Annotated in this window: 54 protein-coding genes, 1 pseudogene and 1 riboswitch (1 of these 56 cut by a window edge); of the genes and pseudogenes, 26 read left to right on the top strand and 29 right to left on the bottom strand. The window is 67.7% G+C overall.

What is annotated here, in order from left to right; translation table 11 throughout:
• Positions 1–1,016, bottom strand: the 5' portion of a protein-coding gene (gene aceB / locus C1925_RS01210) for a malate synthase A (protein ID WP_108767341.1). Its footprint begins 622 nt before the window's first position; 1,016 of the gene's 1,638 nt are visible here — the first part of the coding sequence; it begins with the start codon at positions 1,014–1,016; its stop codon lies off the left edge, out of view.
• 110 nt (positions 1,017–1,126) lie between these two features.
• Here aceB and C1925_RS01205 point away from each other — a divergent pair, with 110 nt between their 5' ends.
• Complete coding sequence (locus C1925_RS01205; RefSeq protein ID WP_108767340.1) at positions 1,127–2,095, top strand: LysR family transcriptional regulator; 969 nt, start codon at positions 1,127–1,129, stop codon at positions 2,093–2,095.
• A gap of 324 nt (positions 2,096–2,419) precedes the next feature.
• Here the strand turns inward: C1925_RS01205 and C1925_RS01200 are convergent, their stop codons facing one another.
• On the bottom strand, positions 2,420–2,719 hold the full coding sequence (locus tag C1925_RS01200; RefSeq protein WP_216821987.1) for a hypothetical protein: 300 nt from the start codon (positions 2,717–2,719) through the stop codon (positions 2,420–2,422).
• Positions 2,720–2,792: 73 nt separating this feature from the next.
• Here C1925_RS01200 and C1925_RS01195 point away from each other — a divergent pair, with 73 nt between their 5' ends.
• Complete coding sequence (locus tag C1925_RS01195; protein WP_108767338.1) at positions 2,793–3,701, top strand: LysR family transcriptional regulator; 909 nt, start codon at positions 2,793–2,795, stop codon at positions 3,699–3,701.
• 100 nt (positions 3,702–3,801) lie between these two features.
• Here C1925_RS01195 and C1925_RS01190 read toward each other — a convergent pair whose 3' ends face one another.
• The 7 genes from C1925_RS01190 to arfB form a co-directional block, all read right to left on the bottom strand.
• Positions 3,802–5,058 carry an MFS transporter gene (locus C1925_RS01190; protein ID WP_108767337.1) on the bottom strand — a complete coding sequence of 419 codons (1,257 nt, stop codon included), beginning with the start codon at positions 5,056–5,058 and terminating at the stop codon, positions 3,802–3,804.
• A 120-nt stretch (positions 5,059–5,178) separates the two neighbouring features.
• The gene (gene lepB / locus C1925_RS01185; RefSeq protein WP_108767336.1) at positions 5,179–5,805 is read right to left on the bottom strand and encodes a signal peptidase I; all 627 of its coding nucleotides are present in this window, start codon (positions 5,803–5,805) and stop codon (positions 5,179–5,181) included.
• 124 nt (positions 5,806–5,929) lie between these two features.
• Complete coding sequence (locus C1925_RS01180; RefSeq protein WP_049467841.1) at positions 5,930–6,376, bottom strand: hypothetical protein; 447 nt, start codon at positions 6,374–6,376, stop codon at positions 5,930–5,932.
• Between the two features lie 3 nt (positions 6,377–6,379).
• The gene (locus tag C1925_RS01175) at positions 6,380–6,775 is read right to left on the bottom strand and encodes a hypothetical protein (RefSeq protein ID WP_108767335.1); all 396 of its coding nucleotides are present in this window, start codon (positions 6,773–6,775) and stop codon (positions 6,380–6,382) included.
• 206 nt (positions 6,776–6,981) lie between these two features.
• On the bottom strand, positions 6,982–9,138 hold the full coding sequence (gene dcp, locus C1925_RS01170; protein ID WP_108767334.1) for a peptidyl-dipeptidase Dcp: 2,157 nt from the start codon (positions 9,136–9,138) through the stop codon (positions 6,982–6,984).
• A gap of 111 nt (positions 9,139–9,249) precedes the next feature.
• A complete protein-coding gene (locus C1925_RS01165; protein ID WP_108767333.1) occupies positions 9,250–9,852 on the bottom strand; it encodes a lysophospholipid acyltransferase family protein in 603 nt (200 codons plus the stop codon).
• A 4-nt stretch (positions 9,853–9,856) separates the two neighbouring features.
• Positions 9,857–10,288, bottom strand: a complete 432-nt coding sequence (arfB, locus tag C1925_RS01160; protein WP_108767332.1) for an alternative ribosome rescue aminoacyl-tRNA hydrolase ArfB — start codon at positions 10,286–10,288, stop codon at positions 9,857–9,859.
• A gap of 133 nt (positions 10,289–10,421) precedes the next feature.
• On the opposite strand from arfB, the gene C1925_RS01155 reads away from it, so the two are divergent.
• Positions 10,422–10,949, top strand: a complete 528-nt coding sequence (locus C1925_RS01155) for a DUF2059 domain-containing protein (RefSeq protein ID WP_108767331.1) — start codon at positions 10,422–10,424, stop codon at positions 10,947–10,949.
• A 69-nt stretch (positions 10,950–11,018) separates the two neighbouring features.
• Here the strand turns inward: C1925_RS01155 and C1925_RS01150 are convergent, their stop codons facing one another.
• From C1925_RS01150 to C1925_RS01135, 4 genes are all read right to left on the bottom strand, one after another.
• The gene (locus C1925_RS01150; protein WP_108767330.1) at positions 11,019–11,756 is read right to left on the bottom strand and encodes a pseudouridine synthase; all 738 of its coding nucleotides are present in this window, start codon (positions 11,754–11,756) and stop codon (positions 11,019–11,021) included.
• A gap of 98 nt (positions 11,757–11,854) precedes the next feature.
• Positions 11,855–12,442, bottom strand: a complete 588-nt coding sequence (locus C1925_RS01145) for an O-methyltransferase (RefSeq protein ID WP_108770577.1) — start codon at positions 12,440–12,442, stop codon at positions 11,855–11,857.
• Positions 12,439–14,094, bottom strand: a complete 1,656-nt coding sequence (ubiB, locus tag C1925_RS01140; protein ID WP_108767329.1) for a ubiquinone biosynthesis regulatory protein kinase UbiB — start codon at positions 14,092–14,094, stop codon at positions 12,439–12,441. Before ubiB ends, C1925_RS01145 begins: the two co-directional genes overlap by 4 nt.
• On the bottom strand, positions 14,091–14,726 hold the full coding sequence (locus C1925_RS01135) for an SCP2 sterol-binding domain-containing protein (RefSeq protein WP_108767328.1): 636 nt from the start codon (positions 14,724–14,726) through the stop codon (positions 14,091–14,093). Before C1925_RS01135 ends, ubiB begins: the two co-directional genes overlap by 4 nt.
• 472 nt (positions 14,727–15,198) lie before the next feature.
• Between C1925_RS01135 and ddlA the strand changes: the two genes are divergently transcribed.
• The gene (gene ddlA / locus C1925_RS01130) at positions 15,199–16,284 is read left to right on the top strand and encodes a D-alanine--D-alanine ligase (protein WP_108767327.1); all 1,086 of its coding nucleotides are present in this window, start codon (positions 15,199–15,201) and stop codon (positions 16,282–16,284) included.
• A 112-nt stretch (positions 16,285–16,396) separates the two neighbouring features.
• Here ddlA and C1925_RS01125 read toward each other — a convergent pair whose 3' ends face one another.
• From C1925_RS01125 to oleC, 3 genes are all read right to left on the bottom strand, one after another.
• On the bottom strand, positions 16,397–16,552 hold the full coding sequence (locus tag C1925_RS01125) for a DUF1328 domain-containing protein (RefSeq protein WP_005407633.1): 156 nt from the start codon (positions 16,550–16,552) through the stop codon (positions 16,397–16,399).
• A gap of 121 nt (positions 16,553–16,673) precedes the next feature.
• Positions 16,674–17,660, bottom strand: coding sequence for a 2-alkyl-3-oxoalkanoate reductase (gene oleD, locus C1925_RS01120; RefSeq protein ID WP_108767326.1), 987 nt, complete (start codon positions 17,658–17,660; stop codon positions 16,674–16,676).
• Entirely contained in the window at positions 17,657–19,315 is a 1,659-nt protein-coding gene (gene oleC, locus C1925_RS01115; protein ID WP_108767325.1) for an olefin beta-lactone synthetase, read from the bottom strand. The genes oleD and oleC overlap by 4 nt, the downstream gene beginning before the upstream one ends.
• A gap of 104 nt (positions 19,316–19,419) precedes the next feature.
• Between oleC and C1925_RS01110 the strand changes: the two genes are divergently transcribed.
• Complete coding sequence (locus C1925_RS01110) at positions 19,420–19,791, top strand: YkgJ family cysteine cluster protein (protein ID WP_108767324.1); 372 nt, start codon at positions 19,420–19,422, stop codon at positions 19,789–19,791.
• A gap of 101 nt (positions 19,792–19,892) precedes the next feature.
• Here C1925_RS01110 and C1925_RS01105 read toward each other — a convergent pair whose 3' ends face one another.
• The 4 genes from C1925_RS01105 to C1925_RS01090 all read right to left on the bottom strand — a co-directional run bounded on the left by C1925_RS01105 (position 19,893) and on the right by C1925_RS01090 (position 25,332).
• Complete coding sequence (locus tag C1925_RS01105; RefSeq protein WP_108767323.1) at positions 19,893–20,783, bottom strand: alpha/beta fold hydrolase; 891 nt, start codon at positions 20,781–20,783, stop codon at positions 19,893–19,895.
• A gap of 61 nt (positions 20,784–20,844) precedes the next feature.
• Complete coding sequence (locus C1925_RS01100; protein WP_079224786.1) at positions 20,845–21,861, bottom strand: 3-oxoacyl-ACP synthase III; 1,017 nt, start codon at positions 21,859–21,861, stop codon at positions 20,845–20,847.
• Positions 21,862–21,962: 101 nt separating this feature from the next.
• A complete protein-coding gene (locus C1925_RS01095) occupies positions 21,963–22,280 on the bottom strand; it encodes a DUF4156 domain-containing protein (protein ID WP_108767322.1) in 318 nt (105 codons plus the stop codon).
• Between the two features lie 202 nt (positions 22,281–22,482).
• A complete protein-coding gene (locus C1925_RS01090) occupies positions 22,483–25,332 on the bottom strand; it encodes a pitrilysin family protein (protein ID WP_108767321.1) in 2,850 nt (949 codons plus the stop codon).
• 405 nt (positions 25,333–25,737) lie between these two features.
• Between C1925_RS01090 and C1925_RS01085 the strand changes: the two genes are divergently transcribed.
• On the top strand, positions 25,738–26,214 hold the full coding sequence (locus C1925_RS01085; RefSeq protein WP_108767320.1) for a hypothetical protein: 477 nt from the start codon (positions 25,738–25,740) through the stop codon (positions 26,212–26,214).
• Between the two features lie 70 nt (positions 26,215–26,284).
• Positions 26,285–26,764, top strand: a complete 480-nt coding sequence (locus tag C1925_RS01080; RefSeq protein ID WP_108767319.1) for a tRNA (cytidine(34)-2'-O)-methyltransferase — start codon at positions 26,285–26,287, stop codon at positions 26,762–26,764.
• 52 nt (positions 26,765–26,816) lie between these two features.
• Here the strand turns inward: C1925_RS01080 and C1925_RS01075 are convergent, their stop codons facing one another.
• Entirely contained in the window at positions 26,817–27,980 is a 1,164-nt protein-coding gene (locus tag C1925_RS01075) for an acyl-CoA dehydrogenase family protein (RefSeq protein ID WP_108767318.1), read from the bottom strand.
• A gap of 223 nt (positions 27,981–28,203) precedes the next feature.
• On the opposite strand from C1925_RS01075, the gene C1925_RS01070 reads away from it, so the two are divergent.
• Together C1925_RS01070 and C1925_RS01065 are read left to right on the top strand one after the other, a co-directional pair.
• Positions 28,204–29,880, top strand: coding sequence for an electron transfer flavoprotein-ubiquinone oxidoreductase (locus C1925_RS01070; protein ID WP_108767317.1), 1,677 nt, complete (start codon positions 28,204–28,206; stop codon positions 29,878–29,880).
• 65 nt (positions 29,881–29,945) lie between these two features.
• Complete coding sequence (locus C1925_RS01065; RefSeq protein ID WP_108767316.1) at positions 29,946–30,347, top strand: c-type cytochrome; 402 nt, start codon at positions 29,946–29,948, stop codon at positions 30,345–30,347.
• 8 nt (positions 30,348–30,355) lie between these two features.
• Here the strand turns inward: C1925_RS01065 and C1925_RS01060 are convergent, their stop codons facing one another.
• Complete coding sequence (locus C1925_RS01060) at positions 30,356–33,964, bottom strand: transporter substrate-binding domain-containing protein (RefSeq protein ID WP_108767315.1); 3,609 nt, start codon at positions 33,962–33,964, stop codon at positions 30,356–30,358.
• A gap of 76 nt (positions 33,965–34,040) precedes the next feature.
• Here C1925_RS01060 and C1925_RS01055 point away from each other — a divergent pair, with 76 nt between their 5' ends.
• The 5 genes from C1925_RS01055 to pnuC all read left to right on the top strand — a co-directional run bounded on the left by C1925_RS01055 (position 34,041) and on the right by pnuC (position 39,721).
• Complete coding sequence (locus C1925_RS01055; protein WP_108767314.1) at positions 34,041–34,679, top strand: response regulator transcription factor; 639 nt, start codon at positions 34,041–34,043, stop codon at positions 34,677–34,679.
• A 335-nt stretch (positions 34,680–35,014) separates the two neighbouring features.
• On the top strand, positions 35,015–35,386 hold the full coding sequence (locus tag C1925_RS01050) for a glycine zipper 2TM domain-containing protein (protein WP_079224772.1): 372 nt from the start codon (positions 35,015–35,017) through the stop codon (positions 35,384–35,386).
• Between the two features lie 141 nt (positions 35,387–35,527).
• Complete coding sequence (locus tag C1925_RS01045) at positions 35,528–36,655, top strand: phosphotransferase (RefSeq protein ID WP_108770576.1); 1,128 nt, start codon at positions 35,528–35,530, stop codon at positions 36,653–36,655.
• A gap of 145 nt (positions 36,656–36,800) precedes the next feature.
• A riboswitch (TPP riboswitch) is annotated at positions 36,801–36,895 on the top strand.
• A gap of 70 nt (positions 36,896–36,965) precedes the next feature.
• The gene (locus tag C1925_RS01040) at positions 36,966–39,155 is read left to right on the top strand and encodes a TonB-dependent siderophore receptor (protein ID WP_108767313.1); all 2,190 of its coding nucleotides are present in this window, start codon (positions 36,966–36,968) and stop codon (positions 39,153–39,155) included.
• Positions 39,156–39,163: 8 nt separating this feature from the next.
• A complete protein-coding gene (pnuC, locus tag C1925_RS01035) occupies positions 39,164–39,721 on the top strand; it encodes a nicotinamide riboside transporter PnuC (protein WP_108770575.1) in 558 nt (185 codons plus the stop codon).
• Between the two features lie 89 nt (positions 39,722–39,810).
• Here the strand turns inward: pnuC and C1925_RS01030 are convergent, their stop codons facing one another.
• Positions 39,811–40,785, bottom strand: a complete 975-nt coding sequence (locus C1925_RS01030; RefSeq protein WP_108767312.1) for a Dyp-type peroxidase — start codon at positions 40,783–40,785, stop codon at positions 39,811–39,813.
• 231 nt (positions 40,786–41,016) lie between these two features.
• On the opposite strand from C1925_RS01030, the gene C1925_RS01025 reads away from it, so the two are divergent.
• The 4 genes from C1925_RS01025 to C1925_RS01010 all read left to right on the top strand — a co-directional run bounded on the left by C1925_RS01025 (position 41,017) and on the right by C1925_RS01010 (position 43,915).
• Positions 41,017–41,748 carry a hypothetical protein gene (locus C1925_RS01025; protein ID WP_159097453.1) on the top strand — a complete coding sequence of 244 codons (732 nt, stop codon included), beginning with the start codon at positions 41,017–41,019 and terminating at the stop codon, positions 41,746–41,748.
• A 9-nt stretch (positions 41,749–41,757) separates the two neighbouring features.
• On the top strand, positions 41,758–42,261 hold the full coding sequence (locus tag C1925_RS01020) for a sigma-70 family RNA polymerase sigma factor (protein WP_254051363.1): 504 nt from the start codon (positions 41,758–41,760) through the stop codon (positions 42,259–42,261).
• Complete coding sequence (locus tag C1925_RS01015; protein ID WP_108767310.1) at positions 42,258–42,860, top strand: hypothetical protein; 603 nt, start codon at positions 42,258–42,260, stop codon at positions 42,858–42,860. The genes C1925_RS01020 and C1925_RS01015 overlap by 4 nt, the downstream gene beginning before the upstream one ends.
• Before the next feature lie 134 nt (positions 42,861–42,994).
• Positions 42,995–43,915: a DUF6624 domain-containing protein gene (locus tag C1925_RS01010; protein ID WP_254051362.1), complete on the top strand. Its 921-nt coding sequence runs from the start codon at positions 42,995–42,997 to the stop codon at positions 43,913–43,915.
• A 179-nt stretch (positions 43,916–44,094) separates the two neighbouring features.
• Here the strand turns inward: C1925_RS01010 and C1925_RS01005 are convergent, their stop codons facing one another.
• Positions 44,095–44,670, bottom strand: a complete 576-nt coding sequence (locus C1925_RS01005) for an Ax21 family protein (RefSeq protein WP_108767308.1) — start codon at positions 44,668–44,670, stop codon at positions 44,095–44,097.
• A gap of 259 nt (positions 44,671–44,929) precedes the next feature.
• On the opposite strand from C1925_RS01005, the gene C1925_RS01000 reads away from it, so the two are divergent.
• Positions 44,930–45,358 (top strand): hypothetical protein, encoded by a 429-nt coding sequence (locus tag C1925_RS01000; RefSeq protein WP_159097452.1) that lies wholly within the window; start codon positions 44,930–44,932, stop codon positions 45,356–45,358.
• A 10-nt stretch (positions 45,359–45,368) separates the two neighbouring features.
• Here the strand turns inward: C1925_RS01000 and C1925_RS00995 are convergent, their stop codons facing one another.
• Positions 45,369–45,938, bottom strand: coding sequence for a DUF4291 domain-containing protein (locus tag C1925_RS00995; RefSeq protein WP_108767306.1), 570 nt, complete (start codon positions 45,936–45,938; stop codon positions 45,369–45,371).
• Positions 45,939–45,995: 57 nt separating this feature from the next.
• Positions 45,996–47,153: an MFS transporter gene (locus C1925_RS00990; RefSeq protein WP_159097451.1), complete on the bottom strand. Its 1,158-nt coding sequence runs from the start codon at positions 47,151–47,153 to the stop codon at positions 45,996–45,998.
• 448 nt (positions 47,154–47,601) lie between these two features.
• On the opposite strand from C1925_RS00990, the gene C1925_RS00985 reads away from it, so the two are divergent.
• The 4 genes from C1925_RS00985 (at position 47,602) to C1925_RS00970 (ending at position 49,849) form a co-directional block, all read left to right on the top strand.
• Positions 47,602–47,949: a T6SS immunity protein Tdi1 domain-containing protein gene (locus tag C1925_RS00985; RefSeq protein ID WP_216821986.1), complete on the top strand. Its 348-nt coding sequence runs from the start codon at positions 47,602–47,604 to the stop codon at positions 47,947–47,949.
• The gene (locus C1925_RS00980) at positions 47,946–48,467 is read left to right on the top strand and encodes a hypothetical protein (protein WP_159097450.1); all 522 of its coding nucleotides are present in this window, start codon (positions 47,946–47,948) and stop codon (positions 48,465–48,467) included. Before C1925_RS00985 ends, C1925_RS00980 begins: the two co-directional genes overlap by 4 nt.
• Before the next feature lie 305 nt (positions 48,468–48,772).
• Positions 48,773–49,039, top strand: coding sequence for a hypothetical protein (locus C1925_RS00975; protein WP_079224744.1), 267 nt, complete (start codon positions 48,773–48,775; stop codon positions 49,037–49,039).
• Between the two features lie 120 nt (positions 49,040–49,159).
• On the top strand, positions 49,160–49,849 hold the full coding sequence (locus C1925_RS00970) for a L,D-transpeptidase (protein WP_108770573.1): 690 nt from the start codon (positions 49,160–49,162) through the stop codon (positions 49,847–49,849).
• 229 nt (positions 49,850–50,078) lie between these two features.
• On the opposite strand, the gene C1925_RS00960 is transcribed toward C1925_RS00970, so the two are convergent.
• The gene (locus tag C1925_RS00960) at positions 50,079–50,948 is read right to left on the bottom strand and encodes a methylenetetrahydrofolate reductase (protein ID WP_108767303.1); all 870 of its coding nucleotides are present in this window, start codon (positions 50,946–50,948) and stop codon (positions 50,079–50,081) included.
• On the bottom strand, positions 50,948–51,859 hold the full coding sequence (locus C1925_RS00955) for a LysR family transcriptional regulator (RefSeq protein ID WP_108767302.1): 912 nt from the start codon (positions 51,857–51,859) through the stop codon (positions 50,948–50,950). The genes C1925_RS00960 and C1925_RS00955 overlap by 1 nt, the downstream gene beginning before the upstream one ends.
• A gap of 75 nt (positions 51,860–51,934) precedes the next feature.
• Between C1925_RS00955 and msuE the strand changes: the two genes are divergently transcribed.
• The 3 genes from msuE to C1925_RS00940 are packed head-to-tail and all read left to right on the top strand — an operon-like array spanning position 51,935 to position 54,594.
• A complete protein-coding gene (gene msuE, locus C1925_RS00950; protein ID WP_108767301.1) occupies positions 51,935–52,525 on the top strand; it encodes an FMN reductase in 591 nt (196 codons plus the stop codon).
• A gap of 17 nt (positions 52,526–52,542) precedes the next feature.
• The gene (locus tag C1925_RS00945; RefSeq protein ID WP_108767300.1) at positions 52,543–53,520 is read left to right on the top strand and encodes a DUF1852 domain-containing protein; all 978 of its coding nucleotides are present in this window, start codon (positions 52,543–52,545) and stop codon (positions 53,518–53,520) included.
• A 42-nt stretch (positions 53,521–53,562) separates the two neighbouring features.
• A complete protein-coding gene (locus tag C1925_RS00940) occupies positions 53,563–54,594 on the top strand; it encodes a methionine synthase (protein WP_108767299.1) in 1,032 nt (343 codons plus the stop codon).
• 96 nt (positions 54,595–54,690) lie between these two features.
• Here C1925_RS00940 and C1925_RS00935 read toward each other — a convergent pair.
• Positions 54,691–55,084 (bottom strand): annotated as a pseudogene (locus C1925_RS00935) (transposase); the annotation flags it as partial.

The raw sequence follows: 55,084 nt of genomic DNA, 5'->3' as shown, positions 1-55,084 counted from the left end.
TGCGCGCCACGGCGGTGGCAGGTCTGGATCAGCAGTTCCGAATACGCCTTCAGGAACGGCTGGGTCATGGTCACCTGGCCACGCTCGGGCAGCACGCGGTCGGCGTGGCGGCGGAAGGTCTTCAGGTAGGAAAAGATGTAATCCCAGCGGCCGCAGTTGAGGCCGACGATGCGCTCGCGCAGGGCGTGCAGGATCTCGTCCATCTCGAACACCGCCGGCAGCGTTTCGATCAGCACGGTCACCTTGATCTGGCCGTGCGGCAGGCCGAGCATGCCTTCGATGTGCGACAGCGCGGTCTCCCACAGCGCGGCCTCTTCCATGCTCTGCAGCTTGGGCAGGTAGAAGTACGGACCGCGATCCTTGGCCTGCAGCGTGCGGGCATTGTGGAAGGCGAACACCGCCGCATCGAACAGGCCGCCGGCGATGAACTGCCCATCGACGCGCACGTGCTTCTCGTCCAGGTGCCAGCCACGCGGGCGCACGATCAGCACCGCCTGTTCCTCAAAGGGGCGCAGGGTGTAGTGCTTGCCCGGCTTGCCGTTGGCGGCCGGCGCGGTGAATTCCAGATCGCCGCGCACGGCGGCCGCCAGCGACTGCTGCCCGGCCAGCAGGTTGCGCCAGGTCGGCGAGGTCGAATCCTCGAAGTCGGCCATGAACACCTTGGCGCCGGAGTTCAGCGCGTTGATGACCATCTTCGGGTCGGTCGGGCCGGTGATCTCGACGCGGCGGTCCTGCAGCGCGGCCGGCAGCGGCGCCACGCGCCAGTCGCCGCTGCGGATCGCGGCGGTATCGCCGCGGAAGTCCGGCAGGCCGCCCTGGTCGAAGAACGCCTGGCGCTCGCGGCGGGCCTGCAGCCGCGCCTGCCGGCCCGGTTCCACCGCCCGGTGCAGCGAGACCAGCAGGGCCAGCAGCGGTGCCGGCAGCACGGTCTCCTGGCCGGCCACGCGGGTCGCCAGGGCGATACCGGGGGTGGCCTTGGCGGGGGTGGAGGAAACGGCGGAAGCAACGGCGGACATGGGGCGACTCCAGCGGTGGGGGAACGCCCCCAAAGTGCCGCCCGGGCCGAGTATTTGGCAAAACAGTTTTTGCAATGTTCCACATAAGGTGTGCTAATACTTATGACGCCATGACCACGCGCAGCCCGCCAAGTCCGCGTTTTTCCTACAAATCCGACCGGCTGAAGCCGCTGCGGGCGTTCTGCCAGACGGTGCGCCTGGGCTCGGTCTCACGGGCGGCTGAGGCGCTGTTCGTCAGCCAGCCGGCGATCAGCCTGCAGCTGCAGGCACTGGAACGTGAGCTGGGGGTACCGCTGTTCGAGCGCAGCGGGCGCCGCCTGGTGCCCAGCCGCGAGGGCCAGGTGCTGTACGAGATGGCGCAGCCACTGGTGGAAAGCCTGGACGGGCTGGAAGCGCGCTTCCGCGACAAGGTGCGCGGGTTGGATGCGGGCGAGCTGAACATCGCCGCCAACAGCTCGACCATCCTCTACCTGCTGCCGAAGATCGTCGAACGCTTCCGCCTGCACCATCCGGACGTGCGCCTGACCCTGCACAACGCGATCAGTGCCGATGGCACCGACCTGCTGCGCGAGGACGCGGCCGACCTGGCGATCGGGTCGATGACCGACGTGCCGGCCGACCTGACCTATGCGCCGGCCTATCGCTTCGAGCAGGTGCTGATCGCACCACACGATCATCCACTGGCCAGTGGTGGCGAGCTGGAGCTGGCCGACATCGCGCGCTACCCGCTGGTGCTGCCGCCGAAGCGGCAGATCACCTACCGGCTGGTGGACCAGGTGTTCCAGCGCCACCGCATCGCCTACACGGTGGCGCTGGAGGTGGGCGGCTGGGAGGTGATCAAGCAGTACGTGGCGATGGGCATGGGCATTTCCATCGTGCCGGCGCTGTGCCTGCATGAGAGCGACCATGAGCGGCTGGCGGCGCGGTCGATGAAGCGCTGGTTCCCGGAGCGCAGTTACGGGGTGATCGTGCGGCGGGGCAAGGCGTTGTCGGCGCAGGCGCGGGCGTTTGTGGAGCTGATCCAGCCGGAGTTGTTCAGTCCGCGCGATTACGACCAGAGCGGGCATTCCGAGCGGTAGGGGTGCACCTGCGGTAGTGCCGGCCGCTGGCCGGCAACGTCAACGGCAACAGCGGGCTTTCCGTGGGATGGCGGGGCGGTGTGAGTGGTCAGGACACGCCGTAAACCCATCCATGGGGGCTCGATGGCGCCATCCATGGCGCCAACGGTCCTGCCCACCCACACCGCCCCGCCTCTGACAGTTGGTCGCGGTTGTTGGTGGGTGCCGACCGTTGGTCGGCACGGGGTCGGATCCCGTTCCTGCGCAACGGGCTCTGACCCCATTTCTGCGACGCCTGACATTTGGCCGCGATCCAACCCAATGTGAAACTCATGCCGATGGCGATTACGTCCTGTGGCCGCGCACGATGGCCAACCACGGCGCGAAGGCCGTGTCGAAATCAGCCGGCTGCAGGTCGCTCCAGCTGCGCTGGTAGACCGACTGCCCCGAGCTGACGTCGAGGATTGCTGCATCGCACTCGCCCGAGCTCCAGTAGGTGATGTTGGAAACAACGTGCTCAGTGTCGATGTCGAGGCTACCGGCAGGCTTTTCTGTCGGGCGGCAGCGCGTGGCAGTGCCATGGTTTTCAGCCCAGATCAGAAAGGCATCCAGCCACTCGACATGGATTGTCGGGTCGCGAGTCATGGCGCTCCGGCCGTTGCAGGTTCCTGCCCGTAAGATAGGCAGGCCGACCGGGCGTGTCATCTGCCGCTGCTGCATGTCCATCGAACTCCGCCACCTGCGCTACTTCCTCGCCGTTGCCGATACGCTGCACTTCGGCCAGGCGGCCGAGCGGCTGGGGATGTCGCAGCCGCCGCTCAGCCAGCAGATCCGGCAGCTGGAGGAGCTGATCGGGGCGCGGTTGTTCGTGCGCAGCCATCGCCGCGTGCAGCTCACTGCCGCGGGTGAACTGCTGCAGGAGCGGGCGCGGGCCATCGTGCAGCAGGTGGAAACGGCGGTGGACGAGGTGCAGCGCGCGCAGCGCGGTGAGCAGGGCGAGCTGCATATCGGCCTGACCCGGGCCACGCCGCTGTCGCCGCAGATTCCGCGGTCGATCCTGCAGTACCGGCAGCAGTACCCGCAGGTGCGCCTGCAGCTGAGCGAGATGAACACCCTGCAGCAGATCGATGCGCTGCTCGATGGCAGCCTGGACGTGGGCATCATCCGCAAGCGTGCGCTGCCGCCGGAACTGGTGGCGCACAGCCTGTTTGTCGATCCGCTGGCGTTGATCGTGCACGCCGACCACCCTGCCCTGCGCCGGCTGTCGAAGCAGGGCACGCTGGCGCTGCGTGATTTCGCCCAGGAGCCGTTCGTGGCGTTCCGCCGCAGTGCCGGGGCCGGCATCCACGACCACATGATCGCGCTGTGTGCGGCGGCGGGATTCACCCCGCGCATCGTGCAGGAGGCGGGCGAGGCATCGACGCTGATCAGCCTGGCGGCAGCCGGTCTGGGTGCGGCGATCCTGCCGTCGTCATGCGACCACATCCGGGTGGAAGGCGCGCGCTTCGTGCCGCTGGCCGATGCCGGGGCGCATTCGGAAGTGCAGCTGGCGTGGCGCCGCGAAGGGGTGACGCCGTTGATCCGCAATTTCGCCGGATTGCTGCGCGGGGCGTTCGCGGGCGGGTGATGCGCCGCGCTGCGCGCTCGCCGGGCATGGCCCGGCGCTACCGTCGACCCATCAACACAGGTCGTGTTGCCGGCCAGCGGCCGGCACTACCGGGCATTTGTCAGGCAGCAACCGGCTGCGGGGCGCGCTGCTGCAGGGCCCAGATGATGCCACCGCCGAGCAGGGTCAGCACGCCGGTGAACAGGCACACGCCCAGCCAATCCCAGGCGGCATAGGCCAGGCCACCCACGGCGCCGAGCACGCTGCTGCCCAAGTAATAGGCGAACAGGTACAGCGCCGAGGCTTCGGCACGCATCGAACCGACGCGACTGCCGACCCAGCTGCTGGCCACCGAGTGGCCGCCGAAGAAACCGAAGGTGACCAGCGCGATGCCCAGCGCCATCGTGGTCAGCCACGGCATCGACAGCAGCACGATGCCGGCACCGATCAGGCCGAAGGCAATGGTCAGCACGCGGCCGCGACCGTAGCGCGTGGCCTGCTGGCCCATCCATGCCGAGCTGAAGGTGCCGACCAGGTACACGCTGAAGATCAGGCCGACCACGGTCTGGCTGAGGTGGTACGGCGGCGCCAGCAGGTGGTAGCCCAGGTAGTTGTAGAGGGTGACGAACACGCCCATCAGCACGAACGAGGTGGCGAACAGCCACGGCAGGCCCGGGTCGGCGAACAGCGTGCGCCAGCGCGAAGGCAGCTGGCGCAGGCCACCGCGGCGGGCCTGGAAGTGCCGCGACGGCGGCAGCTGCAGCCACAGCAGCACGGTGCTGGCCACGGCGATGATCGAGACCGCACCGATGCCCCAGCGCCAGCCCCAGTGGTCGGCGATGATGCCGGCCAGCAGGCGCCCGCTCATGCCACCGATGGCGTTGCCACCGATGTACAGGCCCATGGCCAGGCCCAGTGCGCGGCTGTCCATTTCCTCCACCAGGTAGGTCATCGCCACGGCCGGCACCCCGCTCAGGGCCAGGCCCAGCAGCGTGCGCAGCACCAGCATGGTGGTCCAGTCATCGACCAGTGCGGTGCACAGCGACAACAGGGCCGAGGCCATCAGCGCGGCGATCATCATCGGCCGGCGGCCGATCGCATCGGACAGCAGGCCGGCCAGCAGCATGGCCACGGCCAGGGTGCCGGTGCTCAGCGACAGCGACATCGCGCTGCCGGCGGCGGACACCCCGAAGTGGCGGCTGAACTCGGGCAGCAGCGGCTGCACCGTGTACAGCAGGCCGAAGGTCGAGAACCCCGCCAGGAACAGCGCGACCGCCGTGCGCCGGAACGCCGGGGTGCCCTGCTGGATGCGGGTATCGACAACGGAATCGGAGGTGCGGAGGCGGCCGCTGAGGGACGCCGCAGTTTCGCCAGTCATGGGATCGAAGGGCCGTGGGGGCGGCCGACGTGGAGGTACGGGGACCAGCGTAGGCCCCTCGATCCAGTCGATCCATAACCTGATGAGTCAGGATCGATATGTAGAACGTATCAATTCAGCTTAGAGATGCTTCCACTCGAAGCCATCGCCGCGGCGGTAGTAGATGGCCACGGCCCGGCCGTAGACCTTGCCGGCGTCGACGAAGCCGAAGAAGCGGCCATCGAAGCTGTTGCCGCGGTGGTCGCCCAGTACCAGCAGCTTGCCGTCGGGCACCACCAGATCGGCGATGTCGGGGCCGCCACCCATGTCCAGGTCGAGCTGGGCCTGGCGCTCGCCGAAGGCTTCGGTGTCGCGCAGGTCGGCGATCTGCAGCGGCTGGCCGTTGATGGCCAGATGACCGCCATGCAGCTGCACGTGGTCACCGGCCACGGCCACCACGCGCTTGATCAGGCGGGTGCCATCAGCCGGCGAATCGAACACGGCCACCTCGCCGCGCTGCGGGGTGCCGGTGGCCAGCAGCTGCTGGCCCGTGAACGGCAGGCGCAGGCCATAGGCACGCATGTCCACCACCACGCGGTCGCCGGGCTGCAGGGTCGGCTGCATCGAGCCGCTGGGCACCACGTAGTGGTTGGCCAGGGTGTCGCGCGCGGCGGCGAGCAGGCCGAGCATGACCAGCAGCGGCAGCGCTTCCTTCTTCAGCCAGGTGAGCGCGCGTTCGGCAAACGGGGGGCGGGCGGCGGCGTCCATGACAGGTTCCGGTGGGTGGAAGATCGGTCAGACCTGCGGTGGGCGTGGGAGGTTCCCGCGGGGCGCCCGAGGTGGGGTCGGAGCCCTTTCCGCGGCGCGGAAAGGGATCCGACCCCGGCGCGCGTCAGGTGCCGACGTGCACGCGGTTGGCGTGCTCGGCCAGGCCGAGGTGGTCCAGGGCGATGTCCAGCGCCAGCACGTAGCTCTGCGCGCCGTAGCCGGCGGCGATGCCCAGGCGCTGGCCGACACCGGCCGGCAGGCAGGGTTCGGCCACCGCGCCATCGTCGTGCACTTCCACATAGGCGTTGTGCAGGTACGGCAACAGGCGTTGCAGGCGCAGGCTGCCGGCACAGGCGCCGGGGTCAAGCAGGGTCACTTCGCCGCGGCTGTGGTCGGCCACGCGCAGCGCGTCCAGCAGTTCCTGTTCCGAACCGCAGGCGCGGATGGCCACGCTGGTGCCGGCGTCGATCGCGCGGTGCACCAGCGATTTCAGCACCGGTGCCGGCAGCGGCAGCGCCGTGCGGATCAGCGTGCCGGCGGCTTCCGGGCCACGGATGATGAAGATCGACATGGCTCAGCCCTCCTGCGCGAGGCGCCGGCCGACGATCGCCAGCGACAACGGGTAGCCCGCCTGCTGGCTGCGCTGGTCGACCACCACCGCGGCCGGCCCGTGCTGCAGGCGCAGGCGTGCATCCAGGCCCGGCGCGTGCGGGGCCTGCAGTTCGATGTACGAGGCAGGCATGCGCTCCAGCGCCGCCTGCAGGGCGCCGCCCTCGGCCTGCCACTGCGCGTCGTCGACCACGCCTACGTCCAGCAGCACCCAGTCGTCGGCCTGTGCCTGGCACAGGCAGTGGCGCACATCGGACAGGCTGGCGCAGTCGTTGCACAGCACGCGATGGCCGCACAGTTCCAGCGGAAGCTGCGGGCGCGGCACCGACGACGGCGCGTGCCGGATCACCAGGAGGGTCATACACCACCTTGCACATAGCGCCCTGCGGCGCGGTAGGCACACGATGCGCGTGCAGGCCGTAAAGGTGCGATGCCCGTGGATGGCGCGGGGCGTAAAAGGTGCGTAACGCAAACGGGGTCGGAGCCCATTGCGCGGCGCGCAACGGGATCCGACCCCGGGTATCGCAACGAAAAACGGCGGGGTTGCCCCCGCCGTTTTTGTATTTCTTACTTCAGCCCGCGGAACTTCAGCAGCGGTTCCACCGACGGGTCCTTGCCGCGGAAATCGCGGTACAGGGTCGACAGTTCCACGCTGTTGCCGCGCGAGAGGATCTTGTCGCGGAACTCCTGGCCGTTGGCCGCCGTCAGGCCACCGTGTTCGGTGAACCACTGGTAGGCGTCATGGTCCAGCACTTCGGCCCAGAAGTAGGCGTAGTAACCGGCCGAGTAGCCGCCGCCCCAGATGTGGTCGAAGTAGGTGGTGCGGTAACGCGGCGGCACCTGCGGCAGGTCGACCTTGAACTTCTTCAGCGCGCTGGCTTCGAAGGCACCCACGTCCTGCAGCGGGGCATCGGCCTTCTGCGTGTGCCAGGCCAGGTCAAGCAGTGCGGCCGACAGGTACTCGGTGGTCGCATAGCCCTGGTTGAAGCTGCGTGCCTTGAGGATCTTGTCGACCAGTTCCTGCGGCATCGCTTCGCCGGTCTTGTAGTGCTTGGCGTAGTGGGCGAAGACCTTCGGGTCCAGCGCCCAGTGCTCGTTGAACTGCGAGGGGAACTCGACGAAGTCGCGCGAGGTGGCGGTGCCGGCGATCGACGGGTACTTCACGTTCGAGAACATGCCATGCAGGGCGTGGCCGAACTCATGGAACATGGTGGTGACGTCGTCGAAGCTGATCAGCGCAGGCTGGCCATCGGCCGGCTTGGTGAAGTTGCAGACGTTGTAGACCACCGGCTTGGCACCGGTCAGGCCGTCCTGCTCGACGAACACGTCCATCCAGGCGCCGCCGGACTTGGTGTCACGCTTGAAGTAGTCGGTGTAGAACAGGGCCAGCGAGGTGCCGTCCTTGTCGAACACTTCGTACACCTTCATGTCCGGGTTGTAGGTCGGAATGTCGGTGCGCGGCTTGAAGGTGATGCCGTACAGCTGGGTGGCGGCGTAGAAGACGCCGTTCTGCAGCACGTTGTCCAGTTCGAAGTACGGCTTGACCTGCGATTCGTCCAGGTCGTACTTGGCCTTGCGGACCTGCTCGGCGTAGAAGTCCCAATCCGAGGCGGCAACCTGGAAGCCACCCTTCTGGGCGTCGATCACCTTCTGGATCTCACCGGCTTCGGCACGGGCCTTGGCGGTGGCGGCCGGCACGGTGTCGGTCAGCAGCTTCAGCGCCGCGGCCGGGGTCTTGGCCATCTGGTCGCCCAGCTGGTAGTCGGCGAAGGTCTCGAAGCCAAGCAGCTTGGCCTTCTGCGCACGCAGCTGGGCCAGGCGCTGCACGGTCTCGCGCGTGTCGTTCTTGTCGCCACGCTCGGCACGGGTTTCCGAGGCCTTCAGCACGGCAGCGCGCTGGTCGCGGTCGCTGAGCGAACCGAGCACCGGCTGCTGCGTGGTGTTCTGCAGCGGCAGCACGAACTTGCCATCGAGCTTGCGATCCTTGGCGGCGTTGGCCGCGTTGTTGATCGCGTTCTCGTCCAGGCCGGCCAGCTTGGCCTTGTCGTCGACGACCACGGCCGCAGCGGCGGTGGCAGCCACCAGGCGGGTGTGGAACTGGGTGGAGAGAGTGGTCTCTTCCACGTTGAGCTTGCGCAGGCTCGCCTTGTCGGCGTCGGACAGCTGCGCGCCAGCGCGCACCAGGCCGTCGTAGTAATGCTCGACCAGGCGCTTCTGCACCGGGTCCAGCTCCAGCGTGTCACGCTGGTCGTACAGCGACTTCACGCGGGCGAACAGCTTCGGGTCGAGGTTGATCTCGTCCTGGTGCGCGGCCAGCTTCGGGGCGATGTCTTCCTGGATCTTCTGGCGCGCTTCGGTGCCATCGGCCTGGACCAGGCCGAAGAAGATGCGCGACACGCGGTTCAGGGTCTCGCCGCTGCGCTCCATCGCCACGATGGTGTTGTCGAAGGTGGCCGGCTCGGCGTTGTCGGCGATCTTGCGGACTTCGGCCAGGTGCTGGCGCATGCCTTCTTCAAAGGCCGGCGTATAGTCGCTGTCCTTGATCTTGTCGAACTGCGGCGCCTGGAACGGCAGCGTGCTGGCGCTCAGCAGCGGGTTGGTGGAGGCTTCGGCCGGCTGCTGGGCCGGGGCTTTCTGTGCTTCGGACACGGGGGTGGACTCCTTGCCGGAACAGGCCGCCAGCGCCAGGCTGATGGCGGCGGCCAGGACTACGGTACGCGACATGTAAAACGCTCCTTGGGCGGACGGTATGGGATACCAGCCCTCCACCCTACTCCTGTCGCGCTCGCCCGGCATGTGCCGGACGTGGCGCCTCGGTTGCCGGCCGTGGCCGGCTCAGACCGTGCCGCGGGTCTTGCCCATCCAGGGCCGGTAGAACTCACGGATGGCGGCCATGTCGGCGGCATCATCGCCGGTCGGCTGGAACAGCGGGCCGATGCCGATGGTCTTTTCCGGGTAGTGGAAATAGGCGGCCAGGATCGGCACGTCGGCCATCCGGGCGATCTTCAGGAAGCCGGCCTTCCAGTCCTTCACGGCCTTGCGGGTGCCTTCGGGGGTGATGGCGAACCACATCTTCTCGTTGTTGCGCAGCAGGTCCACGGCCTGGCCGACGGTGCCCTGCGGCGCGCTGCGGTCCAGCGGGATCACGCCCAGCTTGTGCAGCAGCGGGCCCAGCGGCCACCAGAACAGCGAGGCCTTGCCCAGCACCTTCACCTTCATGCCCAGCGCGATCTTGGCCGCCATGCCCCACAGGCCGTCCCAGTTGGACGAATGCGGGGCGATGATGAAGACCACTTTGGGAACGTTGGGCAGGGTGCCGACCACCTTCCAGCCGCCCACACGCAGGGTGCAGCGTGCCAGCCAGCGCAGGAAGGCGTTGGGTTTGACCTGCGGCATCTGCGGCGGCACGGCCGGCAGCAATGAATTCGGCTTGTTCAAGCAATCACTCCCAGTCACGTGATGAGCGACCGCGCTTGATCTGCGCGCGCCCGCGTTTGGCGTCCAGACGACGCAGTTTCGACCCGTGGGTCGGCTTGGTGGCCTTGCGTGGTTTGGGCACGCTCAACCCGGCCTGGATGAAGGCCGCCAGCCGCTCGCGCGCATCCTCGCGATTGCGATCCTGGGTCCGGAACCGTTGCGCGTCGATGACCAGCACGCCTTCGCCGGTCATCCGCCGGTCGCGGCGCGCCAGCAGGCGCTCACGCAACGGGTCGGGCAACGAGGGCGAGTTGGCCACGTCGAAACGCAGTTCCACCGCGGTGGAAACCTTGTTGACGTTCTGCCCGCCGGCACCACTGGCACGCACGAACCGCTCGACGATCTCGCCGTCGGGGATTTCAAGCTGCGCGCTGATGGTGACTGGTCCACTGCCCATCCGCGCATTGTAGCGGCAGCCACGTTGCCGTGGATGCCATCGCGCACCGTATGCCGCCGATCAGGCACCGAACACGTCGCCTTCGCCTGTGCAGCGGGTATGCTGGCCATCCCATGTACCGCAGGAAGCTCGCATGACCCGCTTCATTCCCGCCCTGTCCACCGGCCTGCGCCGTACCGTGCTGCTGCTGGCACTGGCAGCGGCCAGCGCGCCGGCCCTGGCCGCGGCGCCCACCGATGCCGACATCAACCGCCTGCTGGCCGCCTCGCGTGCACAGAGCCTGCTGGACGGCATGCTGCCGCAGCTGGAGACGATGCAGCGCCAGCAGTTCGAAGACATCGCCCGGCAGCGCCAGCTGACCCCGCAGCAGACCGAACAGCTGCAGCGCATGCAGCAGCGCACCACCGCCACCCTGACCAAGGCGCTGTCCTGGCAGCAGCTGCGGCCGATGTACGTGGATCTCTACAAGAAGAGCTTCAGCAAGGAAGACGTGCTGGCGATGGCCGAGTTCTACGAGAGCTCGGCCGGGCAGAGCCTGCTGGACAAGACCCCGCTGCTGATGCAGAACGTGATGATCGCCATCCAGGAAAAGATGAAGCCGCTGATGGCCGACCTGGAGAAGGACATGCAGGCGATCCTCGACGAGCCGGAAAAGAAATAACGCCGGGACGTCGGGATGGATGGGGTCAGAGCCCTTTCCCTGCGGGAAAGGGATCCGACCCCGGATCGGTTACGGCACCTGCCAGTCGAACAGGTCCAGGGCCTTCTGGAATTCACCGTCCACCGGCGCCCGCACGTCCACCGTGCCGCCGTCGGGGTGCGGGAAACGCAGGCGTTCGGCGTGCAGCAGCATGCGGTGCACGCCCTGCATGCGGAAATTGCGGTTGTGGCGCCCGTCACCGTGGCTGGTATCGCCGATCAGGTGATGCGAGAGGTGCTTGAGGTGGCGGCGGATCTGCCGGAAGCGGCCGGTCTGCGGCTGGCAGCGCAGCAGCGCATAGCGCGAACTGGCGAAGTCGCCCACCGGCACCGACAGCTCGCCGGTGGCCAGGCGCTGGAAGTCGGTCACCGCGGGCTTCTTCACCGGCTTGCCGGGGCCGCCGTCCAGGTCGTGGTCGACCTGCCAGGCCTCCTCGGCCGGCCAGCCACGGCAGATGGCCAGGTAATCCTTGCTAACCTCGCCGCCCATCAGCGCCTTGCCCAGCACGCTGGCGGTCTCGCGGTCGAAGGCCAGCAGCAGGCAGCCGCTGGTGGCGCGGTCCAGTCGGTGCACCAGGAAGATCGGCCGGCCCAGCTGCTCGCGCAGGCGGTCGGCAAGGAAATCGTCTTCGCCACGGGCCAGCTTGCTGTCATGGACCATCAGCCCGGCCGGCTTGTTGACCACGGCCAGGCGCTCGTCCAGGTGCAGCAGCTGCAAGGGGGCGGTTTCGATCTCGACCGCGGCGAGGGTGTCAGGTTCGGTGCTCACCGCGCGATTATCCCGGCTGCGTACTGAATGCGGTAGAGCCGGCCGCTGGCCGGCTTGGCTCAGGTTGCCGGCCAGCGGCCGGCACTACCTACCGATGGTCAGCCGTTGCGCACGGCCAGCAGTTCGCCGTTGCCCACCGGCACCAGGCTGGTGCTGAAGGCCGTGTCGGCATCCAGCAGCGCGCGCAGCGGCTCCATCTGTGCAGCGTGCGAGGTGGCGTTGTCGACTACCAGCAGGCCGCCGGGGCGCAGCACGCGACGCAGCTGCGGCCACCAGCCGGCGTACTGTTCGCGGTCCGAATCGAGGAACAGCAGGTCGATGCTGGCATCGGCGGCGCTGGCCAGCCATTGCCCGGCATCGCCGTGCACCAGGCGGATGCACCCGGCCAGGCCGCTGCGTTCGAAATTCGCCTGCGCCAGCGCGACCTTGTCGGCGGCGTACTCCAGCGTGGTGACGTGGCCATCGATGGCTGCCGCGGCTTCAGCCAGCCACAGCGTGGAGTAACCATTGGAGGTGCCGATTTCCAGCACCCGCCGCGCCTGGCCGAAGCGCACCAGCACCGACAGCAGCTCACCGGTGTCGGCGGTGATGTTCAGCATGCGCCGGCCGCGTTCGGTCTCGCAAGCATCGTTGGCCGCGCCGTGGCGGGCCAGTTCATCCTTCAGCGCCTGCAGTGCGGTGTTCACCGCCACCACGCGCGGGCCAGGGCGAAGGCGCCCACCGCGGCGGCACCCAGGCTCAGCACCGGCAGGTCGCCCCAGTACCAGCCCGGCGGCTGCAGCACGTACATCAGCGTGGCGATGGCCAGCAGGCCGACGCCGGTGATGGCGCCGACCGCGCGCTTCTGCAGGCGCTGCAGGCTGGCATCAAGGGTGACCAGGTCACGCGAGCGCATCGCCAGTTCGTGGCGGCCTTCCACCTGCTGGGTCAGCCAGGCGTGCACCAGGCGCGGCATGTCCGGCGCGTGGGTCATGATTTCCGGCAGGCGCTTGCCGATCTCGCGCACGACCCGACGCGGGCTGTAGCGCTCGCGCAGGATCTTCGCCAGCACCGGCTTGGCCACCGCCCAGATGTCGATCTGCGGATCCAGCTGGCGGCCCACGCCTTCGATGTTCAGCAGCGTCTTCTGCAGCAGGATCAGCTGCGGCTGCAGGGTCAGCTGGTAGCGCTGGGCCACCCGGAACAGCTTCAGCAGCACCTCGGCCAGCGAGATCTGCGACAGCGGGCGGGTGAAGTACGGTTCGCACACCGACCGCACCGCCGCTTCCAGGTCGTCGATGCGCACGTTGTCCGGCATCCAGCGCGCCTGCACGTGCAGTTCGGCGATGCGGCGGTAATCGCGGTTGAAGATGGCCATGAAGTTCTCGGCCAGGTAGTACTGATCTTCCTGCGAGAGCTGGCCCATGATGCCGAAATCCAGCGCGATGAAGCGCGGGTTGTCGCGGCGCGCCGGATCGGTGTCGACCCAGATGTTGCCGGCGTGCGCATCGGCGTGGAAGAAGTTATCGCGGAACACCTGGGTGTAGAACACCCGCACGCCCTTGGCGGCCAGCGCCTTGCGGTCGATGCCGGCCTTGTCCAGCGCGACGATGTCATCGGAGGGAATGCCCCACACCCGTTCCAGGGTCAGCGCGCGCTCGGCGGTGTGGCTCCAGATCACTTCCGGCACGTACAGGTCGTCGCTGTTTTCCCAGAAGCGGCGCAGCACGCTGGCATTGGCGCCTTCGCGCTGCAGGTCCAGCTCGGCGGCCAGGGTGTTCTCGACTTCGGCCACCACTTCGCGCGGGCGGATCTTGTCGGCACGCGGGTGGGTGCGTTCGACCAGCGCGGCCAGTGAATTGAGCAGGGCGATGTCGGCGTCGATCTGCTTCTCGATGCCCGGGCGCAGCACCTTCACGACCACCTGGCGGCCATCGGCGAGGGTCGCGGCATGCACCTGCGCGATCGAGGCCGAGGCCAGCGGCTCGGTGTCGAAGCTGGCGAAGGCTTCGCTGACCGGCAGGCCCAGCGCTTCTTCAACGATGCGGCGCGCGGTGTCGCCATCGAAGGGCTTGACCCGGTCCTGCAGCAGGGTCAGTTCGTTGGCCACGTCCGGCGGCACCAGGTCGCGGCGGGTGGACAGGATCTGGCCGAACTTGACGAAGATCGGGCCGAGGTCCTGCAGCGCCAGTCGCAGGCGTGCGCCACGCGACTGCGCGGCGATGTCGGCCGAGGCACGCGGCACGAAGGGCTTGGCCAGGCGCAGCCAGCGCTCGGCCGGGGTGCCCTGCAGCAGGTCGTCGAGGCGGTAGCGCAGGATGACGCGGCCGATGCGGTTGGCCCGCAGCAGCGCCTTCATGCGGCACCCCGCAGGCGCTGCACGCGTGCGCCGAGGCGCTCGACGTCATCACGCAACACGTCCACGTCGTCGTGGAAGGCATCCAGTTCGGCACGTGGCACCACGTCGCGCGACTCCTCGGTAATGAATTCGGCGGCGCTGTGGGCCAGGTCGATGGCGCCCTGGCGCGCGTGCTGCAGGGCGCTGCGCAGGGTGTTGGCGACCTGCACGCCGAGCACCTCGCCGAACACGCTGACGAAGGGCTGCTGCCAGTCGGGGTCGAAGCCCTTGGCCAGCTGCTGCAGGCGGCGCGCCAGTTCGGCATCGCCGGCCACGCGCACGCGGCCCTTGCCGTTGTCGTTGCCGCGGCGGGCGTTGGCCAGCAGCGGCAGCTGGGCGAGCACGCCGGCCAGGCTGCTGCGCACGGCCAAATCGGCTTCCTGTGCATCCACCGGGCCGACGCGCAGCATGTCGCCATCGACGCTGATGCGCATCGCCAGCGACGGGGCGTCCAGGGTCAGGTCGATGTGGCGGCCGTCGAGGCTGGCCAGGGCGTGCCGGGTATCCGGATCCAGCGCCAGTGCGCGGTTCAGTGCGGTCTGCAGGGCGCGGCCGGCGACTGGCTTGAGGGACGAGAGCAGGGAGAGAGCCATGTGTGCATTCTACCTGCGTGGGTGGGGGGCTTGGGCCGGGCTGCCGCCCGGCACCCGCAACGTCAACGTCAACGTCAACTTCAGAAGCGGGCTATCCGTGGGATGGCGGGGTGGGTCCGGTTGAGGGGGACGCCGTAAACCCCCCTCCGGGGTCCGGCCCAGCCGCTGGCGGCTGTGCGTTCGGGCGCTTGCGAAGCAGTGCTTCGCAAGCAAAGCGCCCTCACCCATGGGGGCTTGGTCGCCGCATCCATGCGGCTCACACCCCCTCAACCGGACCCACCCCGCCTTCGACAGTTTCCCGTGAGCTGTCGGAACGGCCTTCTGCTTTGGTGGGTGCCGACCGTTGGTCGGCACGGGGTCGGATCCCGTTGCTGTGCAACGGGCTCTGACCCCATGGCTGATTCATGCGTGCCTCACCTGGTGGGCCATGAAAGGTTCATGCTGTGTGGCCTTGTTACACAGGACAACACGCATGGCACGGACCCGGGTCGGCATCATTTTCGGGGGCATGTCCTCCGAGCACGAAGTGTCGCTGCAGTCGGCGAAGAACATCCTCGATGCGCTCGATCGCGAGCGCTTCGAGCCGGTGCTGGTGGGCATCGACAAGCAGGGCCAGTGGCACCTCAGCCAGCCCGAGACCTTTCTGATCAATGCCGATGATCCGGCACGCATCGCGCTGCACCCTTCGGGCACGGCGCTGGCGGTGCGGCCCGGTGCCGGGCAGGCGCAGCTGCAGCCGGTGGATGCGTCCACCGCGCTCGGCCAGATCGATGTGGTGCTGCCCATCGTGCACGGGCCGCTGGGTGAGGATGGCGCGCTGCAGGGGCTGCTGCGCATGGCCAACCTGCCCTTCGTGGGTTCGCCGGTGCTGGGCTCGGCGGCGGCGATGGACAAGGACGTGGCCAAGCGGCTGCTGCGCGATGCGGGGCTGCCGGTGGCGCCGTGGGTGTGCATCCGTCGCCACGAGGCGGCAAGCGTGGACGTGCAGGCACTGATCGCGCAGCTGGGGCTGCCGCTGTTCGTCAAGCCGGCCAACCAGGGCTCGTCGGTGGGGGTCAGCAAGGTCAAGCAGGCCGGTGAGTTCGCCGAGGCGCTGCAGCTGGCGCTGCGCCATGACCACAAGGTGCTGGTGGAGTCGGCCGTGCTCGGCCGCGAGATCGAGTGCGCGGTACTCGGCAACGACCTGCCGCAGGCCAGTGTCTGCGGCGAGGTGGTGGTGCACGACGAGTTCTATGCCTACGACACCAAGTACATCAACCCCGATGGGGCGGACGTGGTGGTGCCGGCGGCGATCGATGGCGATGCGCAGGCACGCATCCAGCAGATCGCGCTGCAGGCTTACCAGGTGCTGGAGTGTGCGGGCATGGCGCGGGTGGATGTGTTCCTCACCTCAGATGGGCAGATCGTCATCAACGAGATCAACACCCTGCCCGGCTTCACCCGCATCAGCATGTACCCCAAGCTGTGGGGCGCCAGCGGGTTGGGCTATACCGCGCTGATCACGCGGTTGATCGAACTGGCGCTGGAAAGGCACGCGGCCGATCGGGCGCTGATGTAACCCGCTTGACCCGCTTTTGTAGAGTCGAGCTTGCTCGACTGGTGTTGGTCAGTCGAGCACGGCTCGACTCTACAGAAAAAGCGGGAAAAGCAGTCGAGCAAGCTCGACTCTACTACCCGCGCTTGCGGAACATCGAGATCACCGCAAGGATCAGAAACACGACGAACAGGATCCAGGCGATGTTCGTGGCGGCACCGGCAATGCCGGAGAAGCCGAGCACGGCGGCGATGATGGCGATGACAAAGAAAATGATGGCGTAATGCAGCATGGCGTTCCTCGCGGGTGGTCCGGCCGGTGTGGCGTTGGGTCCATCCTGCGGATCTGCCGGTGTGCAACCGGTGACGGCGATCTCTTCGGCTGATGAAGCCTTCAGCGCCGTGACGCTGTCGTCACGACGCGGCCTTCAGTCGGCGCAGCCCTTCTTCGATGCTCACCTGCGGCACGTAGCCGAAATCGCGGCGCGCCGGTTCCATGCTGTACCAGTGCGGCGTGCACAGCTGTTCGGCCAGGAAGCGGGTCAGCGGCGGTTCGCCCGGCAGCCGCAGCAGCGGCCACAGGCGCTCGCTGATGGCACCGATGCGATAGGCGGTCTTGAAGCTGAGGGTCTTTTCCACGGCCGGCGCGCCGACGGCCGCCAGCAGCTTGTTGAGCAGCTCGCGCATCGGCAGCGGTTCGCCGTTGGAAATGAAGTAGGCCTTGCCGGCACAGGCCGCACCCGGCGCCAGCGCATCCAGGGCGAGGAAGTGCGCCAGCGCGGCGTTGTCGATGTAGGTGGTGTCGACCTTGTTGCTGCCATCACCGACCAGGCGCAGGCGGCCCTGGCGGGCCCGCTGGGCCAGGCGCGGCACCAGCTGCTGGTCGCCCGGGCCCCAGATCAGGCGCGGGCGCAGTGCCACGGTGGCCAGCGTGGCGTCGTTGGCGGCCAGCACGCGCTGTTCGGCAATCGCCTTGGTCGCCGCATACGGCGCCTGGAAGTTCTCGCCGTAAGGCACTTCGTCTGCGCCCAGCCCTTCCACCGGATGGGTGGCACGGTGGGTCACGCTGGGCGTGGAGGTGTAGACCAGCTTGCCGATGCCGTGCGCGCGGCAGGCGGCAATGACGTTGTCGGTGCCGACCACGTTGGCCTGGTGGTAGCTGTCATAGCTGCCCCATGCACCGGCCTTGGCGCCGTTGTGCAGCACCGCGTCGACGCCGGCCACCGCGTGCAGCACCGCCTGCGCGTCGGCCAGGTCACCACGGATCTGGCCCACGCCCATCGCCTGCAGTTCCGGGTAGTGGCTGCGGTTGAAGGCCAGCACCTGATGGCCACGTTCAAGCAGCCCGCGGCACAGCGCCTGGCCAAGGAAACCACCACCACCGGTGACCAGGATCTTCATGCGCGCTTCTCCAGTTGGGCGCGGGCCCAGACGGCGAGCTTCTCGCGGCCGATCTTGGCGTTGTGACGGATATCGACGGGGAAGGCCGGATGCACCAGGAAGTGCTGCAGTCCGGCGTCGGCGGCATGAGCGGCCGCATGCGCGCGCAGGGTCTCCTGCAGCGCCGGGCCGTCGGACTGCCCACGCTGCAGTTCCACGCACAGCACCGGCACCTGCGCACCGGCGGCGCCGACGCCCACCAGCGCGGTGCGAGCCACGCCGGGCACGGTGTTGAACACCGGCTCGAGCTGTTCGGTGTACAGCGGCCCGTGCGCGGTTTCCACGCGCTGGGTCTTGCGCCCGCAGAACCACAGGCGGCCCTGCGCGTCGAAGTAGCCAACGTCGCCCATGCGGTGCACCACGCGGGTGCTGCCATCGGCCAGGGTTTCGCGGATCTTCGCCGCGGCGGTGGCCTGCGGGCGGTTGAAGTAGGTATCGGTGGCGGTGGGCCCGGCCACGGTGATCTCGCCCACCTCGCCGATGGCCAGCACGCGTGCCTGCGACCACTCGGGCAGCGGCGCATCGTCGATGGCGATGATGCGCACCTCGTTGGGCGCGACCACGCTGCCCACGCAGGTACCGGCACCGGCCTCGGTGGCGGCGCGGGTGCGCTCCAGTTCGCGGCCCTCGACCACGGCCACCGGCAGGCATTCAGTGGCGCCGTAGGGCGTCCAGAACTGCGCGTCGTCGGGCAGCAGGCGGCGGATGGTGGCCACCACGTCCGGCGGCACCGGCGCACCGGCCGAGGTCACCCGGCGCACCGTCGGCAGCGGCCGGCCGTGCTTGGCAAGCACCCGCATCAGGGCCGGCGAACCGAACAGCTGGGTCACCCCGAAGCGCTGGATGGCATCGTGCAGGCGCGCCGGGTCGGCCTGCGCCGGCCGGGTCGGGTCCATGTCCGGGATGACCGAGGTCAGCCCCAGTGCCGGGTCGAACAGGGCGAACGGCGGGAAGGTCGGCAGGTCCACGCCGCCGGCCTCCATGCCGAAGGCGCTGCCCAGCAGCTGGATCTGGCCGACAAAGTGGCGGTGGCGGTAGACCACGCCCTTGGGCACGCCGGTGGAGCCGCTGGTGAACAGGAGGGCGGCCATGTCCTCGCCATCGGTGGCGGCCAGCATCGGGCCGCTGCTGGCACCGGCGCGCTCCAGCGCGGCCAGAGTGGTCCCGCCCCAGCCCAGACGGCGGCCGACGGTGACCAGGCGGGTGGCCGACGGCGCCCAGCGCAGCGCCAGCCGCGCCACGTGGGCCAGCGGGATGCCGATGAAGGCCTCCGGCTGCGCTTCGTCCAGGCACTGCTTCAGCGCGCGCTTGTCGATGCCCGGGTCGACCAGCACCGGCACCGCGCCCAGCTTGAACAGGGCGAACATCAGCAGGAAGAACTCCGGCGAGGGCCGCACCATCACCACCGTGCGCACGCCGCGGCCGATGCCGTAGCCGGCCAGGCCGGCGGCCATGGCGTCGCTGCGGGCGTCCAGCTGGCGGTAGTCCAGGGTCACGTCATAGGCGGCCATGCCGTTGCCGGCACCACGGCGGCCGGGGCAACGGATGGCGATCTGGTCAGGGCGTTCGCGGGCCAGTTCAGGCAGCCGCGCCGCGATATTGCAGGGTCCGTTCATCCGTTCATTGTCGCCGCTTACGGAATTTCTTGCGCGGCCGCCCGCTTCGTGGAAAATCCGCAGCCTCGTTCCCGATTCCCACTGCCGCCCGAGGCGGCTTGCCCATGCAACATCCCTGCATGACCTGCGGCGCCTGCTGCACCCAATACCGCGTGGCCTTCCACTGGATGGAATCGGACGAGGTCACCCCCGGCGGCGTGCCGCACCAGCTAACCGAAGTGCTGGACCCGCACCGCCTGTGCATGCGCGGCACGCACTCCAAGCCGGTGCGCTGCGTGGCGCTGGACGCGCAGATCGGCGTGTATTCGCGCTGCACCATCCACCCCAACCGGCCCAGCGTGTGCCGCGAGGTGGATGCGTCGTGGGAATACGGCAAGGCCAGCCCGCAGTGCGACAAGGCGCGCATCGCCTATGGCCTGGACCCGTTGACCGCGGCGGATTGGGAAGGCGGCGACAACAACCCGATCGCGGCCTGAGGCCTGGGGTCGGACCCGTTTCGGAGAAACGGCTCTGACCCCGGATTGCCCGGATGGGGTCAGAGCCCTCTCTGCGAGAGGGATCCGACCCCGCACATCCATCAGAGCGGGTTCGCGTCCAGGAAGGCGCGGATTTCCGGCACCAGCACTTCGTGCTTGTCTTCCAGCACGTAATGCCCGGCATCCTCGAAGGCGTGCACCTGGGCCTTCGGCAACGCGGCCTGGAAGCCTTCCAGGAAGTGGTGGTCGAACACGAAGTCGCGCAGACCCCAGCCGATGAAGGCCGGGCGGTCGGCGAACGACGGCAGCGCCTGGCCGGCGCGCTCCAGCAGCGACCAGGCCTTGTCGGCCGGCGACAGCGGGATGTCCTGCATGAAGCGGATGGTGCTGATGCGGTTGGCGTAGCTGTTGTACGGCGACACGTAGGCGCGGCGCACGTCGGCCGGCATCTTCCGTTCCACGCCCAGCCACGAGGCACCGGACGAGAACGCGTTGAAGGTGCGGATGATCCACTCGCCGATCTTCCAGTGGCGGCCCAGCCCGATCTGCCAAGGCATCTTCTTGGCCGCCGGCATCGGGAAGGCGGCGGTGTTGAGCACCACCAGGCGCTTCACCTGCGCGTGGTGCGACAGCGCCCAGCCGAAGCCGATCATGCCGCCCCAGTCGTGCACGGCCAGGGTGACCGGGCCGGTGATGCCCAGGTGCTTCAGCAGCGCCTCCAGGTCATCCACGCGCGACTGCAGGGTGTACTCGTAGCGCTGGTCGTCGGGCTTGTCCGACAGGCCCATGCCGATGTGGTCCGGCACGATGCAGCGGTACGTGTCCGACAGGCCGGCCACCAGCGTGCGCCAGTAATAGCTCCACGACGGGTTGCCGTGCACCATCACCACCACCTCGCCATCGCGCGGGCCTTCGTCGAGATAGCTCATCGACAGGCCGGGACGGACCTCGAAACGCTGCGGGTGGGCGGGGTAACCGGGAAGCTGGGACATCGGATCGCACCTGTAGAAAGGGCCGGTAGAACCGGCCCTTGGAATCAACGCAGCGGGCTGCTTACCAGACCACTTCAGCCATCGAGCAGTTCAGGCCCGAGCCGATGCCGAGCAGTGCGATGCGATCGCCCTTCTTCAGCTTGCCCAGCTGCTTGAGCTTGCTCAGCACGATCGGCACCGAGGCCGGGCCGATGTTGCCGTGCTCGCCGAAGATGGTCATGACCTTCTTCGGGTCGATGCCGAAGTTCTTGATGAACGCGGCGGTGTGCGGCTGGCTGACCTGGTGGATGACGAACTGGTCCAGTTCCTCCACGGCCCAGCCGAGGGCGATCTTGGCGGCGGCAAAGGTCTTCTGCGCCAGCTTGATGCCTTCGATCAGCAGCAGGCGGGTGTCGGTGACCATGCGGTCCAGGTTGCCCAGGCACAGCTGGTTCCACTCGGTGGCCGAGCGGGTCACGCCACCCTTGTAGCGCGGGGCGTCGGGCACCAGCTCCGAGCGCGCCATCACCATGGCGGCGGCACCCGAACCGGTGGTCAGGGCGGCCAGCTCGTTGCGGAAATCGTCGGCGGTGACGTCCGGGGCGGTCATCCGCTCCAGGGTCTTTTCGTACACCAGGTTGGCGGTCTCGCCATCCACCACCAGCGCGTAGTCGATGTCACCGCGCTCGAGCATGCGTGCGGCGATGTCCATGCCGTTGATGAAGGCCAGGCAGGCATTGGCGACATCGAAGGTCATGCACTCGTCGCTGACACCGAGGTTGCCGGAGACGATGGAGGCCGTGGACGGCTCCAGGTAGTCGCGGCTGACCGAGGTGTTGACCAGCAGGCCAACCTGGCCGGCGGTGATGCCGGCGTCTTCCAGCGCCTTGCGGCCGGCCATGGTGGCGGCATCGGAGGCGAGGACGCCGTTGTCCCACAGGCGGCGGGCGTGGATGCCGGCGATATCGCCGAGCACGTCGGTGCGGATGCCGAGGCGATCCAACGTCGGCTGCAGCCGTTCGTTGATTTCCTTGGTCGTCAGCGTATGCGGCGCGTCGACGTGTGCCAGGCCGGCGATCGAGACATTCTTGAAGAGCATCGAAGTTAGCGCCAAGGCTCAGGCAAAAGGGGGCGCTATTCTATAACCCCCGGGCTTTCACCGCATCTTTACGAATTCAGCCTTGGCCGTATGGTCCCCGTTCAGCGCGGCGGGCACTGGAAAGCGGCGAAGCGCTGGCTGCCGTCGGCCGGGGCCGCAGCGGCCTGCACGGCGTTGGCGCCGGCACTGGGGGCCTCGTTGCGGGCCAGGGTCTCCAGCTCTTCCTGCACGCGCAGCGGGTTGCGGTTGTAGAAGCCGACCTTGCTCTTCACGGTGACCACGACCTCACCCTTGGTGATGCAGCCCGCCGGCAGCGGGCCCGCCGGGAGCACGCGCACGGTCTTGCCGGCCGGTTCCATCGGCACCCAGGTGCAGGCCGTGACGGTGAGCAGCAGGGACGACAGCAGCAGAAGGCGCATGGGCAGATCCTGGAAGGGTATGGGGCGATTCTGCCTGAACAGCCTGAATCGGGGGTAGCCGGGGGTGGGGTCGGATCCCCCGGGGGGGCCGGGGTCGGATCCCCCGCAGGGGGCTCTGACCCCGGATGCACGACGGGGTTGCCGGCCAGCGGCCGGCACTACCGGGGGAGCCGGCCCGCCACATGGCGGGCCGGGTACTGCCTTATTTCTTGACCGGGTTGCCTTCGGCGTCGATCACGGTCACTTCGCCCAGCTTCAGCGCACGCACGGCCGCTTCGGTCTGCTTGAGGTCACCCACCACCACCCAGGTCAGGCCCTGCGGCTTGATCGCGGCGGCGGCCTGCTGCACCTGGGCCGGGGTCATCGCCTCGATCTCGGCCTTGCGGCGCACCACGTAATCGTCCGGGCGCTTGAACTGCACGATGCTGCCGATGGTCGAGGCCACCGCAGCGGCGGTCTCATAGGCGCCCGGCAGGCTCAGGGTCTGGATGTTGCGGATGCGGTTGACCTCGGCCTCGGTGGCCGGCTTGCTGCCATCGGCGAACTCGGCGATCTCCTTGCGCATTTCCGCCAGGGCCGGACCGGTCTTGTCGATCTGCACCGGCGCCATCGCCATCCACGGGCGCTGGCCCACGGTGCTGCTGGCGCTGCTGCGGGCACCGTAGGACCAGTGCTTGTCCTCGCGCAGGTTCATGTTCAGGCGCGAGGTGAAGTCACCACCGAGCACGCCGTTGGCGATGTCGAAGCGGGTCGAGCCGGTGTCGCTGGACGGCGCCACCACCTGGCCGGCGAACAGGTTGGCCTGCACCGCACCCGGCTGGTCGATCAGGAACACGCGCGGAGCGGTCGGCACGGCCACGGCGGTGCTGGCCTTGATCACCGGCGCATCGCCGCTGGCCTTCCAGTCGCCCAGCTGCTTGTCCAGCAGCGGCACGATCTCGGCCAGGGTGGTGTCACCGACCACGATCAGGGTGCCGTCCTGCGGGCGCAGCCAGTCGCGGTGGAAGTCGACCAGGTCTTCGCGGCCCAGGCTGGTGATCGCCGCTTCGTCACCGCTGCCGGTGAACGGAATGGCGTACGGGTGGCCCTTGCCGTACAGCAGCGGCGGCAGCACGCGCATGGCCACCGCGTTCGGGTTGACCTTCTCCTGCTTGATGCCGGCGATCCACGAGGCCTTGACCCGGTCGATCTCGCCCTGCTCGAAGCGCGGCTCGCGCAGCAGGTCGCGGTACAGCGCCAGCGACGGCACCAGGTTCTCCTTCAGTGCCGACAGGTCGACGGTCACCGAATCCAGGCCGGCACCCGCGTCCAGGCTGGCACCCAGCGCGTCGGCAGCATCGGCGAAGGCCAGCGAACCCAGCTTGCCGGCACCTTCGGTCATCAGGTTCATGGTGAAGTTGGCGGTGCCCGGCTTGCGGCCCTGGTCGGCGGTGAAGCCTCCCGGGAACTGGTAGCTGAACTGCACCACCGGAATCTCGTGGCGCTCGGCCAGCACCACGGTGGTGCCGTTCTTCAGGGTGGCGCGCTGCAGTGCCGGGAACTTCAGCTGCGGGAACTCGCGGGTCTGCGGCACGCCGGCCTTGCGGTCGACCTGTTCCGGCAGGGTGCTGTACTTGCTGTCCACGGCCGGCACGTTGAACGGCTTCGGCGTGGCCGAGGCTTCTTCCTGCAGCGCGACGCGCTCACCGGGCTCGACCACCAGGGTGTGGCTGCCCTTGTCCAGCCACTGCGCGCCCACGCGCTTGAGGTCGGCGGCGGTGGCCTTGTCGATGTTGGCCAGCGAGGTGCGGAAGCAGCCCGGGTCGCCGGTGTAGACCGCGCACTCGGCCAGCGCGTCGGCCTTGCCGCCGAAGCCACCGATGCGCTCGATGCCGCGGATGAAGCCGGCGCGGAAGCCGGTCTTGGCGCGCGACAGCTCGTCGGCGGTCGGCCCGTCCTTCAGCAGGCGCTCGATCTCCTCATCGATGATCTTCTCGACCTGGGCCGGGTCCTGGCCCTGCTTCACGGTGGCCATGACCATGAAGTTGGAGCCCAGCTGCGAACCGTAGGCACCGGCGCTGATGTTGTCCACCAGCTTGTCCTGGTGCTGCAGGCGCTGGCTCAGGCGCGAGGACTTGGCGCCACCGAGGATCTGCCCCAGCAGCTGCAGCTGGTCGATGTCGGTGGTGCCGACCTGGGCCACATTCCAGGCGCGGTAGATGCGCGCCTGCGGCACCTTGTCGTTCATCACTTCACGGGTGTCGGCATCGCGCTTGGCGACGTCCACCTTCGGCTGGGCCATGGTCGGGCCGGCCGGGATGCTGCCGAAGTACTTGGCGGCCTTTTCCTTGGCGGTGGCCAGGTCGATGTCGCCGGCCAGCACCAGCACCGCGTTGTTGGGGCCGTACCAGGTGCGGAACCAGGTCTTGACGTCATCCAGCGAGGCGGCGTTGAGGTCGTTCATCGAACCGATGACGCTGTGGTGGTATGGGTGGCCGACCGGGTACAGCGAACGGTTGATCTTCTCCCACACCTGGCCATAGGGCTGGTTCTCGCCCTGGCGCTTCTCGTTCTGCACCACGCCGCGCTGCTCATCCAGCGCCGCCTGGTCGATCGCACCGACGAGGTGGCCCATGCGGTCCGATTCCATCCACAGCGCCATGTCCAGCGCGGTGGTCGGCACGTTCTCGAAGTAGTTGGTGCGGTCGGTGTTGGTGGTGCCGTTCTGGCCGGTGGCACCGACCTGCTTGAAGGGCTCGAAGTACTCGCCGTCGTGGTTCTCGCTGCTCTGGAACATCAGGTGTTCGAACAGGTGCGCGAAACCGGTACGGCCGGCCGGCTCGTCCTTGCTGCCCACGTGGTACCAGATGTTGACCGCCACGATCGGCGCCTTGCGGTCGGTATGCACGATCACGCGCAGGCCGTTGGGCAGGGTGAACTGCTCGAACGGGATATCGACCTTGGTGGCGGCGGCCGGCTTGGCCGCCAGTGCGGCGGTCGGCGCAAGCGTGCCGAGGGCGGTACTGAGGGCGACGGCCAGCAGCGCGGTGCGCGGGCGCAGGGCGAGAGACATTTCCGGATCCTTGGTCACGTTGGTGAATCGCGATCCTAGCGCGCGGGCGCGGGGGCCGGTATCGGCCACCAGTCACTGGGGGTGTTTGCCGCCGAGGGCCTCCCCGGCCCGCTTCGAGGCGGTCACGGCCCGCCCGGTTCATGGTCCGGACAGTGTCCACCGCCGTTCGAACGGACAGGTGTCCGCCCTGCGGACACTCTTCACTCGCCTCGAAACCCTTTCAAATCAATGGCCTGTAGTTGGCACGGGGATTGCTTTGTGTATCCCGTGCCAGGAAGGGCTTCAGATCAAAAATGACTGGATGCTGAACAAAAGCAGGGATTTGAAAATTTTCCTTGCAAGCCCCGAATCGGTGTACTACCTTACTACCACACCACCGCTCACCAACACTAAACAGGCCCCGTCATGAACACCAAGACCATTGCCATCGCCATCGCCCTGATTGCCGGCACCGCGGTTGTTTCGTCGGTGCAGGCCTCCGAATCCATCAAGACCCTGTCCACCGTGCAGGTCCGCCCGGCCGCCGACCAGCTGGCCCAGCAGGCCTGGGAACAGGCCAGCGGCATCGTCACCCTCGCCACCGTGGAAGTGCGCCCCAGCGCCGACCAGCTGGCCGAGCGCGACGGCTTCATCGCCGCCCCGGTCGCCGCCGCCCTGCCGATCACCACCCTGGCCGCCGTCGAAGTGCGCCCGAGCCTGGAACAGCGCGTGGCCCTGGCCGCCGAGCTGGAAGCCCAGCGCTACGCCGCCACCCTGGCCGCCGCCGCCACCAGCGTCGCCAACCAGGTCATCACCAACCTGCCGGCCCTGCAGGTGCGCCCGAGTTCTGCCGATCTGCAGGCCCTGGCCACCGAAACCGCCCAGGTCCTGCTGCGCCCGTAAGCGGCGTCCGCCCTGCCTCGCGCAGGGCGTGCGCCGTAATGGCGGCATCGGTCGCAGGTACACTGCAGCGATGAATGCCGCGCCCCTGTTCCACGTGATCCTGTTCCAACCGGAAATCCCGCCCAACACGGGCAATGTGATCCGGCTCTGCGCCAACACCGGCGCGCAGCTGCACCTGGTCGAACCACTCGGGTTCGCACTGGAAGACAAGCAGCTCAAGCGCGCCGGGCTGGACTACCACGAGTATTCGCGCCTGCAGGTGCACCCCGACCTGGACACCGCGCTGGCGCGCATCGCGCCCAAGCGGCTGTTCGCCCTGAGTACCCGGGCCAGCGTGCGCTATGACAGCGTCGGGTTCGAAGAAGGCGATGCCTTCCTGTTCGGGCCGGAAAGCCGCGGCCTGCCGCAGGACCTGCTCGATGCCCTGCCCGAAGGCCGCCGCCTGCGCCTGCCAATGCGCCCGGACAACCGCAGCCTCAATCTGTCCAACACCGTGGCCGTGGTGATGTACGAGGCCTGGCGCCAGCACGGGTTTGCCGGCGGCGCGTGATCCCGCGCACGGCCGGCATCTGCAGTAGATCCACGCCATGCGTGGATGGCCGTCAAAACGCGCTGATCCCGGTCAGCTCCCTGCCGATCACCAGCTGGTGCACGGTCTCGGTGCCTTCATAGGTGATCACCGATTCCAGGTTCAGCGCATGCCGGATCGCCACGTGCTCGGTGGTGATGCCCGCGCCGCCCAGCAGGTCGCGGCATTCGCGGGCGATATCAATGGCCATGCGGCAGTTGTTCCACTTGGCCAGGCTGACCTGCTGCGGCTGCAGCTGGCCGGCCTCCTTCAGGCGGCCCAGCTGCAGGGCCAGCAGCTGTGCGGTGGTGATGCGGCGGGCCATCTCGGCCAGCTTGATCTGCGCGCTCTGGGTGGCGGCCAGCGGGCGGCCGAACAGCACGCGTTCCTTGGCATAGCCCAGCGCCTCATCGAGGCAGGCGATGGCCGAACCGATCGGGCCCCAGCTGATGCCGAAGCGGGCCTGGGTCAGGCAGCCCAGCGGGCCCTTCAGGCCCTTCACGTTCGGCAGGCGGTGGCTGTCGGGCACGCGCACGTCATCGAAGTACAGCGCACCGGTCAGCGAGGCACGCAGGCTCATCTTGTGCTTGATTTCCTGCGTGGTGAAACCGGCCATGCCCTTTTCCAGCACGAAGCCCTGGATGCCGTCCTCGGTCTGCGCCCAGACGATGGCCAGGTCGGCCACCGGGCCGCTGGTGATCCACATCTTGCTGCCGTTGATGCGCCAGTCACTGCCGTCGCGCACCGCGCGGGTCTTCATGCTGGCCGGGTCGGAGCCGCCGTGCGCCTCGGTCAGGCCGAAGCAGCCGATCAGCTCGCCGCGGGCCATCGCCGGCAGCCACTGGCGACGCTGTTCCTCGCTGCCGTAGGCGTAGATGGGGTACATGCACAGCGAGCTCTGTACCGACACGAAGCTGCGCAGACCGGAATCGCCGCGCTCCAGCTCCTGGCAGATCAGGCCGTAGCTGACCGCACCGAGGTCGCCGCCACCGTATTCGGCCGGCAGGGTCGCGCCGAGCAGGCCCAGTGCCGCCACCTCCGGCACCAGCTCCTCGGGGAAGCGGGCCTGGTCGAAGGCATCGCCGATGATCGGCAGCACGCGCTCGTTGGTGAAGCGGGCCACGCTGTCCTGCACCGCGCGCTCTTCCTCGCTGAGCAGGGAACGGACATCGAACAGATCGTACGGATGCAAAGCCATGGCACTCACGCGCAGTCAGGACCGGGCCATTGTCGGTCATTCGGGGCCAGGACATTACGCTGCGCTGCAGCAATCGTGCGGTGAACGGCGTCTATCTAGCTCGATCACGCGCGGCCCGGTACCCTGACACATTCAAACAACCGTTTCGCTCGTGGCCGCACGCGCGATTCCCAGGCACCGCCGGTGGCCCCGATGCCGGCCCTACCCACGAGTCATGCAATCGATGAGCGCTGAAGCCAACGCCCTGCCCCCGCGTGAAGTAATGGAATTCGACGTGGTGATCGTCGGTGCCGGCCCGGCCGGCCTGGCCACCGCGATCCGCCTGCGCCAGCGCGCGGTGGAAGCCGGCCGCGAGCTGTCGGTGTGCGTGCTGGAAAAGGGCTCCGAGCCAGGCGCGCACGTGCTGTCCGGCGCGGTGATGGACCCGCGCGCCCTGACCGAGCTGTTCCCGGATTGGGCCGAGCGCGGCGCACCGCTGAAGCAGAAGGTCACCCGCGACGAGTTCCTGTTCCTTAGCGAGACCGGCGCGCGCAGCACGCCCAACGCGCTGCTGCCGGAGTGCTTCCACAACGAAGGCAACTACATCATCAGCCTGGGTGAAGTGACCCGCTGGCTGGCGCAGCAGGCCGAAGCGCTGGAAGTGGCGATCTTCCCCGGCTTCGCCGCCGCCGAAGTGCTGTACGGCGACAACGGTGAAGTGATCGGCGTGGCCACCGGCGACATGGGCATCGAGAAGGACGGCAGCATCGGCCCGGCCTTCGAGCGCGGCATGGCCCTGCACGCCAAGTACACGATCTTCGGCGAAGGCGCGCGCGGCCACCTCGGCCGCCAGCTGATCGCCCGTTACAAGCTGGATGAAGGCAAGGACCCGCAGGCCTACGGCATCGGCATCAAGGAGCTGTGGCAGATCGACCCGGCCAAGCACGAGCCGGGCCTGGTGGTGCATGCGGCCGGTTGGCCACTGGACAACGACACCTACGGCGGCGCGTTCCTGTACCACGCCGACGGCGGCAAGGTCGCCATCGGCTACGTGGTCGGCCTGGACTACAAGAACCCGTGGCTGAGCCCGTTCGAGGAGTTCCAGCGCTTCAAGACCCACCCGTCCATCCGCAAGCACCTGGAAGGCGGCACCCGCATCGGCTACGGCGCCCGCGCCATCACCGCCGGTGGCCTGATGTCGCTGCCGAAGACGGTGTTCCCCGGTGGCGCGCTGGTCGGCTGCGAGGCCGGCTACCTCAACGTCAGCCGCATCAAGGGCAGCCACGCCGCGATCAAGACCGGCATGCTGTGCGCCGATGCGGCCTTCGATGCACTGGCTGCCGACCGCCAGCACGATGAACTGGACGCCTACCCGAAGGCGTTCGAAGCCAGCTGGCTGTTCACCGAGCTGCAACAGGCCAAGAACTTCAAGCAGTGGTTCAAGAAGGGCCAGACCGTGGCCACGCTGATGACCGGCATCGAGCAGTGGCTGCTGCCCAAGCTGGGCGTGCGCAACCCGCCGTGGACCCTGCGCCACAGCACGCCGGACCACGCCTGCCTGGAACCGGCGGCCAAGCACACGCGCATCGCCTATCCCAAGCCCGACGGCGTGCTGACCTTCGATCGTCTCAGCTCGGTGTTCCTGAGCAGCACCAACCACGACGAGAACCAGCCCAGCCACCTGACGCTGAAGGACGCCAGCGTGCCGGTGCAGGTGAACCTGGCCGAGTACGCCGGCCCGGAAGCGCGCTACTGCCCGGCCGGTGTGTACGAATTCGTCGGCGAAGGTGACAGCGCGCGCCTGCAGATCAACGCGCAGAACTGCGTGCACTGCAAGACCTGCGACATCAAGGACCCGACCCAGAACATCGTCTGGGTGACCCCGCAGGGCGGCGGCGGCCCGAACTACTCGGGCATGTGATGGCGCCGGGCTGCGACCGCATGTCGCAGCCCGCTGCCGCGGGCGCACCGTTATCCTGCCCGCCCATGCGCGCCCTTCGCCTGCCCCTGCTGCTGACGTTCGTCCTGGTGGCCAGCGCCTGCCAGCGCACGCCATCGGAACCGCTGACGCCAGCACAGGCGCGGCTGCAGGCCCAGCAGCAGGCCTTCGAGATCTGCGCCGGCTGCCACACGGTCAAGGCCGGTGGCATCCACCGCTTCGGCCCCAACCTGCACGGGGTGATCGGCCGCCGCGCCGGCAGCCTGCCCGACTACGCCTATTCGGACGGCATGCGCCGCGCCGGCTTCGTGTGGAGCGCGCAGACCCTGGACACCTTCCTGCAGTCGCCCACCCACGTGGTGCCGGGCACGCGCATGTACAACGCCTTCCCCAGTGCCGAACGCCGCGCGTTGGTGATCGCCTACCTGCAGGAGCAGGCTTCGCAGTAGCAGGCCACTCAGCCTGCCAGCCGTTGCAGCTGCTGCTGCAGGTGCTGCACGAACTGGCCGATCTGCTGCAGCACCGGCGCCGCATCGGCATCGCTGGCCTGCTGCAGCTGCTGTTCCAGCGCCGCCGCGCGCTCGGCCAGGCCACGCGCGCCCACCGACCCCAACGCGCCGCCCATGCGGTGCAGCTGCTGGATCGCACTGGCGCGATCACCTTCGCCCAGCGCCCGCTGCAGCTGCGCGATGTCCGCCGCGCTGGCCTGCAGCAGGCTGTCGCGCAGCTGGGTGGCCACCTGCAGTGAGCCGAAGCGCTGCTGCAGGGCGGCCAGGTCAGGCAGTTCCAGCGCGGGCGCGTCGTCGCTGGCCCGTGCCGGTGCTTCGGCCGTCGGCTCCGCCTCCAGTGCCGCCGCCTGCGGCAACCAGCGCAGCAGTGCCTGCCGCAGCGTGGCCAGCGACAGCGGCTTGGCCAGCACGTCGTCCATGCCGGCATCGCGGCAGCGGCGTGCATCATCGTTGAGCACGCTGGCGGTCAGCGCCAGGATCGGCAGGCGCGGCTGGCCGTTGCGGCTTTCGCGCTCGCGCAGCAGGCGGGCGAAGGCGAAGCCATCCAGCACCGGCATGCGGCAGTCGGTGATCACCAGGTCGAAGCGCTCGACCGACAGGCGGTCCAGCGCCTGCTGGCCGTCATCCACCAGCACGTGCGGCACGCCCAGCTGCTGCAGGCGCCAGGCCATCATCGCCTGGTTGGTGGGATGGTCCTCCACCACCAGCACGCGGGCCTCGCGCAGCGCCGGCGGCAGCAGCGCCGTCTGCTCCTGTTCGGACAGCAGCGCCTGCACGTCATCGGCACGCGCCTCCACCAGCGACAGCAGCACCTCCACCCGCGTGCCCTGACCCAGCACGCTGTGCAGGGAAATCTCGCCACCCATCTTCTGTACCAGGCGATGGCAGATGCTCAGGCCCAGGCCGGTACCGCCGTGCTCGCGCTGGATGTGTGCGCCGGCCTGGGCAAACGGTGCGAACAGGTGCGGGATCTGCTCGTCGGCGATGCCGATGCCGGTATCCGACACGGTCAACCGCAGCGGCTGGCTGCCCTCCTCGGTGCTGGCACCGAGCACATCCACCTGCAGGCGCACGCTGCCCTGCGCGGTGAACTTGATGGCGTTGCTGAGCAGGTTGAAGATGATCTGCCGCACGCGCACGCCATCGACCTCATGCGCCTGCGCCAGCCGCGGATCGATCTCCACCTGCAGGTCCAGGCCTCGCGCGGTGGCCTGCGCCGACAGCAGCCGGCACACGCTTTCCAGCAGCGGCCGCAGCGGCATCGGCACCGGCGCCAGGCGCAGCGCGCCGGCTTCCATGCGCGAGTAGTCGAGGATGTCATCGAGGATCTGCCGCAGCATCTGCGCGGAATCCTCGATCACCCCGATGATGCGCTGCTGTTCCTGGTCCAGCGGCGAATGCGAGAGCACTTCCAGCATGCCCAGCACGCCGCTCATCGGCGTGCGGATCTCATGGCTCATGGTGGCCAGGAAGCGCGATTTGGCTTCCACCGCCTGCTCGGCCTCGACCTTGGCCGTCGCCAGTGCATCGGCCTGCGCGCGCGCTTCGCTCACGTCCACCCAGTAGCCGCTCCAGGTCACCGCACCGGCGTCAGCCGAGTACGGGTGCGCCTGGGTGCGCACCCAGCGCGCGTTGCCATCCTCGGTGCGCACCCGGAACTCGAACGACAGCGGTGCGAAGCTGCGCGCAGCCAGGGCGGTGCCACGCACGATGAGCACGCGATCCTCCGCGTCGATACGCTGCAGCAGCGCATCGGCATCGTCCATCGCCTGCTGCGGCGAGATGCCGAACAGGGCCTGCACGTCGCCGGCGATGAAGGGAAAACTGAGTGCGCCATCGGCGGCGCGACGGGCCTGGTAGACGATGGCCGGCAGGTTGTCGGTGACATCGGCCAGGCGCTGCTCCACATGCCGGCGCCCGGCCACTTCACGGCGCAGGCGCCAGTAGCCCAGCGCATAGACGAACAGCCCGCTCAGCAGGATCAGCAGCAGCGGGATGCCCCAGCGCTGCAGGGTGCTCCACTGCACGCCGTGGTGGTACTCGGTGGCCAGCCAGTCGTCGCGCAGGGCCTCGCGTTCGCGCGGCGTCATCTGCAGCAGCAGGCGGTCGAAGGTGGTGGCCAGTGCGGCATAGCGGCGGTCGACGGCCAGCGCCAGTTCGTCGTTGAAGTTGGCCGGGGCGGCGATCTGCAGGCGGCCGGCGAACTGGTTGCGCAGCAGCTGGTCGACCAGCGCCAGGTTGCCCACGTAGGCGTCGGCCTCGCCATCGGCCAGGCGCTGCATCGCCTGTTCGGCACTGCGCGTGGGAATGATGCGCGCCAGCGGTGCCTGCTGCAGCACGTAGCCACGCACCCGTTCCGGGTCGGACAGCAGCACGCGCTTGCCCTGCAGGTCGGACAGGCCCAGCAGCACCGGGCTGTCGTGGGCGGTCACGATGACGTTGGGCACGCTGATGAAGGGCTGGCTGAACACCCAGTCCGGGCCCAGGTACTGCGAATCGATCGGGATGCCCATCACCGCCTGCAGGTCACCGCGCTTTGCCTTGGCTCGCACGTCGAACCAGTCGTGGCTGGGGTCGACCTGCAGGTGGGCACCGGCCTGCCGCAGGCGCTGCAGGTACTCGCTGGCCAGGCCGCTGGGCTGGTCGTTGTCGTCGGCGAAGGACAGCGGTGCCGCATTGGGCGCGAAGCCGATCTTCAATGATTCCTGCAGCACGCGCTTCTCGGCCTGGCTGAGCGCCAGCTGCGCGGACGCCGACCACGTCAGCGGCGGCAGCCAGTGCTCCATCAACGCCTCGCGCTGCGAGGGGCTGCTGGCCGCCAGCGCCACATCCAGCGCTTCTGCCAGCGGCTGGCTGCCAGTGGGCACGCCGAAGTGCAGGCGCTCGGGCGGCAGATCGCTGGGCCGCAGCATCACCACGCCGTCGATCTTCCTCAGCGCGATCAGTTCGGTGGCGACGTAGGCATTACCGATGAAGACGTCCGCCTTGTCGTCTCTGACCATGGCGAGCGCTGTCTGCGTGTCATTTGCGACAAGCTGCCGGGCCCGCGGGAAGCGCGCACGCACCTGCGGGGCGGTCATGAAGTCCTGTTCGATGACCACCCGCAGCCCGTCAAGGTCCGGCGTTTCGGATGCGCGCAGATCACCCGGCCGCCCGACGATCGCCAGCGGCGCTTCCACATACGCGCGGGTATAGACCATGCAGCGGGCGCGTTCGGGACTGAGCGCGGTGTTCATCACCACGTCGATCTCGCCGCGGCATGCCGCATCCAGCACGGCATTCCAGTCCGGATAGCGACGGAACTGCAGTTCCACGCCGAGTTGACGAGCCAGAAGCGACAGGTACTCTGGTCCCAGGCCGGTCGGCTGGCCCTGCTGCAGGTCCTCGAACGGTGGCCAACCGCTGTCATACTGGCCCGCAACGATGACGGGATGCGCGGCCAGGAACTGGCGCTGCAGGACGGTCAACGGCAGGGGGCCCGGTTCGGCCTGCGCCAGCACGGACAGGCCCAGCAGCCCCAGCAAGAGGACCCATCCACGCACTGCCCGGTTCCGCATCTGCGACGTTCTCCCAGAAACCCGCCTGGTACCGCGCAGCTCGCGGCCGGCACTGCCCGAAAGGCCATACTAGAGCATGACCTTGCGCATCATCATCGCAGACGACCACCCCGTGGTACGCATCGGCACCCGTGCCGTGATCGAGGCCAGCGGCGTCGGCCGGGTCGTCGGCGAAGCGGAGAGCGTGCAGGCGCTGATGGCCGTGCTGGCCAGCCAGCCCTGCGACATGCTGGTGACCGACTACTCGATGCCCGGCAGCGCCCAGGCCGATGGCTTCGCGATGATCGGCATGATCCGCCGGCGCTACCCCGACCTGCCGGTGCTGATGCTCAGCGTGTCCAACAACCTGGCCATCCTGCGCATGGTGCTGGACTGCGGCGTGCTTGGCCTGGTCGACAAGAGCTCGTCGATGGAGGAACTGCCGCAGGCCATCCAGACGGTGTATCGCGGCCAGTCCTACATCAGCCGCAGCCTGCGCGAACGGGTGGAGGAAGCGGGCAGCTGGCGCATGCGCGAGGGGGATGGCAAACCGCTGTCACCGCGCGAGGTGGAAGTGCTGCGCCTGCTCGGCACCGGGATGACGGTCAAGGAAATCTCCCTGCAGCTGCACAAGAGCGTCAGCACCATCAGCCGACAGAAGGGCGATGCGATGCTCAAGTTGGGCCTGAAGGGCGACGCCGAACTGTTCGACTACCTCCGTGACGGGAAAATCTGAGAACTGGATCTCAGTTCCACGGAACTGCCCCAGGCTTCACGCCCGCCTTCCCCTGTGATCGCCGTCGCAGCTGTGCCATGACCCGCGGCGATGGGCCACTGACCCCGTTGCCGCTTTCCTGAAGGAAACGTGTCGGCCCAGCGTCGCTGCAGCGCCCGTTCAGGCGGATTTTCAGGTGCGCTTCATCGCCCATGACGCTAGATGAATACGCACGCCGCAGGCCGTCCAGGCGCAATGTTCCGACAATGTTGGAAGCCCAGTTTGGACAGCACGGCAGCCAGGGCGCCCCCGCCCTCCCTGCCCACCGTGGCAAGCCCCAGACAGGAGAACCGAACATGATCAGTACGTCCGCAATCAGCTTCCGTGGCCTGGCGATGGCCCTTGCCCTGCTGGCCGGCGTAGCGGTGGTCAGCGATGCCAGCGCGATGTCGAGGAAGGACAAGCGCACCGTGGTCGGTGCGGTGGTGGGCGGCGTGGCCGGCCATCTGATCTCCAACGGCGACCCGACCGCGACCGTCGGTGGCGCGGTGGCCGGTGGTGCCATCGGCAACCTGACCACCAAGGACCACCACGACCGTCGCTATGACCGTCGCTACGACAACCGTCGTTACGACCGCGGTTACAACCGGGGTTACAGCCGCGGCTACCACGACCGTGGCCACGACCGCCGCCACTACCACGACCGCGGCCGTCATCGCGGCTGGTAAGCGCGCCGCCGCTTGATGATTCCGGCAACGGGCAGATCCTGGATCTGCCCGTTTTCGTTTGTCCCGGGGAGGTTGCGCCGGCAGCGCCCATGGCGTTGAATGCGCAGCCTTGGTGACTCCTCTCCGGGCAGCGGCTGCGGCATGACTTCTTCCCCCCATCGCGTGCAGGGCCTCAACAACGACGAGGTCGCCGCCGATTGGCCGGCGATCCGCGCCGACGAAGTGGCGTGGCTGTGCACGCAGTACCCGGCACTGGCGGCGGACAGCACGCTGCACTGGCACAGCCCGCGCCCGCTGTCGGCGGCGGCGATCGTGCAGGGCGCGATGGGCCGGGTGTTCATCAAGCGCCACCACCACAGCGTGCGCAGCGCCGCTTGCCTGCAGGAAGAACACCGTTTGATCGCCCATCTGGCCGCGCACGGCGTGCCGGTGGTGCAGGTGCTGGCCACCGCTGATGGCGCGACTGCGGTCGAGCATGGGCCGTGGACCTACGAGCTGCACGCGGTCGGCGCAGGCGCGGACCTGTACCGCGATGCGGTGTCGTGGTCGCTGCTGACCGACAGCGCGCAGGCACTGCAGGCCGGGCGCACGCTGGCGCGCCTGCACCAGGCCTCGGCCAGTTTCCACGCGCCCCAGCGCAGCACCCACATCCTCGTGGCGCGCGACGACCTGATCCGCGCCGACGATCCCATCGCCGCGCTGCAGGCCGACCTGCCGAACCGCCCCGGCCTGGCCCGCTATCTGGCGCGCATTCCCTGGCAGGCACAGCTGCGCGCGGAAGTGCTGCCCTGGCACAAGGGCCTGGCCACGCGCCTGCGCGACGAGCCACGGCTGTGGGCGCACAACGATTGGCACGTCTCCAACCTGCTGTGGGATGCCGACGGCGCGGTGGCCACCGCGCTGGATTTCGGCCTGGCCTCGCCCACCAGCGCACTGTTCGACCTGGCCACCGCCATCGAGCGCAACGCCGTGGCCTGGCTGGAACTGGAACGCGGCGACGACGCCGTGCGCATCGACATCGCCCTGGCGCTGCTGCAGGGCTACCGCGAGGTGCTGCCGCTGTCGGCCGGGCGCGTGCAGCTGCTGGCCGACCTGTTGCCGATGGTCCATTTCGACTTCGCACTGTCCGAAGTGGAGTATTTCGAAGGCATCACCGGCTCCACCGCCAATGCCGACGTGGCCTGGCAGCCGTTCATGCTGGGGCACCCGGCGTGGTTCCATACAAAGGCAGGCCAGGCCTTGCTGCAGGCGCTGCGCGCGGCGGCGTGAGGTTGGGTGGGGTCAGAGCCCTTTCCTGCGGAAAGGGGTCTGACCCCAGGTCCTGCGAGGGGGTCGGATCCCTTTCCGCAGGAAAGGGCTCTGACCCCTCGTTCCCCCCTGGCTCGCAAATCGCCACCATTTGTAGTGAAATGGTCATCTGAAGCGGGGGTGCCTGGATTGCCAGGCTGAGAGAGTCCCTTGGAACCTGATCCGGTTTGCACCGGCGTAGGGAGCTTTGAGCAGCAGTCGCACCCCCGTTCCGGGCAGGTGCGTCCGTGCGCCGTCGCTTCGTCTCCCTTGCTGTCAGAAGACGAACCGAATGAACCGCTGCCTGCGCCCCACCCTGCTCACCCTTGCCCTCTGCGCCGCCCTGCCGCTGCATGCCAGCGCTGCCGAGGCATCCCCCGACGTGGACGCCACTGGCGCCGAACGTTCGCCGACCGAGCTGGCCGCCGTGCGCGTGCAGGCCGGCAAACCCGCAGCCGATACCTCGCGCGCCAATGCCTTCGGCGGCGGCAGCTGGAAGGACACGCCTGCCTCGGTGAACGTGCTCGACCGCGATTACCTCGACCGTCGCCAGGTGCGTTCGCTGTCCGAGCTGGCCAGCAACGATGCCTCGCTGGGCGATGCCTACGCACCGGTCGGCTACTACCAGAACATCGCCATCCGCGGCTTCGCCCTGGACGCAGCCACCGGCTACCGCTTCAACGGCCTGGCCATCGCCGGCGAACAGCGCCTGGCCCTGGAGAACGTGCAGGAAGTGCAGATCCTCAAGGGTGAAGCCGGCCTCGCCGCCGGCGTGATGGCCCCGGGCGGCATCATCAACTACGTGGGCAAGCGCCCGGCCGAGGTGCGCACCATCACCCTGGGCACCGATTCGGAAGGCTCGCGCTATGTCGCTGCCGATGTCGGCCACTGGATCACGCCGCGGTTCGGCCTGCGCCTCAATGCCGCATGGGATGCCAGCAATTCCTACGTCGAGCACGCCGACGGCAACCGCAATTTCTATTCGCTGGCCGCTGACTGGTTCATCGGCGAACGCGGCAAGCTGGAAGTGGATGCCAACTACCAGACCAGCACGCAACGCTCGGTGTCCGGCTACCAGCTGCTGGGCGCCAGCGAGCTGCCGCGCGGCGTCGACCGCAAGCACCTGCTTGGCTACCAGCCGTGGCAGCGCCCGGTGGATATCGCCAGCACCAACATCACCGCCCTGCACACCTACGACTTCAACGAGCGCTGGCAATCGCGCGTGTCGGTGGGCTACAGCCGCTCGGTCATCGATGACAACGTGGCCTTCGCCTACGGCTGCTACTACACCGCGCAGTGCGCCGATGGCAGCACGCCGGGCAACTACTTCGCGCCCAATGGCGACTACGACATCTACGATTACCGCAGCCCGGACGACACCCGCCGCAACAAGCAGGCGCGCGCCGAACTGCGCGGCCGTTTCGACACCGGCAGCGTCGGCCACGAGCTGACCGTCGGCGTCGACTATTTCCGCCGCACCGTCGATCGCCGCCCCAGCGTCAACGAATACGTGGGCAGCGCCAACATCCACGACGCACAGGTACCGGTGTACGAGCCCTCGCCGCTGCAGCCGGGCCCATCCGCGCGCCGCCTGGACAGCCGCCAGACCGCCGTGTTCGCGCTGGACCGCATCAGCTTCGGCGATGACTGGCAGTGGCTGGCCGGTGGCCGTTTCGTGCGCCTGGACGAGCGTGCCTATGACAAGCGTGGCGCCTTGCAGCGGCAGAGCCGCCTGTCGCGCTTCCTGCCGCAGACCGCGCTGGTGTGGAAGGCCAACGACCAGCTCAACGTCTACGGCAGCTACGTGCGCGGCATCTCGCTGGGCCAGGAGGCGCCGTTCTGGACCACCAACGCCGATGAGTTCCTGCCGTCGGTGCAGTCGCGCCAGCTGGAAGTGGGCGTGAAGTACGTGCCGGTGGAAGCACTGACCCTCGGCGCGGCGCTGTTCCGCATTTCCCAGCCGTACCAATTCGCCCAGCCGGACGATAGCGAGGCAGGCTACACCTTCGTGCAGCAGGGCACGCAGACCCACAGCGGCCTGGAACTGACCGCCAACGGCCAGCTGACCGATGCGCTGCAGATCGTCGCCAGCGCCAGCGTGCTGCAGGCGCGCGCACACGATGCAGGTACGCCGGCGTATGAAGGCCACCAGCTGGTGAACGTGCCCAAGGTGCGTGCCAGCGTGCACCTGGCCTATGCGCTGCCCTTCGTGCAGGGCCTGGATGTGACCGGTGGCTGGCGCTATGCCTCGTCCAACGTGGCCCGCGCCGATGGCAGCGTGCGTGCCCCGGACTACTCGGTGTTCGATGCCGGCCTGCGCTTCCAGCATCGCCTGCACGAGCGTGCGGTGACCTGGAACCTGTCGGTGGACAACGTGTTCAACCGCTTCTACTGGCGCGATACCGGCAGCAGCGGCGGTGACTACTACCTGTTCCCCGGTGCACCGCGACAGGCGCGCCTGTCGGTGACGTTCGCGCTGTGAGCGGCGTCCTGCTCGAGTGGACCGCCGCGCTGTGCAGCGTGCTCGGCGTCTGGCTGATGGCCCGCCGCCGGCTGGCGGCGTGGCCGGTGGGCCTGCTGTCGGTGGCGCTGTACGGCGCGGTATTCGCCGAGGCCAAGCTGTATTCGGACACGTTGCTGCAGGTCGCCTTCGGTGGCTTCCTGGTCTATGGCTGGATCAACTGGCGCCAGCACGCGGCCGACGAGGGCAGCATCCGCATCGTGCCGCTGGCGCGCGGCAAGGCGCTGCGCGACGTGGCCATCGGCCTGTGCGGTGGCATCGCCCTGGGCACGGCCATGCACAGCTTCACCGATGCGGCGCTGCCGTGGCTGGATGCGATGCTGACCGCGCTGAGCCTGGTCGGGCAGTGGTGGCAGGCGCGCCGCCACGTGGCGTGCTGGTGGGTGTGGATCGCGGTGGACGTGGTCTACGTGGGCACGTACCTGTTCAAGTCACTGCATGTGACCGCGGTGCTGTACGTGTTCTTCCTGGGCCTGGCGGTGTTCGGCCTGCGGGCGTGGAGCGCTGCGGCGCGCGAGCAGCGGTAGGGTTGGCGCTACGGTCATCCACGCGTGGCGTGGATCTACTGGTAGTCGCCAACCTTGGTTGGCGCCACGGTCATCCACGCATGGCGTGGTTATTCGCCCAGGTCGGCCAGCACCCTGCGCGAGGGCGCGAAGAAGGTGACGCCGGTAGTGGCGGTCGAGAAATCCAGGATGCGGTCGTGCAGCGGGGCGGGGTTGCCGATGAACATGCGCTCGAGCATCTGCTCGATCACCCACAGGCGGCGCGTGTAGCCGATGAAGTAGGTGCCGTACTCGCCGCGGCCCGGGTTGGCGAAGGGCATGTTGTCACGCAGGATCTCGTGCTCGCCATCGGCATCCTCGATGGTGCACAGCGTCTTGTGCGACTTCTGCGCGTCGGCCGGGGCATCGTCCAGCTCGATGTTGTCGTGCTTGGTGCGGCCGATGATCGCTTCCTGCGCCTCGGTCTTCTGCGCGCGCCAGGCATCCAGGTTGTGCAGGTACTTCTGCACGACCACGTAGCTGCCGCCGGCATGGTCGGGGTCTTCGTCGCCGACGATCGTGGCTTCCGGCAGCGACAGCCCTTCCGGGTTGGCCGTGCCATCGACGAAGTCCAGCAGATCACGGCCATCGAAGTAGCGGAAGCCGGCCACCTCGTCCACCGTCTCCACGGCATCGCCGAAGGCCATCAGCAGGTTGCGCTCGAAGGCGACGATCAGGTCCATGGTGCGCGCGCGCACGTGGTACAGCAGGTCACCCGGGGTGGACACGGCGGTGTGGGTCGCGCCCTTGATCTCGCGGAACGGCTTCAGCTCGCGCGGCGGCGTGCTGCCCACCACCGCTTCCCACACGCGGTGGCCAATGGCCACGTTGCAGGTGAAGGTGCGCTCGATATCGCGGATGGCAGTGTTCTTGATCAGGTCATCGCTGCTGCCCAGCACCTCGCGCACTTTGGCGATGGAATCTGCATCGTCCTTCACCTTCAGCACCAGGAACGCGGCCGAGTGGGTCAACGGCGCGGTGATCTGCTGCGGCTCGTTGTCGAGCGTGTGGTTGAGGGCGGTGATCGGTGCGGGCTGGGAATTCACGGTACATCCTGCTGGCGTGGGGCGGGCGCGTCGCGCGGGGCGAAGTGCGGGCGATTCTAGCGGAAGCCCCCTGCAGATGGTGGAGCTGCAGTAGAGCCACGCCATGCGTGGCTGGGGAGAGCATCCACGCATGGCATGGCTCTACTGGAGCGTGGGAGCGGTGCAGATCGATGTCAGGTTTTTTCCGCCGGCGGCGTCTTCAATCATCACTACACGCCGCTTGGAGCCCGCATGCACGCCCCGGACATCGCTGCCACCACCACTCAACCAAGCCGCCGCTGGCCCACCGGTCACCTCCTGCACTGGCTTGCGCGCAGCGCGGGCATGCTGCGGCGCGCACCGCTGCGGCTGTTCTTGCTGGCGCTGCTGCCGATGCTGGTGGAACTCGTGCTGCAGCTGGGCGTGCCGGTCGCCGGCGTCGTGGTGTCCAAGCTGGTGGTGCCAGTGGTATCGATGTGGGCCCTGCTGATGCTGGATCAGTTCGTCCGCGGTGGGCGCTTCGCGCCGCTGCAGGCTGGCCGCCGGCTGCGTGCACGTCCCGCGACGGTCGCGGTACTGGCGCTGCTCTCGGCAGTGGTCTTCGCCGGCCAGGTGGCGATGGCCGGCGTGCTGGCCGGGCCTGCGGCCGCGGGTGCCTTCGCTCTCGGTGACAGCGCGGTGCTGGCCACCACGGTCACTCGCCTGCAGATCGCCCTGGTGCTGGCCAGCGGCCTGCCGCTGGGCATGCTGCTGCTGACCACACTGCCGCGTGCGCTGCTGGATGGCATCCCTGCACGGGCTGCCCTGCGCGACAACCTGCGGCTGCTGCGCGAAGGCTGGCGTCCGCTCGGTGCCTACCTGCTGCTCAATGCGGTGCTGCTGCTGGCGCTTCCGTACCATCCGTGGCTGCTGCTGCCGCTGCTGCTTCTCGGCTACGTATCCTATTGGATCTACCGCGACGCCTTCGCGGACGGCATCGGCTGAGGAGCGCGGGTGGGCAGGACGCAGTCCATCGACATCGCAGAGGTGCTGCAGGCGCATTGGCCCCTGCTCGCACGCATGGCCGGCGGCTACGCGCGCGAGCCGGCGCGTCGCGACGATCTGCTGCAGGAGATCAGCATCGCCTTGTGGCAGGCGCTGCCACGCTGGCGTGGCGAGGAAGGCACGCTGCGCGCCTTCATCGCGCGGGTGGCGCACAACCGTGCGATGGATGCACTGGCCAGTGAGCAGCGCCATCGCGGCAGCGCGCTGGACGACCACCTTCCCGATCCCGATGCAGACCCTCAGCAGCAGGCCGCGCGCGCCCAGCAGCAGGACACCCTGCTGCGGGCGGTACAGCAGCTGCCATTGGGCCTGCGCCAGGTAGTGCTTCTTGCCCTGGAGGGCTTTTCGCAGCGCGAGATCGGCCAGGCACTGGCCCTTGAAGAGAACACCGTTGCCCAGCGCCTGAGCCGCGCACGCCGGCAACTACGTGAGCGGATGGGAGGCACCCGATGAAACCGGCAACCGACAACCCGGAGTGGAGCGACCTGCAGGCCCTGTGGCAGCAGCAGCCCGCCCCACCCGCGGGGGATGTGGCCGCACTGCAGCGCGAGGCGGAGCGTCGCAGCCGCTGGATCCGCCTGCGATCGGCCATTGAACTGCTGATCACCGTGGTGGCCGTGGCCAACTGCGTCCGCGCCCTGCTCGATCCGCGCAAGCTGATCGAGCATGGTCTGCTGTGGGGCCTGATCGCGTTCGTGCTGGCCGTGGCTGGCTGGATCTTCGTGCAGCGGCGGCGACAGTGGCGCAGCCGCGGCCTGGCTCCGGCCGCGCTGCTGGCGTTCGAGCGCCAGCGCGCGCGCATCTCGATGCAGATCTGGCGGGTCAACATCTGGCTTTCCCTGGCAGTCTGGGCGGGGTTGGTGTGGATGGCGCTCACCGCGATGCAGGCGGGACCCGACGCGCCCGGGGCGCTGCCGCCTCAGACCTGGGCGCTGAACCTGGGTTTGAACGGCGCAGTCGTGGTGGTGGTGGCGCTGGCTGGCGCATGGGCTGGCCGCCGCCGGCAGCACCGGCTGGACCGGCTGGCCGAGCTGGAGGCACAACTGCAGTAGAGCCACGCCATGCGTGGCTGCTTTCCCCTGCCACGCAAAGCGTCGCGCTACGTGCAAAGCGGCCAACGCTGGCACACTGCAGGAACCGGCAGCATGGCCTTACCCATGCAACGCCCTTCATGGAGGAAGACCCGATGGCATCCATCCACGCATTCCGCCTGGCACCGGCACTGCTTGCGCTGCTGCTGGGCACGGCCAACGGCGCCTACGCCGCCGACACCGGCAGCTTTTTCGACGCAGTGCAGCGCTACGGCAACGACGACTTCAAGGGCTGCGCCGATACCCTCGGCGCGATGTATCGCAACGGGGCAAGCTTTCCCGACGGCGGCGAGCTGCTGCTGGTCGAATGCACCGCTGCCGCCGGCGACCATCCCGCGGCGATGGCCTACGCCGTCGCCGTGCTCGGCCAGGACCGCCTTCCCCTCGATGATCTGCTGCACAAGGATCGCCCCGGCCTGAATGCCCTGCGTGCCGAACCGGAATGGACGCAGATGCTGGCGCGCGCGGAAGCGACCCAGAAACAGCGTGCCGCGCTGATGGATGAACCCTTGCGCAGGGAACTGCTGGATCGCGAAGCCCGTGACCAGGCCGCGCAGCACGCCGCGATCGCGGCCGGGGGCGCCGATGCATTCAAAGACACCGCACCCGTGGCCAAGGCCAATGCGCAATGGTTGAAAACCGTGATTGCTGCGAAGGGCTGGCCGACGCGATCGAAGGTCGGTCGTGATGGCGCCAAGGCCGCATGGCTGCTGGTGCAGCACGCCGACCAGGATCCTGCCTTCCAGGCCGAGGTGCTGCCGTTGATCGAACACGCCGCCAGAACGGGTGAAGCCGACCGTGCCGACGTAGCCCTGCTCACCGACCGCGTGCTGGTGGCCCAGGGCAAGCCGCAGCGCTACGGCAGCCAGTTCGTGCGGGGCGAGGATGGTGTGATGCGCCTGCGCCCCACCGAAGACATGCCCGGCCTGGACGCGCGGCGCAGCGCGATGGGCCTGCCGTCACTGGCCGAGTACAAGGCCATCCTCGCCGAGAGTTATGGCACGGCGGTGGACTGATTCTTCGCGAGGTCCATCGTAGCGCCACGCGCGGTGCGAAGAGCATCCACGCATGGCGTGGCTCTACTGGAGCGCGGTCTGCGCAAAAAAGAAGCCCGGCGCGAGGCCGGGCTTCGGGTGGCGTGCGGGAGAGAGAGAGAGCACACGCCGGTAACGCTTTTCTACTGCAGTACTGCTTATTACCAGGTGAAGCGCGGGCCCACGAACCACTCGCGGTCACCGGCCTTGGCCAGCTTCACTTCGCCGCTCAGGCCCCAGTTCGGGGTGAACTTGGCGGTGGCGCCGACGCGGCCGTAGAACTCGCCGTCCGGGTTGACGCCGTGCTTCTTGCTGTAGTCCTCGTAGCCGGCCAGCGCGTAGCCTTCCAGGTACGGGTTGAACGCGGTGCGCAGGCCCACTTCGGTGGAGTAGCCGTTGAAGTCCAGGCCATGCTCCAGGTCGAACTTCTGGTACGCAACACGAGCCACCAGGTCGGTGTTCGGTGCGATGCCGTAGTTGTAGCCGGCGCCGATGCGCCACTGGTCAACGTCGTTCTTGAAGGTGTCGGTTTCCTGCTTGCTGTAATCAGCGAAGACCGAGAAGTTCGGGTGCACGGCAACCGAGCCCTTGACGCCCCAGCCATCGGCGTCGCCGCCCTTGGCATCGGTGTTCACGTAACCGCCTTCAACGTAGTTGTACGACAGGCCATCGGCAGCCGATGCAGCGAACGGCAGGGCAGCCAGCAGACCCAGGGCGAGCAGCGAATTCTTGTTCATCGGGACACACCTTTAATTATTTTTGGTTTCGCCGGCCGCCTCCCCGGGAGAGAGGGAGAGAAGAGGCGGTCGACAGGTGTGAATTATCCGTTTGCTGATGAAATCGACCCTGAATATTGAACTGACCAGTACATGAATGAAGTTGCTGTTCAGGGAACTCTCTCGAGGCAGTGCCGACGCCATTTCCCAGCGGTCCGAGGGGAACACCTGTCTTCCTGCTAGTATCCAGCGCTGGCCCGTCTCCCGCCCGGTTCGATCCATGAAAGACGTTGATATCGGCTCTCCTTCCGCGCGGGAACAGGCACTTCGCAACATCCTCCCGGAGGATGCGAAGCAGCATCAGCCACTCCTGCAGGAGATCTTCCGCCGGGAGATGGAGTACAGGCAGAGCGAAGGCGACCAGCCGTACTTCGAGAACCTCTACTGGTGCGCGTATCTGCTGTTCCATGTGGCGGACCTGCGCGACGTCGAGGCGATGTGGGTCGCCAAGCATCTGAACATGGATACCGGCTGCGGCTTCGATGTCGAGAACATGGTGGGCGCCGGTGTCGGGCAGACCATCGAGTACCTGCAGCTGCAAGGCGCCGACGAAGCCGCTGACTACATCGAAGAGTGCCTGGCCGAGGATTCACAGGCGGATATCGAGCAGTGGTCGCGCGATCGTCGCCGTTACTTCTACGAAGGCTGACCGGCGGGGCCTAACCCCAAGGATAGGCCCGCTCGCGAGGCAGCGCAGACTGCGCTTCCTCCATCTTTCCGACCTTCACCAGCGCATGGATGGCGTGTGCCTGCGCCGTCACATCGGTGATGCCTTGAATCCATTCATCGACATAGGCACGCACCGCTTCCCGGCCCAGACCTATCTGGATCGCGCGGTGGGGCAACGGCCGCAGCAGCAGATCGCGCTCGGGATCCCACTGGATGCGCACCGGGGAACGAGCCTTGAGCTGCTCCCACGCCACCGCATCCATCCCGGGCTCGGCACGGCTGTCGCAGCCATGGGTCAGCGCCCACTCGAAGCCTTCGCGACGGATGTCTATTGCCAGGATCCGCTTCTGGCCTTCCTCTTTTTCGCCCCATCCGGCGCGATACATCATCCAGAGGAAGGACGGCTTGATCCACGTCATCCGCTCCATCTTGAACGGCGGCGCGACAAAGGTCTGCCGCTCCAGCGCACTGTCGGCAATGGCATCGGAGTAGGCCTGGTACACGCGGATCACGCGGTCGTCGTACTGCGCGCGGATCTGTCGCGCCGGCATCCCGTCCATTGATTCACCTTCCCTGGCAGCGCGTGGCCAAACGCCACGCCGCTGCATCATGCACGATCAGCGCGCGTCAAAGCGCTCCGCGCTGGCCGGCGTTGCCCGTGCCGCCAGCACCAGTGCCGCGGCCGTCACGCAGGCCATCGCTACCCAAGCGACACTGAGGTCGCCCACGGTGTCGCGGATCGAACCGGCCACGAACGGCAGGATGCCGCCGACCAGATAGCCCACGCCCTGCACGAAGGACACGAGGATGCCCGCCTTGGCCGGCTGGCTGCAGTGGTCCATCACCAGGATCAGGGTCATCGGGAACAGGCCGCCGATCGACAGGCCGAGCAGGCACATCATCAGCCACGGGGCATACATCGGCGCCACGCCGATCAGCACGTAGGTCAGCGCGGTGGCCGCCAGGAACAGCGCCAGCAGCACGCGGCGGTCACGGAAGCGCGGGGCCAGCCAGGAGACGAGGAAGCCACCGGCCACCTCGGACAGGCTCAACGCGGCCAGCATGAAGCCGGCCTCGTTGGCGCGCACGCCCGCTTCCATCATGTACGGCGCGATCCACGCCAGGCACAGCGTGTAGCAGCTGCTGGACACGCAGAACAGCGCGACCAGCAACCAGGTGCGCCCGTGCTGCCAGGGACGGAATGCGGAGGAGGTGGCTGCCTTGGCGGAGCTGCCGGTGGACGGCGCATCGGCGTGGCCGCTGTTGGGCAGCCACAGCGCGATGCCGGCGATGGCCAGCACCGCCCAGAACGCCATCGTGCCCTGCCAGTCCAGCCAATGCAGCAGGGCCGATGCGCTGGCCGCCGCCAGTGCCGCGCCGCCCATGATCATGCTCACGTACAGGCCCATCAGCAGGTCGACGCGGTGCGGGAAGCGGGTCTTGATGTAGCCGGGGATGAGCGACTGCACGATGCCGATGCCCAGGCCCGCGGCCACGCTGGAACCCATCAGCCACAGCGGTTCATGCGAGGCCAGCTTGGCCAGCGCCGAGGCGGCCGTGAGGGCCAGGCCGATGGCCACGCCGCGCCGATAGCCCATGCGATAGACCAGGCCGCCGGCCATGGCGATCAGGCCCATGGCCATCATCGGCAGGCTGGTGAGCCAGCCGATCTGTTCGAAGCTCATGCCATTGCTGGCACGGATGGAATCGGTGAGCAGGCTGACCACGGCCAGCACGGGGCGCAGGTTGAGGCCGACCAGCAGGAGGGCCAGCACCGGGATCAACCCGGGACGCGAAGTTGCAGGTGAATTCATGTATTACGGCCGCAGGCAGCGGCCGGCTTTCCTTGTTCGATCTGTACGGGGGCCCGGCTGGCAGGGGCCTGGCCGGGCAAGGTTTCGCTGCGACTGGCCGCAGATGCGTCCTCTTTCGAAGAAGGAACGCGCGCGGGCGCACGATCGGCATCTGGCGGGCGGCCATCGGCGCGCATGATAGCAAACGTGGCGTGCAGGCCTTTCCGCCGAGGGCGTAGGCAGGCGCGTTTGTTCATCGGCCACCTCCCGGCGTGCTTCGTCCGCAGGGCGGCGCGTCGCTAGAATGACCACTGGAACCAGCGAGCGCGCTTCAATGTCCACGCACCTGATCACCCTCGTCGCCGATGCCTGAGGCTGGACCGGCATCGCGCCGGCGCAGATCGTCGGCGACAACCCGTTCGGCAACCTGATGATCGAGGACCACAGCGGCCGCTACTGGCGGCTGTGCCCGGAAGATCTCTACTGCACGGTCATCGCCCGGTCGCGCGCCGAACTCGATGCACTCGCGCGCGATCAGGATTTCCTGCAGGACTGGTACATGGCCGCGCTGGTGCAGCAGGCGGAAGAGCGCCTCGGCACGCTGCAGCCCGGCCATGCGTATTGCCTGAAGATTCCCGGCGCGCTGGGCGGTGAGTACGGCGGCGGCAATCTCGCCACGGTGCCACTGGCCGAACTGATCGGCGCGTCGGGCAGCATGGCGCAACAGATCGATGGGCTGCCCGAAGGTGCCCAGGTGAAGCTGAGCGTGGTCGAATGAAGACCACCACGACCACGTTGGCACTTCTCCTTTCGCTGGCCGCATCACCCATGGTGGCCTTCGCCTGCCCGCAGCCGGATGCACCCACGTTCGTGCAGAACCTGGACCGCGCCAGCCACGTCTACGTGTTCCGGCTCATGTCGCTCGAGGTCGCCGATGGGGAACCGTGGTACAGCACCTTGAGCGGCCGCATCAACGTGGTCCGCACGCTCAAGGGTGGCATGCCGAAGGCATCCGGCGTCACCTATTCGATCGGCTGCTGCAATCCGAAACTGAGCGTAGGCCACTATTACCTGGCCGCTGTATCGAGCGATGCGGCGATGCTGGAACTGGTCCCCGGTGACCAGTCAGTCATCATCGTCAGCGATGACTTCGAAGCGAAAGGCGGTGCTGGCAAAACGGGCGCCATCGAACCCGTGCAGGACCATCTTGCAGGCCAGCCGCTGCCTGCGGATTTCCCCGGCGAGTACCGGCTTGAAGCAACCATCTCCTGCCCGGCCATGCCACCGCCCCGCTGATCGATGATCAGCGGGTCAGGCTATCAGCGGCCTCCGCTTGCCACAAATGCGCACTCTCTTTTCAGCGCGCACAGCGCGATGCATTCGCGCGTTGCACTGACATCGCACAACGAACACTGCGCTCATTCAGGGGTGGCGTCGGCTAGCACGTGCCCCGCTCAGACAGCTGAATTCGCGGCAAATCGAACATGACTGCGCGCTCTTCACAGTGTCTGCACGTCCGCGAACTGCAGCTGAAAAGGCATTCATGGAACTAACAAAAAGCCCGCTATATTCCAGACTCCCCAGACGAAGGAGGGAATGCAATGACCCTTTCCACGCAGCACCTGAAGATCGCTCGTCCCCTCGGCGTGGCAATCCTTGCCCTCAGCCTCGGCGCGTGCGCCAGCTACAAAGAAGACTTCGCGAAGGTCAACACGCGTCTCGACGCGCTTGACGTGAAGGTCCAGGGCGCGGCGCAGAGCGCCGAGTCCGCCAACCAGTCCGCACAGCAGGCCAACCAGCGTCTCGACCAGATCGAAGGTCGCGTCCAGCAGCTCGAATCGGCCCCCCGCCGTACCCCGCGCGGCTAAGCTGAACCGGGAACCAGTGGTCTCCCCCGGCCACTGGTTCCCTTGGATCACCGTATTCATTCGAGGAACCGTGCCATTCGTACGCACTCATCCCCCGCAATCCGCACCGCCTGCGTCGCGCTGACCCTTGCGCTGGCACTGGCCGGTACCGGCGTGGCCAGCGCCAAGGGCGCCAAGGATGCCGCTACGCAACCCACCGCTGCCGTCGATGAACTGCCGGAAGGACAGGAAGTGTCCGAGACGGTGATCGAACTCGCAGGCTGGGTGGTCGCCAGCAAGGACAGCGAAGGCTATCCGTTCGCGATCATGGACAAGGCCGCCGCACAGGTGCTGATCTTCGGCAGTGACGGCAAGCTGCGTGGCGCGGCACCGGCGCTGTTTGGTTCGGCCAAGGGCGATCATTCCGCACCGAACGTTGCCAAGGTCGCGCTGAGCGCGATTCCCGGCCACGACCGCACGACCCCCGCCGGCCGCTTCATTGGTGGCTACGGCCCCTCCGACGACGCCGGCCGCGTGTTGTGGGTGGACTACGATTCGGCAGTCTCGATGCACCCGCTGCCGCCGGGCACGCCGAAGGAAAAGCGCGCCGAGCGTCTTGCAACCCCGACCCCGGATGACAACCGCGTCACCCACGGTTGCATCAACGTGAGCCCCAATTTCTACGAGCAGGTCGTCGAGTCCACGTTCCAGAAGGGCGGCGTGTTCTACGTGCTGCCGGACAAGGATTCGCTGGAGAAGACTTTCCCCGCGTTCGCGCAGAGCCGTGCCGAACACATCGACGAGAAGGGTTCGCGCTCGGCAAGCAAGTAAGGCCTGTTCGATCCGCGTTGCAGCGTTGCCATGGCGAACCGCAGTCCGCCATGGCACGCGCGTTCAGACCTGGCTGATTCAGACCTGACTGAAGCCGCCGTCGATCACCAGCTCGTCGCAGGTCATGAAGCTGGCCGCCGACGACGCAAGGACAACCACGCCCCCTGCGATTTCTTCCGGCTTGCCGAGGCGGCCGATCGGGTGCGCCTTGTTCTGTGCCTGCGCGTTTTCAGCGCTGCTGCGAACCCGCGCGCCGCCGGTACTGCGCCACCCAGTCCAGCGACGGCGCGATGCCACCGAACGGGAACAGGTGCGGACTGACCTGGCCGTGCGCTTCGGTCAGCCCGGCCACCAGGCGATCCACGAACACATCCGGCCCGGCGGTGCCCAGCAGGCGGCCGATCGAGATGCCGTACCGCGCCAGCATCGAGGCGCTGGCACCCACCCCACACATCGCCGCATAGCGCAGCAGGCGGGTGACGCTGGCCGGCCCGGGCACCCCCACCAGCACCGGGTGGCCGATGCCGCGCGCACGCAGCCCATCCAGCCAGGCCAGCACGAGGTCGGCATCGAAGGCGAACTGGGTGATGATCTTCGGCGCCATGCCACGCGCTTCGATGGCCTGGCATTTGCGTTCCAGTGCCTTCCAGCGCCCGGCAGCGTCCATCACCGGATGGCCCTCGGGGTGCCCGCCCACGGCAACGACCTTGATGCCGGCGCGTTCCAGCAGGCCGGTTTCGATGATTGCCGCGCTGTCTGCAAACGGACCGGCGGGCGTGGCCAGGTCACCGGCGATCAGCAGGCACTGCTCGACACCGGCCTCGCCCACCGCACGGGCGATGAAGTGCTCCAGCGCCGCCTGCGAACCGATGCGCCGCGCGGACAGGTGCAGCATCGGCTGCAGCCCCAGTTCGCGCACGATGCGTGCCGCGGCCAGCCGCGCCTCGTCGTCTTCGCTGGCGAGATAGGGAATCGAGATCGTGGTTCCCGGGGCGATGCGGCCTGCCTCGGCGCGCAGCGCGGGCATGGCTTTCGCACTGACTTCCAGCGAACAGGCATCGATGAAGGCGCGTGCGCCCTGCACGGTTCCTGCAGGCATCACTTGGCCCCGCGCGGCGCGCCGGCGATCGAGCTGCCCCGCGCCAGTTCAACGAAGGCCTGCAGGTAATCGATGGCGGTGTCGGCCTCGCGCGCGCCCAGGTAGATCTGCTTGGGAATGCCCTTGGCCCCCAGCCGCACCGGCACCACGTCCATGCGGGCCGCGTACTCCTCCACCAGCCAGCGCGGCATGGCGGCCACGCCGCGGCCGCTGGCCACCATCTGCATCATGATGTCGGTGGTTTCGATGGCCTTGTGGCGGCGCGGGGTCACCCCGGCCGGCAGCAGGAACTGGTTGTAGATGTCCAGGCGCTCGAACGGCACCGGGTAGCTGATCAGCACTTCCTGGGTCAGCTGCCGCGGCTTCACGTACTCCACCTTGGCCAGCGGGTGGTTCTTGGCCACCACCAGCACCTGCTCGTAGTCAAATACGGGCACGAACGTCAGGCCCGGCTTCAGCAGTGGGTCCGGTGTCACCAGCAGGTCGATCTCGTAGCCGAACAGGGCGCCGATGCCACCGAACTGGAATTTCTGCTTCACGTCCACGTCCACATCCGGCCACGAGGCCAAGTAGGGCGAGACGATCTTCAGCAGCCACTGGTAGCAGGGGTGGCACTCCATGCCGATGCGCAGCGAGCCGCGCTCGCCCTGGGCGAACTGGCCCAGCCGCTCTTCGGCCAGGTCCAGCTGCGGCAGCACCCGGTTGGCCACCGCCAGCAGGTACTGGCCGGCCTGGGTCAGCCGCAGGCTGCGGCCCTCGCGCAGCCAGACGTCGGTGCCCAGCTGCTGTTCCAGCTTCTTCATGCTGTGGCTCAGCGCCGACTGGGTCAGGTTGAGCACGCCGGCGGCAGCGGTCAGCGAACCCTGCAGTTCGACCTGCTGCACGATGCTCAGGTGGATTCGTTCCAGCATGTCGATGAATCTCACTCATGGATGTGTGAAGTAAAACCATTTTACGTCATGGGAAGGCCTCACTAGGATCGGGTCATGCTTTCTCCCCACCGCCCCCTCCGTATCGTCGCCGTCTCCGGCGGCCTGCAGCGCCCCTCGCGGGCTGCCACCCTGTGCGAGCACCTGCTGGACCTGATCGGCGAGCACATTCCCAGCGAACCGCACCTGGTCGAACTCGGCGAGCTGGCCCCGCAGCTGGCCGGTGCCCTGTGGCGCTCGCAGCTGCCTGCCGCCGCCGAACAGGCGCTGGCCACGGTCGAGCAGGCCGACGTGCTGGTGGTCGCCACCCCGGTCTACCGCGGTTCGTACACCGGCCTGTTCAAGCACTTCTTCGATTTCATCCACCAGGACGCCCTGGTCGACACCCCCACCCTGCTGGCCGCCACCGGCGGCAGCGAGCGCCACGCACTGATGATCGACCACCAGCTGCGGCCGCTCTTCAGCTTCTTCCAGGCACGCACCCTGCCGCTGGGCGTCTACGCCACCGACAAGGATTTCGCCGATGGCCGCGTGCATGACGAGGCCCTGCTGCAGCGCGCACGCCTGGCCGTGCAGCGGGCCCTGCCCCTGCTGGCGCTGTCCCATCGCCCCGCGCCCGTGACCGCTGAAACCGCCGACGCCCTCTAAGTAACCGGAACACCGCCATGACTGCCGACAACTTCACCTTCCAGATCACGCGCATCCCGTTCAACGAGGATTACCAGCCGGCCGACGGCACACGCATCACCACCAACTTCGCCAACCTGGCGCGCGGCGCCTCGCGCCAGGAAAACCTGCGCAACACGATCGGCATGATCAACAACCGCTTCAACGATCTGGCCCACTGGGACAACCCCAGCGCCGATCGCTACGCGGTCGAGCTGGACATCATCTCGGTGGAGATGCACATCGACGGCGATGACGGCAGCGATCCGTTCCCGCTGATCGAAGTGCTGCGCCCGACCATCGTCGACACGCACACCGGCGCGCGTACCGAAGGCATTGTCGGCAACAACTTCTCCTCCTACGTGCGCGACTACGACTTCAGCGTCGTGCTGCCGGCCAGCAACGAAGGCAAGGCGACGTTCGGCATCCCCGAAGGCTTCGGCGACCTGCACGGCAAGCTGTTCAAGCACTTCCTGGAATCGGATGCCTACCGCGCCAACTTCAGCAAGGCGCCGGTGATCTGCATCAGCGTGTCCAGCAGCAAGACCTACCACCGCACCGAGAACCATCACCCCATCCTGGGCGTGGAGTACCGCCAGGGCGAGTTCTCGCCCACCGACCAGTACTTCGACAAGATGGGCCTGCAGGTGCGCTACTTCATGCCGCCGGGCAGCGTCGCGCCGCTGGCGTTCTACTTCCAAGGCGACCTGCTGGGTGATTACTCGAACCTGGAACTGATCGCCACCATCAGCACCATGGAAGCGTTCCAGAAGATCTACCGCCCGGAGATCTACAACGCCAATTCGGTGGCCGGCAAGGTCTACCAGCCGAGCCTGAAGCACCAGGACTATTCGTCCACCCGCATCGTCTACGACCGCGAAGAGCGCAGCCAGCTGGCGGTCAAGCAGGGCAGGTTCACCGAAGAGCACTTCATCAAGCCCTATGGCGCCGTGCTTGAGCAGTGGGCTGCCCGCTGATTCACCACTTCTCCCTCCCCCAGGACAAAGACCCCGAACACGATGAAGAAACTACTGCCCACCTCCACCGCCGGCAGCCTGCCCAAACCTTCCTGGCTGGCCGAGCCCGAGAAGCTCTGGTCGCCCTGGAAACTGCAGGATGAGGCACTGACCGAAGGCAAGCAGGATGCGCTGCGCCTGTCCCTGCAGGAACAGCAGCACGCCGGCATCGACATCGTCAGCGACGGCGAGCAGACGCGGCAGCATTTCGTCACCACCTTCATCGAACACCTCGACGGCGTCGACTTCGACAAGCGCGAGACCGTGCGCATCCGCAACCGCTACGACGCCAGCGTGCCGACCGTGGTCGGTGCAGTCAGTCGCCCGAAGTCGGTGTTCGTCGAGGATGCGAAGTTCCTGCGCCGGCAGACCTCGCAGCCGATCAAGTGGGCCCTGCCCGGCCCGATGACCATGATCGACACGCTGTACGACGCGCACTACAAGAGCCGCGAGAAGCTGGCCTGGGAATTCGCGAAGATCCTCAACGAGGAAGCGAAGGAACTGGAAGCGGCCGGCGTCGACATCATCCAGTTCGACGAACCTGCCTTCAACGTGTTCTTCGACGAGGTGAACGACTGGGGCGTGGCCACCCTCGAACGCGCGATCGAAGGGCTGAAGTGCGAGACCGCCGTGCACATCTGCTACGGCTACGGCATCAAGGCCAACACCGACTGGAAGCAGACGCTGGGTTCGGAATGGCGCCAGTACGAAGAGTCGTTCCCGAAGCTGCAGAAATCCAGCATCGACCTGATCTCGCTGGAGTGCCACAACTCGCACGTGCCCATCGACCTGATCGAGCTGGTGCGCGGTAAGAAGGTGATGGTCGGTGCCATCGATGTGGCCTCCAGCAAGGTGGAGACGCCGGAAGAGGTGGCCAACACCCTGCGCAAGGCGCTGCAGTTCGTCGATGCCGACAAGCTCTACCCGTGCACGAACTGCGGCATGGCGCCGCTGTCGCGTGAGGTAGCGCGCGGCAAACTGCGTGCGCTGAGTGCAGGCGCGCAGATCGTGCGCGAGGAACTGGCCGGGCGTTGATCGCAGTGGAGCCGAGCATGGGCTCGGCTCTACATGGGGTTTCCGAAGCATCGACCTTGCCCGGCTGCTCAGCTGTAGATACCGTGTCGTCCTTGCCTAGGCAAGGACGACTTCAGGCTCAAACGGTCGGCCGCTCTTCAGTACTCCCCAGACCAGGTGTATGAGCTTGCGCATCAGCGCACACATGATGACCTTGAATGGCTTTCCTTTCTCGCTGAGACGTTCTGCAAAGGCCTTCAGAGTCGGGTTGTAGGTCTTCCCGGTCAGCGCAGGCATGTACAACTTCTTGCGGAAGTTGGCATCGCCCACCCGCGATATCCGGGCTTTACCTTCGTAACTTCCTGATTGACGCTGCGCTGGATTCAGGCCTGCGTGGGCAACTACCTGACGCACGTCGCTGTATTTGTTGAGATCGCCTAAAAACGCCAGCAGCTGGGCGCTGCTGATATCGCCCACGCCGGGGATGCTGGTGAGCAGTTGATGGCGCCCG

Origin of the sequence: Stenotrophomonas sp. SAU14A_NAIMI4_5, assembly GCF_003086795.1 — a bacterium.
In the GTDB taxonomy this organism is placed as follows: Bacteria; Pseudomonadota; Gammaproteobacteria; order Xanthomonadales; family Xanthomonadaceae; genus Stenotrophomonas.
This window is presented reverse-complemented; position numbering and strand designations above follow the sequence as displayed.

What these genes read in the sequence shown, in the direction of transcription:
- C1925_RS01085 (WP_108767320.1), top strand. Translation starts at nt 25,738, where the DNA reads ATGAACACCAAGACCATTGCCATCGCCATCGCCCTGATTGCCGGCACC.
- C1925_RS01205 (WP_108767340.1), top strand. Translation starts at nt 1,127, where the DNA reads ATGACCACGCGCAGCCCGCCAAGTCCGCGTTTTTCCTACAAATCCGAC.
- C1925_RS01010 (WP_254051362.1), top strand. Translation starts at nt 42,995, where the DNA reads ATGGCATCCATCCACGCATTCCGCCTGGCACCGGCACTGCTTGCGCTG.
- C1925_RS01045 (WP_108770576.1), top strand. Translation starts at nt 35,528, where the DNA reads ATGACTTCTTCCCCCCATCGCGTGCAGGGCCTCAACAACGACGAGGTC.
- msuE (WP_108767301.1), top strand. Translation starts at nt 51,935, where the DNA reads ATGCTTTCTCCCCACCGCCCCCTCCGTATCGTCGCCGTCTCCGGCGGC.
- C1925_RS00955 (WP_108767302.1), bottom strand. Translation starts at nt 51,859, where the DNA reads ATGCTGGAACGAATCCACCTGAGCATCGTGCAGCAGGTCGAACTGCAG.
- C1925_RS01000 (WP_159097452.1), top strand. Translation starts at nt 44,930, where the DNA reads ATGAAAGACGTTGATATCGGCTCTCCTTCCGCGCGGGAACAGGCACTT.
- C1925_RS01050 (WP_079224772.1), top strand. Translation starts at nt 35,015, where the DNA reads ATGATCAGTACGTCCGCAATCAGCTTCCGTGGCCTGGCGATGGCCCTT.
- C1925_RS01095 (WP_108767322.1), bottom strand. Translation starts at nt 22,280, where the DNA reads ATGCGCCTTCTGCTGCTGTCGTCCCTGCTGCTCACCGTCACGGCCTGC.
- C1925_RS01015 (WP_108767310.1), top strand. Translation starts at nt 42,258, where the DNA reads ATGAAACCGGCAACCGACAACCCGGAGTGGAGCGACCTGCAGGCCCTG.
- ubiB (WP_108767329.1), bottom strand. Translation starts at nt 14,094, where the DNA reads ATGAAGGCGCTGCTGCGGGCCAACCGCATCGGCCGCGTCATCCTGCGC.
- C1925_RS01105 (WP_108767323.1), bottom strand. Translation starts at nt 20,783, where the DNA reads ATGTCCCAGCTTCCCGGTTACCCCGCCCACCCGCAGCGTTTCGAGGTC.
- C1925_RS00940 (WP_108767299.1), top strand. Translation starts at nt 53,563, where the DNA reads ATGAAGAAACTACTGCCCACCTCCACCGCCGGCAGCCTGCCCAAACCT.
- C1925_RS01070 (WP_108767317.1), top strand. Translation starts at nt 28,204, where the DNA reads ATGAGCGCTGAAGCCAACGCCCTGCCCCCGCGTGAAGTAATGGAATTC.
- C1925_RS01135 (WP_108767328.1), bottom strand. Translation starts at nt 14,726, where the DNA reads ATGGCTCTCTCCCTGCTCTCGTCCCTCAAGCCAGTCGCCGGCCGCGCC.
- C1925_RS01005 (WP_108767308.1), bottom strand. Translation starts at nt 44,670, where the DNA reads ATGAACAAGAATTCGCTGCTCGCCCTGGGTCTGCTGGCTGCCCTGCCG.
- C1925_RS01155 (WP_108767331.1), top strand. Translation starts at nt 10,422, where the DNA reads ATGACCCGCTTCATTCCCGCCCTGTCCACCGGCCTGCGCCGTACCGTG.
- oleD (WP_108767326.1), bottom strand. Translation starts at nt 17,660, where the DNA reads ATGAAGATCCTGGTCACCGGTGGTGGTGGTTTCCTTGGCCAGGCGCTG.
- C1925_RS01110 (WP_108767324.1), top strand. Translation starts at nt 19,420, where the DNA reads ATGCAACATCCCTGCATGACCTGCGGCGCCTGCTGCACCCAATACCGC.
- C1925_RS01060 (WP_108767315.1), bottom strand. Translation starts at nt 33,964, where the DNA reads ATGCGGAACCGGGCAGTGCGTGGATGGGTCCTCTTGCTGGGGCTGCTG.
- lepB (WP_108767336.1), bottom strand. Translation starts at nt 5,805, where the DNA reads ATGGACGCCGCCGCCCGCCCCCCGTTTGCCGAACGCGCGCTCACCTGG.
- C1925_RS01090 (WP_108767321.1), bottom strand. Translation starts at nt 25,332, where the DNA reads ATGTCTCTCGCCCTGCGCCCGCGCACCGCGCTGCTGGCCGTCGCCCTC.
- C1925_RS01100 (WP_079224786.1), bottom strand. Translation starts at nt 21,861, where the DNA reads ATGCTCTTCAAGAATGTCTCGATCGCCGGCCTGGCACACGTCGACGCG.
- C1925_RS01200 (WP_216821987.1), bottom strand. Translation starts at nt 2,719, where the DNA reads ATGACTCGCGACCCGACAATCCATGTCGAGTGGCTGGATGCCTTTCTG.
- oleC (WP_108767325.1), bottom strand. Translation starts at nt 19,315, where the DNA reads ATGAACGGACCCTGCAATATCGCGGCGCGGCTGCCTGAACTGGCCCGC.
- C1925_RS01075 (WP_108767318.1), bottom strand. Translation starts at nt 27,980, where the DNA reads ATGGCTTTGCATCCGTACGATCTGTTCGATGTCCGTTCCCTGCTCAGC.
- C1925_RS00980 (WP_159097450.1), top strand. Translation starts at nt 47,946, where the DNA reads ATGAAGACCACCACGACCACGTTGGCACTTCTCCTTTCGCTGGCCGCA.
- C1925_RS00975 (WP_079224744.1), top strand. Translation starts at nt 48,773, where the DNA reads ATGACCCTTTCCACGCAGCACCTGAAGATCGCTCGTCCCCTCGGCGTG.
- C1925_RS00960 (WP_108767303.1), bottom strand. Translation starts at nt 50,948, where the DNA reads ATGCCTGCAGGAACCGTGCAGGGCGCACGCGCCTTCATCGATGCCTGT.
- C1925_RS01080 (WP_108767319.1), top strand. Translation starts at nt 26,285, where the DNA reads ATGAATGCCGCGCCCCTGTTCCACGTGATCCTGTTCCAACCGGAAATC.
- C1925_RS01025 (WP_159097453.1), top strand. Translation starts at nt 41,017, where the DNA reads ATGCACGCCCCGGACATCGCTGCCACCACCACTCAACCAAGCCGCCGC.
- C1925_RS01065 (WP_108767316.1), top strand. Translation starts at nt 29,946, where the DNA reads ATGCGCGCCCTTCGCCTGCCCCTGCTGCTGACGTTCGTCCTGGTGGCC.
- C1925_RS00985 (WP_216821986.1), top strand. Translation starts at nt 47,602, where the DNA reads ATGATCGAGGACCACAGCGGCCGCTACTGGCGGCTGTGCCCGGAAGAT.
- C1925_RS01195 (WP_108767338.1), top strand. Translation starts at nt 2,793, where the DNA reads ATGTCCATCGAACTCCGCCACCTGCGCTACTTCCTCGCCGTTGCCGAT.
- ddlA (WP_108767327.1), top strand. Translation starts at nt 15,199, where the DNA reads ATGGCACGGACCCGGGTCGGCATCATTTTCGGGGGCATGTCCTCCGAG.
- C1925_RS01055 (WP_108767314.1), top strand. Translation starts at nt 34,041, where the DNA reads ATGACCTTGCGCATCATCATCGCAGACGACCACCCCGTGGTACGCATC.
- C1925_RS01040 (WP_108767313.1), top strand. Translation starts at nt 36,966, where the DNA reads ATGAACCGCTGCCTGCGCCCCACCCTGCTCACCCTTGCCCTCTGCGCC.
- C1925_RS01180 (WP_049467841.1), bottom strand. Translation starts at nt 6,376, where the DNA reads ATGTCGATCTTCATCATCCGTGGCCCGGAAGCCGCCGGCACGCTGATC.
- C1925_RS01175 (WP_108767335.1), bottom strand. Translation starts at nt 6,775, where the DNA reads ATGACCCTCCTGGTGATCCGGCACGCGCCGTCGTCGGTGCCGCGCCCG.
- C1925_RS01125 (WP_005407633.1), bottom strand. Translation starts at nt 16,552, where the DNA reads ATGCTGCATTACGCCATCATTTTCTTTGTCATCGCCATCATCGCCGCC.
- C1925_RS00945 (WP_108767300.1), top strand. Translation starts at nt 52,543, where the DNA reads ATGACTGCCGACAACTTCACCTTCCAGATCACGCGCATCCCGTTCAAC.
- C1925_RS01190 (WP_108767337.1), bottom strand. Translation starts at nt 5,058, where the DNA reads ATGACTGGCGAAACTGCGGCGTCCCTCAGCGGCCGCCTCCGCACCTCC.
- C1925_RS00995 (WP_108767306.1), bottom strand. Translation starts at nt 45,938, where the DNA reads ATGGACGGGATGCCGGCGCGACAGATCCGCGCGCAGTACGACGACCGC.
- arfB (WP_108767332.1), bottom strand. Translation starts at nt 10,288, where the DNA reads ATGGGCAGTGGACCAGTCACCATCAGCGCGCAGCTTGAAATCCCCGAC.
- dcp (WP_108767334.1), bottom strand. Translation starts at nt 9,138, where the DNA reads ATGTCGCGTACCGTAGTCCTGGCCGCCGCCATCAGCCTGGCGCTGGCG.